A 57671-nucleotide genomic window follows, 5' to 3' on the forward strand; every position below is an offset into this window, starting at 1 on the left:
GGTCAATATTAATGTTTCAATATGACTACCATCGACATCGGCATCACACATGATGACTACCTTGTGATATCTCAATTTAGCAAGATTCAACGCCTTACTATCTTCTTCGGTACCAATGGTAACACCTAAAGCAGTATACATATTTTTAATTTCCTCGTTTTCAAAAACCTTGTGCTGCATGGCTTTCTCAACATTCAAAATCTTACCTCTTAAAGGTAGGATAGCTTGAAAATTACGGTCACGCCCCATTTTGGCGGTACCACCCGCCGAATCACCCTCGACAAGGAAAATTTCACATTTCTCAGGATCTTGTTCTGAACAATCTGATAGTTTACCTGGCAAACCACCGCCACTCATTACATTCTTACGCTGCACCATTTCACGGGCCTTTGAAGCCGCATGCCTAGCTTGTGCTGCTAGGATTACTTTTTGAACGATAATTTTGGCATCATCTGGATGTTCCTCCAAATAATTAGTCAACATTTCTGAAACTGCCTGACTTACTGCTGCTGAAACCTCACGGTTTCCTAATTTTGTTTTAGTTTGACCTTCGAATTGAGGCTCTTGAACTTTTACCGATACAATAGCAGTCAATCCCTCACGAAAATCATCGCCTTGTATTTCAAACTTCAATTTATCTAACATACCAGAAGCATCGGCATATTTCTTCAAAGTAGAAGTAAGTCCTCTTCTAAATCCAGATAAATGCGTACCACCTTCGTGGGTATTAATATTGTTTACATAAGAATGAAGATTTTCCGTATAGCTTGTATTATAGATCATGGCGACTTCCACAGGAATGTCATTCTTCTCCCCTTCCATGGAAATAACACTCTGTATTAACGACTCACGATTACCGTCTAAAAATTTAACAAACTCCTTAAGCCCTTCATCAGAATAAAAAGTTTCGTTAATATATTCTCCTTTATCGTCTTTTTGACGCATATCGGTAATAGTAATCGTCACCCCTTTATTTAAGAAAGAAAGCTCACGCATTCTGTTCGCTAAGGTCTCATAACTATATTCAATTGTCTGGGTAAAAATCGTTTCATCTGGGTGAAAGGTCACCATGGTACCTCTCTCGGTAGTCTCTCCTACTCTTTTTACTGGATAAAGAGCCTTACCCCTTGAATATTCTTGTTGCCAAACAACACCTTCTCTATAAACCGTAGCCGTTAAATGATCCGATAAAGCATTAACACAAGATACCCCTACACCATGCAGACCACCAGAAACTTTATAAGAATCTTTATCGAACTTACCACCTGCCCCAATTTTGGTCATTACTACCTGTAACGCAGAAACACCTTCCTTTTTATGTAAGTCGACAGGTATACCCCTACCATTATCTTTTGTTGTTATGGAGTTATCCTCATTAATGACAACACTAATAGTATCACAATGGCCGCCCATTGCTTCATCTATTGAGTTATCCACTACTTCATATACCAAATGGTGCAAACCACGCACACCAACATCACCTATATACATGGATGGACGCATACGTACATGCTCCATACCCTCTAGGGCTTGAATACTGTCTGCGGAATAATTCTTCTTATTTGCTTCTTCGCTCATAAAATTAAGGTTGTTTTACTTCAAATTTTGCAATCTTACAAATATACGCAATACCCCATAGAATATGATGTTTCTAGCAATTGAGCTATAGCAAGTTATCAACAATCATTGTGGAAAATTAAAGGTGTATAACCAAACCCTATAAAAGGAATCACTGTTACTGCTTCATTTCTCTTTTTAAAGATGTAAATGAATTGTCAGTATTAATCGTCTCAAAAAACATTTGTCCGTAATTGACACTTAACCCTCTTTCAAAATGCGTAAAACGTAATTGAATTTTAATTTTTTCTTAACACAATTGGTCAGAAATTAATATGTGCAGTATCGATTAAACATAGAGAATATTAAGATTTCCTTTACATATCGATTTTAACTTAGTTATATAATCTTAAAATAGGTTTACATGAATGAAGAACAATTTAAAGGAAAATGGAACATAGGAAAAGGTAAGCTTAAACAAAAATATGCCGACCTAAAATACGCTGAAGGTAAATCGGATGAACGTTTAGGAAAAATACAAGAGAAGTCCGGAGAGTCTAAAAAAAATGATATACGATTTGTAATCTATCAAAAATTAAAAAAGTAAACCCGCCTATAAAAATAGACGGGTTTTTCACAATAGATACTATGACTAATTCAAACCCTATTGTTTTACATATGCATCGGAATGCACGTTTGCTACAGCCCTACCAGACGGGTCGTTCATATTTTTAAATGCCTCATCCCATTCTAAAGCTATCTGAGTGCTACACGCTACAGAAGCTTCTTGGGGCACACATAAAGCAGCCGCATCTGATGGAAAATGCTCTTCAAATATAGAACGATAGTAAAACTCTTCTTTTGAAGTTGGAGTTTGAAGCGGGAACCTAAACTTTGCGTTTGCCAATTGCTCATCACTAACTTCTTCGTTCACAACTATTTTTAAAGTATCGATCCAGCTATATCCTACACCATCAGAGAATTGTTCTTTTTGTCTCCATGCTACACTTTCTGGCAACATATCCTCAAAAGCTTTACGAACAACCCATTTTTCCATACGCTCGCCATTAATCATCTTATCTTGTGGGTTAATACGCATGGCTACATCCATAAATTCTTTATCCAAGAACGGAACTCTGCCTTCTATACCCCAAGATGCCAATGATTTATTCGCTCTTAGACAATCATACATATGTAGTTTGCTCAATTTACGAACAGTCTCTTCATGAAATTCTTTAGCGTTAGGTGCTTTATGAAAATATAAATACCCACCGAACAACTCATCTGCACCTTCACCAGACAATACCATCTTTATTCCCATTGACTTAATAACACGAGCCATTAAATACATTGGCGTAGATGCACGAATTGTAGTTATATCATAAGTTTCTAAGTTATATACTACATCTTTAATAGCATCTAAACCTTCTTGAATAGTGAATTTTATTTCATGATGAACCGTACCTATATGTTTAGCTACTTTTTGGGCTGCCGCTAAATCTGGAGAACCCTCTAGACCCACAGAAAATGAATGCAATTGTGGATACCAAGCATCAGTTGTATCTCCGCTCTCTACACGTTTTTGCGCATATTTTTTAGCAATTGCGGATGTTACGGAAGAATCTAATCCTCCAGATAATAACACACCATATGGCACATCAGACATTAATTGACGGTGTACGGCCGCCTCCAGTGCTTCTTTAATTTCTTGTATGCTCGTAGCATTATCTTTTACGGCATCATACTCCATCCAGTCTCTAGTATACCATCTCTTCAACTCCCCATCTGAACTATGCAAGTAATGACCTGGGGGAAATAACTCAATTTTAGTACACGTACCTTCTAAGGCTTTTAATTCCGAAGCCACATAGAATGTACCGTTCTTGTCCCAACCCATGTATAAAGGAATGATTCCCATATGATCACGGGCAACAAAATATTCGTCTTTCTCAGCATCATATATAGTAAAGCCAAAAATACCGTTCATTTCATCTAAAAAATGAACTCCCTTTTCTTGATATAAAGCCAAAATAACTTCACAATCAGACGCTGTCTTAAAATCATATTTACCTTCAAATTGCTTACGTAATTCTCTATGATTATATATTTCGCCATTGGCAGCTAACACCAATTTACCATTCGGACTCAATAATGGTTGTTTACCAGAAGCAGGATCTACAATTGCCAATCTCTCATGCGCCAAGATTGCTTTTTCATCTGCATAGATACCACTCCAATCCGGTCCTCTATGTCTTATTTTTTTTGACATCTCTAAAAGCTGAGGCCTTAGCACCTCAGTACTTTCCTTAACATCAAATGCACATACTATTCCACACATAATTAAATTATTATATCATTTCGAATACAAATATCAATTTATAGTTTCAATTAAGAAACACAAACATAAATTTTAATTACACATTATAATCGTATTTGTTTATTTAATTGAATTTTATATTTTTTTTATCAAAAATATCCAAAGAACCTAGAATAATGTAATGAATTAAAATTTAACTTCATTTTATCAATAAGACTGTAATGAACTCCTTAGTTTTATGACTTAATTTACCAAAACAATTATATATGAAAAGATTATTTACAAGTGCTACTTTAATGTTAGCCTTAGTTTTAACGACTGCTGTATCGGCCCAAGAATTTTCTGGTATTGATAAAAGTCCTATGGATATGGCTGCTTACCCAACAGACTATAAAGTTTCTGAAAAAGCGGTTCGTATTATATATGGCAGACCTCAATTGAAAGGACGTTCTATGGAAGAACTGGCTCCTACAGGCAAAGTATGGAGAACTGGAGCAAATGAAGCTCCTGAGATTACATTCTACAAAGACGTAAAATTTGGTGGTAAAGATGTTAAAGCTGGTACGTATTCATTATTCACCATACCAGGTGCTGAAAATTGGACTATTATATTAAACAAAAATCTAAATCAATGGGGTTCTTACTTCTATGATAAGGCTGCCGATGTTGCTCGTGTAACAGTACCTAATGGTTCTGACGCTGCGTCTCTAGAAGAATTTTCTATTGCTTTTAAAGATGTTGACGGTGGAGCACATTTAGTAATGGGTTGGGACAAAACCAGAATTGCTGTTCCAATTACCATGTAAGTTTAATATTATTATAATTAAAAAACCTCGGTCTAAGACCGAGGTTTTGTTTTAACGAACTACACCATTTACGAAAGTTTGCTCTGCCCGTATGGTAGATATTTCTTCTAAAGGAACGGTCATCATATCTTTATCGTAGATAACAAAATCTGCAAATTTACCGGGCTCTATACTTCCTTTTTCATCTTCCTCTAAATTTGAATAGGCAGCCCAAATTGTCATTCCTTTCAGTGTTTCCTCCCTACTCAAAGCCTCCTCTACTTGAAACCCTTCTTTAGGAAAACCACTTGTGTCTTTTCTTGATACTGCAGCATAAAAAGTTAAAAATGGGCTAACATCTTCTACCGGAAAATCGGTACCTAAAGCCACCAAACCTGCTTTATTTAATAACGTCTTATACGCATATGCACCTTTAATTCTTTCACCCAATCGATTCTCCGCCCAATACATATCACTGGTCGCATGGGTTGGCTGTACAGAAGGTATTATACCACTCTCAAAATAATCAAAATCGCCCTCTGTTAATATCTGTGCATGTTCAATTTTCCATCGTCTATCCTTTTGACCATCTAAAACCTTTTTATACGTCCTTAATACAGCAATATTGGCTGAATCGCCAATGGCATGGGTATTCATTTGATATTCTGAAATTGCCAAACGATTTGCAAGATTTTCTATTTCTTCAACGGGAGTTACCATGGCCCCAAAATGGCCAGGTAAATCGCTATATGGTTCTTTTAATGCTGCCCCTCTAGACCCTAAAGCACCATCTCCATATACTTTTACCGACCTAACATTAAGACGGTCAGTTTTAATAGGTCCTTTGTAAATAAAGTGATCTACATCTTCTTTATTATTACTTACCATTGCATAAACCCTTATTGACAACTCACCGATTTGCTGCAAACTATCGATAAGTTCAATAGTATTTCTATCGATACCTGCATCGTTTACCGTGGTAAGTCCGTGATTTAAACAAATTCGTTCAGCATCTTTTAGAGCCTTAATTTTATCATCTAAAGTTGGTAAAGGCATTATACTATCTATAAGCGCCATAGGATTATCGATAAGTATACCTGTAATTCCAGAAAATCCGTCTTTCCACTTTTTTTCGATTTCACCACCTTCAACTTTGGTACTCCAATCTATACCTGCCATATCTAATGCTTTTTGGTTAACCAAATAAGCATGACCATCAACTCGCTCTAACGCAACAGGAATATCTGGAAAAAGAGAATCTAATTCTGTTTTTGTCGGAAATTCTTTAATCTCCCAGTCATTTTGGTCCCAACCTCTACCTCTTAAAAATTTTTTCGGATTCGCAACATGAAACTCCTTAACCTTATCTAGTACTTCCTCAAAACTAGTGGTGCCAACAAGGTTTACTAATTGCTGGTTTAATCCCAATCCATAAAAATGACAATGAGCATCAATTAAACCTGGCGTAATAGTTCTACCATCAGCGTCAATAAGTTGATCAGAGGTATACTTTTCACGAATTTCATCAATTGCACCAACCGCAAGAAACTTACCGTCGTGTACCGCAAAAGCTTGAGCTTTTGAAAAAGCATCATTTACAGTATATACATTGGCGTTTACAATGATCAGGTCAACTTTCTCTTTCATGAGTTCGCAACCAGATAGTAAAACGAGTAGAATGGGTAGTAGTTTTTTCAAAACACAAAAATTAGTTCACCAATAATAAGTAAAGAAAGCCAACAAGACCGACTTCAAATAATATTGAAAACTAAGTATTTTTTTAATAAGATTTAAATCTTTAACGCACAGGCAATTGACGTGTGCCTTTAATTTGACTAGAACCCGAAGTAGAATAGCTCTCCCCAATAATTAGGTCTCCTTCTACCATCAATACAAATGAAACACGCTCTAAGCCAGCTATATTAACATTAAAATTCACGCGATCATTATCTATAATAACATCTTGACAGGTATATATACCTACTGGATATTTAATAACAACATCGTAAGTATTTTCATTTTTAGAAATGAATAATACACCTTTTTCATAGGAAGACTCCACATTGATCATCGTGTAATTCCAAATACCTAAAACGGACTCACCGGAAACAAGACACTCTTGTAAAACATTAGTGTCGCTTTCTAAATTCGGCACTTTTATCGCAGAAAAGGCATATAATAGTTGAATCAAAAAAAAAACTTTTTACTATAATCTGAGTCATGTTCATTCAAGGAAACGTTAAACTATAAATCTCGAACGTGTATATTCTTTTAATATTTTATTTATTTATAAGCATTTTACTACATTATTTACTTTGGCTCACTATCCAACTATCTAATTTCTCTTCGAGTAGTACCAGTGGCAAACTACCTGAATTCAAAATTTGACTATGAAACTCTCTTATATTAAAATTAGTACCAAGAATTTTCTCTGCTTTTGTGCGCAATTCTCTAATTTTTAGTTGACCTAGTTTATAGGAAAGTGCCTGACCCGGTGTGGCCATATAACGTTCTATTTCGGCAATTATACTTTCTTTTGACTCAGCTTCATTATCTAAAGAATATTGTATTGCCTCTTCTCTAGACCATCCTTTTGCATGCAATCCGGTATCAACAACCAATCGTATAGCTCTGTGCATCTCCATACTCAACATTCCAAAATATTGATAAGGGTCTGTATATATGCCTAATTCCTTACCTAGAGATTCTGCATAAAGTGCCCATCCTTCTACAAAAACACCCATACTTTCTGGATGTAGAAACTCTGGAAGATGTTTATTTTCTTGCTGTAATGATAATTGAAAATGATGCCCTGGTATTGCTTCATGTAAAAATAGAGCTTCGTCATGTACCGTATTATATGTTTTTACATCTGGAATTGGGACATAAAAAATACCCGCCCTTAATCCATCTTTTGAACCCGGTGTATATTCTGCACTTGCCGATGCTTCTCTAAAAGCCTCTGTTCTACGAACATTAAAGCCTGCTTTCGGTGTAAGTGCAAACAAAGAACCAATCCTTAAAGCAATACGGTCATTAATTTTATTAAAATTAGCAATTACCTCCTCTGGATTAGTGAAAGGCATTAGCTCATTTTTAGTCCTTAGTGAATTGAAAAAAGATTTTAAATCACCTTTAAAACCGATTTTATTTTTTACAATTTCCATTTCACTTGAAATACGCGCCACTTCTGATAAGCCTAATTCATGAATTTCATCGGCATTCATGTTCGTGGTCGTATGCAGTTTTATTAAATATTGATACGTTTCTTTTCCGTTTGGCAAATCTAAAAGTCCGTCAGTTTCTCTACATTTCGGCAAATATTCTTCCGTCAAAAATTTATTCAACTCCACATATTTAGGATTCAGTTTCTCCTTAATAAAGGCAGCATAATCACTTTCTAATATATCCTTATCAACATCTGACATTCCATCTGGAAAATTCAATATAGGCTGATAGAAAAGATTCTCCTCTAACGGTATATCTATAAATGACCTTACTTGGGGCAACATTTTTAGGGTCAACACTTTTGGTAAAACCACTCCCTTGGCCATGCCCAGTTTCATTTTTTCAATTGAAGTATCTAAAAAAGATAGATAATCATCTAATCTACTTAGCCAATTATTATAGTCTTCTATAGTTTTAAAAGGCTGTACACTTGTACCACCTGCTAATTGAGCAACATACAAATGCAACGATTGTATCTGAAAAAGGGGCATTATTTCAAAACTTGGTAAATCATAAATTGGCGACGCAATTGTTACGATAGGATTCATTACGCCCTGGAGTTTCATGCCACAATCCCATTCCATAACGCGCATACTCATATAATCTTCTGAACTTATTTGAGTAGAATCATATGTACTCAATTCTTCTAAAAAGTAGGTGTAGCGGTCTTTTAAATGTAAAATGTAGTTATCTGAGATGTAATTAGCTATCGTATCATTGTATTGCGAATAACCAGCTTTGGTCGCTTCTATTGGATTGATACTTTTTTTAAACTCATAAAACTCAGCAAAAACTTCGGCAATAGGTTTTGTGGTAGTTGGTTTGTCTTGATTTGAAGTCTCTTTACAAGAATTGAAAATAACAATACATAACAGAAGCCAAAGCGTACGAATCATAGTTTAAGAATTTGTACTGAAAAGTACGAAAACTAATATGATTGTTTTAGCACAATTTTACTGAAAACTAAAAACGATTTACTTTTTGGATTTGGAATTCCCCTTCTCCTTAATTTTCACGTAAATTAGTTTTTTACGCCCTTTGGAGTCTTCTCTTCGCTCAATTTCAAAATTAGGAATTGAATTAATTAATGGTGTCAGTTTTTGAAACCCATAATTACGAGAATCAAAATTTGGTTGCTTCTTTTGCAGCAAACTACCTACGTCACCTAAAAATGCCCAACCATCATCATCGGCAACATCATCGATAGTTGTTGCGATAAACCGCAATGCCTTTGGTGTTATTTTATCTACCGTATTTTTGGCCGTAGGGGTTTCACTCACAGTATCTGAAGTATCTTCCTCTGTTCTACTCTTTAGAATCTCAATATAAATAAATTTGTCGCAAGCAACTATAAATGGATTAGGTGTTTTACGTTCACCAATACCAAATACTTGCATACCCGCTTCTCGTAATCTTGTAGCTAAACGTGTAAAATCGCTATCGCTGCTAACAATACAGAATCCGTTTACCTTACCGGTATAAAGAATATCCATGGCATCGATGATCATTGCTGAATCGGTAGCATTTTTACCTTGTGTGTAGCCGTATTGTTGAATAGGAGTAATAGCGTTTTCAAGTAATACATTTTTCCATTTTCCTAAACGAGGATTGGTCCAATCACCATAAATACGTTTAATTGTAGGGTTACCATATTTAGCAATTTCCTCCATCATTTCCTTTACATAGGCAGATGGTATGTTATCGCCATCTATAAGAACTGCAAGATTTAAATCCATAGTAAGTGTTTTATGTAAAGATAATTTGATTTCTACTTGAACAGCAAGATGTTAAGCATTAACTTCTTTAAATATCAAATTACTGCGGATTATCTGCCTTTAATGAGCCGATTGCAAGAAAGAGAAGAAATGCCAAACCTAAGTAACCTACCATTTCATAGGAACCAAAGGTTGATAAACACAAACTAAAAATACTAGGTGCCAATGCACTTGCCAGAATTAAAAAACTCATGATTTTTCCGGTAATGCTTCCTAAATGGGATCTTCCAAAAAAACGAGGCCAAGCCACTGCATTTAGTACTGCGAAAAATCCTCCCAAAATTCCAAAACCAGCAATTAACATTGGAACTCCAGCGGAAGTAGACAAAAACAAGAAACCTAACGAAGCTAAAAATCCACCTAAAAGCATTAAATACAAATACAGTTTTAACGGTAAATAATCACTTAAAAAATTAAACAGCATAGAAACTGATACCGCAACCACAGACCCAGGAAGAAATATCGCTATTGCATCTTCTTTCATAAAACCTTCGTGCGTAAAAATAGAAACCACATGAAAAGTTAGACCGGTGATAAAAAAACTATTAAAGGCTAGGGTAAGTCCGTACATCCAAAATGCTCTTTCCTTTTTAGCCTCGTCAAGTGTAAATTGTTTTGATAATTTTTTTATCTCTCCTTTAACTGCAGATAATGATTTTGTCCCATCAGGTAGAAGACCATGTTTCTCAGGCGATATTTTATAAAAAATAAATATAAAAACACTGAATATCAATAAGCCAATTGCTAAAAACTGCCATGTTCGTTGCCAACTATACCCTTCAATTAGAAAATTGACCCATAAGGGTGAAGATGAAAAACCGAAAGAAAGCGCCACGCTGCTAAACGAATTTACTTTTCCTCGATTTTTATCGAACCAAATCATTATTACGTTTCTAGAGGCCATGGTCAACACCCCTTGACCTGCAAAACGTAACAAAAAAAATAAAACTGTCATAACCATAAAAGGCACTATCCACGTATCTATCGATAAGATCTCTTTGATATAAGAGCTCATAAGTGCCGACCAAGAACATAAAAACAAGGTTATCCCTAAAGTTAAAGCTGCAAAGAATGCGACATATCTGGCTCCGTAAGTATCGAACCAAACCCCTGCCCTACCAATAAAGAGTGAACTCACAATAGTACCGATCATGTAGGCATTACTAAATTGATTTCTAGATAATCCTAACGCATCTTTTACAGGGTCAGTAAATACCGAAACACCAATGGTTTGGCCTGGTATGCTACAATAAATTCCAATTGTACCTATAACAAGTATTACATAGCCATAAAATATGGGGCTTTTGGCAGGATCAATAAGTGGTTTTTGAAGAAAGTTTGACATAGGAGCGTAACTATCAACAAAAATACATCATCGCCATCAGTAATTTTATCCTTAACTTTCTAATCCTAATTTAAACACAATGAAATTCATGAAAAACAAACATCTTATACCGTTGGTGTTAATTTTGCTTACGGTTTTCTCTTCATTTTCTAGTTATGGTCAAAATAAAGAATACTACGAGCTAAAAACATACACTATAAAAAACGATGATCAAGAAAAAAGGGTAGACGCCTATTTGAAAGATGCCTATATACCTGCATTAAAAAGAATGGGCATAGAAAATATTGGGGTATTTAAGGTACGACCGGATAAATTTAAGTTGAGTGATAAAATCTATGTTTTAATACCTTTCAAAACATTGGCAGAGTTTGATAAACTAGATGCTATGCTTGCCGTAGACAAAGCACATCTAGATTCAGGTGCAGATTATATAAACGCCACTCATGACAAAAAACCGTACGAAAGAATCAGTTCAGTTTTAATGCGTGCCTTTCCTGATATGCCTGTTATGAGACCTAGCAGTGTAGATGGCGAACGTAAAGACAGGGTTTACGAATTACGCAGTTATGAAGGGCCAACAGAGGCAATGTATCATAGAAAAGTTGATATGTTCAATGAAGGTGGTGAAGTTGAACTATTTGAAAATTTAGGATTCAATGCCGTATTCTATGCCGATGTTATTTCAGGAGATAAGATGCCGAATTTAATGTACATGACCACATTTTCTGACATGGATAAACGCAATGCTTTGTGGAAAAATTTTGTCGATTCTGATAAATGGAAAGAAATTTCAGTAATGGATAAATATCTGAACACCGTAAGTAATGCTGACATTTTTCTATTGTATCCAACAGAATATTCCGATTATTAAATTAGTCCATTAAAATAAATTCTACGCGCCGGTTGAGTAATCTACCGGCGTCTGTAGTATTATCAGCTATTGGTTTTATGCTACCTACGCCCGCGTATTCTATTCGATTTTCATCAATACCATTATTGATTAAAAAATGGGCCACCTCTTCAGCTCTTTTAAAGGATAGAGTTTTATTAAATGTATTCGACCCAATATTATCGGTATGCCCTGTTATGGTTATTTTTAGCTTAGTATGTTCTTTCATGTAAGCCACTAATGAGTTCAATTCCAATTGATGTGAATTTCTAGGAATACTTCGGTTAAAATCGAAATGAACATCTCTAAAGACATGAACGCTATCTATTTTAAAGTTCTCTTGTCCTTCAGCGGTCAATATTGCTTCTTGCAAATCTATTTTATAAACTGACACCATGTCTAAGTAATAGTAAGACCCTTTACTGATTTTTCTTTTGGTCTGAAATTTTTGAGTGCGTTTGTTATTCTTAAAATTCCCGATTATCAAATATTTCTCTGTACCGTTTGCCACAAACTCTTGGGTAAGCTTTATCCATTCTATTTCGTCAGAATAAAACTTTGAATATTTAATTTCTAGCTGATTTGAAGTATCACCTTTTAATTTAGAAAAATGCATGCTCGATAACACTTTCCTAGTTTCTACCTGTACTGGAAACTCCGTAAATCTAATTCCGAATTCCTTTACCGCAAAATCTGAACGTTCTGCCAAACTCACATAAAAAGAAATCGAGTAGTGTTCACCTTTTTTCAATGTTGAAATTAAGGCTGCTTGTAAATACTCTCGGTAGTCGTTTGGGGCATACATATACAAACCCACATACCCTTCTCCGAAATCTGCTGGTTGCTGCCCATTAAAATTTTTGGGGGTTCCCATGGCCTCACTACATCCATTAAAATAATCTGTAGAACCCAAGGTGGGCATTTTCCAATCTTCAACATCTTGTTCTAGATTACCTAATTTAACGGGACAATTGATGAAGTTTTCAAAACTTGGGTTTAATACCAAATTTTGAGAATAGCCAAAATTAGGCATACAAAAGAGTGACAAAAAAATCATTCTTAAAAGTAAGTCTCGTAACCGCATATACTATGAAACGTTCTCTAAAGTACTGAAAACCTTTAAAATCATAACTATATGCAAAAAAAGCCCTTCTAGATTACAAGAGGGGCTATTAAATAGTCGAACATTTTAGATGAACGTACTCCTAAAAATCGAACTTATATGTTGCTCCTCCTAAAACCTGAATTCCTTGTACCTGAAAATTGACCCAACGCTGATATTGGTTATTGGAAAGGTTTGCACCTTTTATAAAAAAGGAAAGTTGATCATTAAATCTGTAACCCGAATGTGCATTGGCATCAAAATAACCTGCTAAGGTTATTGGTGTATCGATACCAGGTTGCGGATTAGCAGCTCCTGAAGTAAACTCGCTTGAAAAATCGTCTCTTTCTCCGACATAAAATAGGTTCGCACCCATAAACCATTTTTCACCGATTTGATAATCCATAAATAATGAAGCTTTTAAGTTAGGTAAGTTCCAAGCTGGGTTACCAGTTTCTGTATTATAATCATAAATCTCAGCATTTACACCCAACGTAAAATTACGATTCACATCAACATTTAATTCTCCAAAGATGCCTAAGGTCTTTATGTCGTCGTAAAATACTTGAAACGAATTGCCTAAGAAATATCCGTTATCATCACTTCTAGAGTCTTCTTGCGGATTTAATATAAAAAGTGGTCTTCTATTTTCTGCAGCATATGAACCTTTAATATTATAACTCAAATTTGGCATCAACTGGCCTTTTAATCCGACATAGGCATTATACTGACTATCGGTTGGCGTAATGGTCAATGTTGGCGATACAAAAGGATTCATTTCAACAAAATCATAATATGAATTTTGTTTTAATTCACCGGTTACACCACCATAAGCTATTACAGATTCATCCAATAATCTGTACGATGCGGTCACTGCTGGATAGACATAAAAATTGCTTTCGCTGTTTTCCATATCCATTCCGTATACTAAATTCACACCAAGATTCAATGATAGGTCATCACGAAGCATCTTTAAAGAAGGATTGATACCTGCCTGTAAATTGCTATAATTAATCGGTGCTGAATTTATTATTGGGTTATACCCATCATTAGCAAAAGAACCACCTACATAATCGACTTTGGTCTTTACAGCAAAAACTTCTTCGTTCATTGGAAATTCAAAATCGGTATTAAAGATGACTCTATTTTCACCAGAACTCAGTGCATCAAAAAATCTGCGATATTTAAAATCCGCTCTTTTAAAGAAGGTATCTTCTACATTAATATGCGCACCAGCTTCACCCATAAAATAATTTTGACTCTCATCAATACTATTAATATCAGTTTCACTAAATACACCTTCAGGCAGACCGTACCAATTGTATAATTGATGTTGAAGTCCAATTGCCGCTCCCCAATCCAAGTCACGATCGCGTTTTGCATACGAAGCGTCTAATTTTGTATCGTAAAATGTATTGTTTAATTCTACTCCTTTAATACCACCTCGTGAGGATAGATGATTAAAACCTACATCAAAATTCTCGTCTCTATTAATTGTTCTACTCGTGTAAAATTCACCTAAAACATTACCATAATTACCTGCTCCAAAAGAAGCATAGGAATTAAAGAGTTGCGGTGGCGGTAATTTTTCCACTTTAGAAGCCGTTCCTTTTGATGGTGTAAATGTCGACGCCACAGGCACTGAAAAAATACTATAGGTAATCGACTTTTTTTGAAGAACGATAGAATCATTTAAATTAGGAACGGACTTTATTTTAAAGGCATCTGAAACCGTAGGCGTATATGCTTTAGTAACCGTCACTGTTTCTGTGCCCAAATCTTTCTTATCGTCTTGGGCAAAACTAATGTGCAGGCAAAGAGCCAAAAAAATAAGCGTAACTATATGTTTATTGTACATAGGTGTTCTTTTACTGGTGTACATGTTGTTTAATTAGGATTAACCGATGAATTACTTTGAGCTTCTTTTGATTTGATGATGGCTAGCTCTGCCCTTGCATCAGCAACAATTTCTGGATACTGACTGAAATTGGTAATCACGCTTTCTAAAATATAAGTCGCCTGATAGGCATCTTTAAGTGCGTAATAATTTTTCGCCATTAAGACCAAACCTTTACCACCCCATTCCTTATAAACCGCATAATCTTTTGCGAGTTTCTGAACCGCAACATTAGAGTTTTCATAAGCACCTTCCTTATTTTCAAAATAGGCATCGTAGTATAGCGCTTCCGCAGCGGTCTCACCCGAAGCAATTTTCAATACTTCGGCATAGGCAGATTTTGCCTTTACTTCATTATTAGTAGCGATTGCTGATCTTGCAATCATAATATGTGCATCACTCCTAATACGGTTATCTATATTTGAAGTTACCAATACCTTATCGGCGTACTCCAAAGTTTTGGCATAATTACGTTGCCCATAATACCCTTTCATTAAATTAGAACGAGCAAAAGTTCTATTCTGTTGAATATTCGCCTGACTCTCCAATTTCAATAAATAAGGTAATGCTATTTCATATTCGTCTTTACCGATATACACTTCACAAACCCGTGTCAGTGCTTGTTCTGCATATTCACTAGTACTTCTATCGGCAACATACTTGTAATAGGGTAAAGCCGATTCTTTTTCTCCTTTTCCGAAGTACAATTGTGCCAAACTAAAATTTGCATCAACGGCATGCAGGCCATTAGGAAATTGCTGAATGTAATTTTTATATGCGCGTATGGCAGGCTCAACATTACCTTCTAGGTTTTGTTTTTGAGCGGCATCAAAACTAGCATTATCTAATTCTGTATCGGTCACCTCAACAAAATCAAGACCACGAACCCAATCTGCATACTCGTTTACGTGTCCTAAATCAACATAAACCAATTTTGCAGTAGCAACGGCCTGTATTGCTTCTTGTGTTTTTGGATAATCACGCACAACAATCTTGAACTTCGCCAAAGCAGCTTCGTTTCTGTTGGCGTTATAATTGACCAAACCTTGTCTCATTAAGGCTTGTGGCACTAAAGAACTGCCTTTGAATTCATTTATTAAACGGTCGTAAGCTTCCAATCCTTCTTTCTCTTGACCTTGTGAAATGTAGGTATTTCCTAATTCGAACAGCGCATCATCTTTAAAGCTTGATCTTGGATACTCACTTATAAAAGATTCTAAGTTTTCAATTTTACTGGTACTCCTATCAACATAACCATAGCTCATTGCTTTTTGATACGATGCATAGTCTTTCTCAGGACCAGTTAAGTCTAACGCTTTGTTATATGTTTCTATCGCTGACCAATACTTACTGGTAGCATAATAGCTATCTCCTAATCGTAAAAAGCCATCGTGTAATTTCTCTACTTCAGCATTACTGTTACCAATGAATGAATTAAAATAAGTTATAGCATCTGAATATTTTTTCTGCTTAAAGTATGCATACGCTAAACTATAATCTACATCGGCATACATTTCTGTATTCTTTGCTGACGGATTATTTTTAAAAGCAGCATACCCTTTTACCGCATCATCAAATCGATTGGATAAATAATCTGTTTCTGCTTTCCAGTAGCTCGCTCTTGCTTTGAACAATATATCTTCGGCACTCGACAATGACTTAGCTAAATTCTCTGAAGCAGCTGTGTAATCACGTTCCATAAAAAGTTCGATACCTCTGTAGTATGCTACTTTTTGGTATACCGATTTACTGGCATAGTTTTTATTTTCTTCGAGCAATTTCATCGCTCCGGCAAAGTTCTTTGAAGTAATGTATGAATCGACCAACAATGTTTGCATTTCTTCTTGGTGTTCGTCGTTCGGATAGGTTTTCAGGTAATTGGCAATCACCTGTGGAACGGGTTCATAAGCGTTACCCACTTCATAACTCAACCGTGCATAATTTAAAAAGGCATCTTTTTGAATCTCCGCACTATAGTCCATCTGAGAAGCATTTCTAAAAGCGTTTAGCGCTTCCTGTTTTTTATCCAACTTTAAATAACATTCCGCCAAATGGTAATACGCATTTTGCGCAACGCTATTTGTACCGCCAATAATTTTATTGAATTGAGCAATGGCATTTGCATAATCGCCGCCTTTATAATAGGCATATCCCAAGTAATAGTAATCTGTATTACTCCACTTACCTCCTTTACCGTTATATTCCTTTAAATAAGGAACCGCATTCTCATATTGCTTAAGATTAAAATAACTCTCGCCAATCACCTTATTCAATTCAGAAACTTCTTTTCTATCAGATTTTGGTAGTTGTTTTTTCGCCAAAGCAATTGCCTCTTCGAATTTACCAAGCTTAAAATTCATGTCTGCCTGGTAATAACTCAATTTCTCCTCTAAAATATCTTGATCGGTAATCTGGTCAAAACGTTGGTTGGCAGTTTCGTAATCATCTTCTTGGTACGAAATATAACCTAGGTAATACTTGGCCTGTGAACCGTAAACCGTTGAATTAGTAACCTTTTCTAGGTACTTTTCAGCTTCTTTGGTTTTACGGGATGAAAATAAAGAATAACCATAGTTAAAATTAAACTTGTCCATCTCACCACGAGACAATGACTTCTGGTCTACTTTGTCATACCACTTTAGAGCATATGGATATTTGCCAGTTTGAAAATAATACTCTGCCACATCTGCAAAAGCAGAATTACGTTTTGTAGAGGTAGGATATTTTTCAACAAAATCCTCCATTAAACGATCCGTACCAATTTGGTTGAGTCGAACTGCCGCGTTAGCCGCGTAATATGCACTATTAGCAGCGGTCTCCTCATCTTTTGTAGTCATTTTGACCTTATCAAAAATAGTCTGTGACGCTTGATATTGTTCGTTGTTGTAAAGCGTTAGGGCGTCTTGAAAAGCTTTTTGTTCGTGGGTATAAATCTTAGACTCTTGGGCATTGGTCAAAGCGACCAATCCGAATACCATTGGAATAAAAGCGGTGATTTTTTTAAGCATAGTGTTCTGTTACTATTTAGAAATACCGTTATAACATGTCATAACGACAAAAATTGTACCTAAGTATGTGCAATACCACTGCAAAAGAAAAGATTTTGAAAAAGGGTTCTCAATTATCAGTAGGAACTTATTACTTTTATATCAACATTAGCACTATGAAAGAGATTGTTTTAGAACTTAAGGATGCCTCTATATTTCAGAAAGAGAGTTTGGTTTTGAGCGAAGTGAGTTTAAAGATTGAAAAAGGGGAATTCGTATACCTCATTGGTAAAACTGGAAGCGGCAAAAGTAGCTTCATGAAAACCCTTTATGGCGATTTACCATTACAAAAAGGTGAAGGTCATATTGTTGAGTTCAACTTAAAGACTTTGAAAGAAAAAGACATACCTTTTCTAAGACGGAAATTAGGTATTGTTTTTCAAGATTTTAAACTACTCCCAGACCGAAACATCAACCAGAATATGCTATTTGTTTTGAAGGCAACCGGCTGGACGGACAAATCTAAAATGGATACACAAGTATTGAATGTTCTTGAAAAAGTAGGCATGAAAACCAAGGGATTTAAATTTCCTCATGAGCTTTCTGGTGGTGAACAACAACGTATTGCCATTGCCCGTGCACTTTTAAACGATCCTGAATTGATTATTGCCGATGAGCCTACAGGAAACTTAGACCCACAAACCAGTGTAGAAGTAATGAAAGTATTACAAGAAATCAATAAAGCTGGACGTACAATATTAATGGCTACGCATGATTATGCCTTGATTCTTAAATACCCAGCAAAAACCATTAAGTGTGATGCCAATAAGGTATTTGAGGTAGTGCAAAGGGCGGTTTAGTTTATTTGATTTTTAGACACAAAACCTATAGTGTAGCCAATGAAACCTACAACTGTTGAAGAATATTTCAAGGAAGTAAAAGAAGAAAAGTTGGAAAAATTAAATGAATTACGATTCATATTAAAAAATATAGCTCCAAATGCTATTGAAGTTTTAAAATGGGGAAAACCTGTTTTTAAATCAGAAACTATTTTATTTGCATATTCCGCCCATAAATCACACTTATCCTTTATCCCAACTGGTCCCGCCTTAAAACCCTTTCAAAAAGAACTTGAACCTTACAAAGTCAATAAAGATTCAGTTCAATTTCTTTACAGCAAACCTTTACCTGTAGAGCTTATCCAAAAAATTGCTAAGTATAGAAAAAACGATGTTGAAATAAATCTAGCAAAGTGGAAGTATTAATAAATCGACTTTAATTTTCCTAATTTTTGTAAAATTTTAAATACATTCTCTAATAAATAATCTTTTTAATAGAGATAAAGCATGCTTAATTACCAACAAAAACATGATTATAGACGTACATACCCACATCAACAATTACCATGAAGACAGCGTAATTTCTTTAAACGAAAGTTTAGACAAGTTATCTGAAAACATGGCAGCCAATAATATCGATTATTCATTGGTGTTAACATCCTACAAGGTCAATGAACATAGACCGAGCACGAGACAAGTAGTAGAAGCTATAAAAGGATATAATAACTTGGGAGTCGTATCAGGTGTTAGTTATTTACATTATAACCATAGAGATGTTCGAGAAATAAGTGAATACCTTGAAAATGGGTTTATTAAGGGACTGAAATTCTATCCTGGCTACGAGCCTTTTTATCCGAATGATATTCGGTTTAAGCTGATGTATGAAATGGCTATAGAATATGACGTGCCTGTTATGTTTCATTCGGGTGACACCTATGCCCCAACTGGGAAAATAAAATATTCACACCCTATTCATATCGATGATTTAGCGGTTGATTATCCGGAGTTAAAAATTGTAATCTGTCATGTGGGCAATCCGTGGATCAAAGACTGTATGGAAGTCGTGTACAAAAATAAAAACGTTTATGCAGATATATCAGGTTTAGTGCTAGGTGATTTCTCCGATAAATTTGAACGCTTCATGAAAAAGGAAATCGAAGAAATGATTACCTATGCCGGCGACCCAAGATATCTTTTATATGGTACCGATTGGCCAATTTCCAACATGAAATCTTACTTAAAATTCATGAACCAATTAGATTTAACCGATGAAAAAAAAGAGTTAATTCTTTGGAAAAACGCCGCTGAGCTTTTTAAAATTGATGTTCGTAAGTTGTAATCATTGTAGGTTTTTCGTTAAATAAAAATATAAAACTCTTCTATGAAGAACCCTGAAAAAACACGTTTAGCCCAACATAAAAGTGAAGAAAAGATTAGTTAAAATGGGCCACCCTACAAACTTTCAATACCGATAAAGAAAAGAGCGGAAAAGGAAATATCAAGTTCTTAAAACGAATGTTCAACAAAATGTCTTTAAACTTTACCTGATGGGTAATGTTCGAAAAGGATACCAAAGTAAACAGACCGATAAATGAAAATTTCCAACAGCAGTATCAAGATTCAAACTTTAAAGATCTTATCTTGTTCTATAGACATTTTAACGTAGAAAATGGCAGCGGCTTGTGGGCATCACATCAAACCGGGTGGACAGCTTTAGCCGCTAATCTTATTGAATAATTAAAACACAAATAGCACTTCAATTTATCAGCATAAACGTCAATATACCAGCAACATATCCTAATATCGCTAATAACGATATATTCTTTAGATACCAAATGAAGTCAATTTTAAGGATTCCCATAATAGCGACACCTGCAGCAGAACCAATAATAAGAATACTGCCACCCGTTCCTGCACAGAAAGCTAATAATACCCAAAAATCAGAATTTATCGGATAGGTTTCTAAACTATACATCCCCATAGTACCCGCAACCAACGGCACGTTATCGACGATAGATGATAAAACTCCTATAATAGCATTAACAGCATAAATACTATCGAAATTAGCATCTAACAAACGAGACATATCAGCTAAATGTCCTGCAGATTGTAATGCTCCAACCGCTACCAGTATACCTAGAAAAAACAGGATACTCGGGGTATCAATTCTACGTAACACATTAGAAATCGCCAAGGTTTTCATTTCTTCTAAGGTTTTATTTCTGTGTATTATTTCGGTTATAATCCAAACAACACTAAGCCCTAGAAGTATACCCATAAAAGGCGGTAAATGTGTAATAGTTTTGAAAATGGGCACAAAAAGTAATGCGCCAATACCGATTGTAAATACAAGATTTTTTTCAAATTTACTTATTTCAAAACCATGTGATTCTAAATTATGTTTCTCTTTTGTTTTGGTAATATGTCCTTTAAAGCGAAATGATGCTATCGCTAAAGGCACCATTAAACATACCAAACTCGGTAAGAAAATTTCTTTGATGATATGCATTGCTGTTATTTGACCTCCAATCCACAACATTATGGTTGTGACATCACCAATTGGAGACCAAGCGCCACCAGCATTTGCTGCAATAATCAAGAGTCCGGCGAACATCCATAAATCCTTCTTCTCATGAATCAATTTTCGAAGCAATGCCGACATCACAATTGCCGTGGTTAAATTGTCTAAAGCAGCAGAAAGAAAGAACGTCAATAAACAAAGTATCCATAATAGTTTCACTCTATTCGTGGTGGTAATTTTATCGGTAATAACCGAAAACCCTCCATGAGCATCTATGATTTCGACAATCGTCATTGCTCCTAAAAGGAAAAATAAGATTTCTGATATTTCACCTAAATTCTCACGCAAACTTTCGGTTACAAAATGAATTGATTCATCCCCAGGGATATTCGTTAAAAAGGAGTCTCTACCAAAAATAAAAACCACCCAACAAAGAGTACCTGTAAGCAAGGCTGTCGCAGACTTATCAACTTTAATATTGTGCTCTAAAGCAATAAATAGATAACCAACAATAAAAACGGCAAGTAGTGTTAGATACATTGAGATATAAATTAAAAGTTAGCATCATAAAAACCCAAACCATATTTATTTGTTGGGTATAAAATTCCTTTTTCCAATCTAAAAATATTATGAAATGGGTCATCGATGATATCTAAATGACCATCTAAATCTGCATACACGATATTTGGTCGTGATAATGCAAAATGTAAGCCTGCAGCAATACCTAGACCGCATTCATCAATACAACCCACCATGGCATCTAATTTAGCTGCCTTTGCTACCGAATTAATGTGCATACCTACCCAAATACCACCGACCTTCTGCAATTTAATATTGACCATATCAACACGTTCATTCTGCGCCAAGCGAAAAGCATCGGTCAATGTTTTTAAACTTTCATCTGCCATTACAGGTATACTTACTTGACCCGTAACTTCCCCTAATCGCTCTTCAGCTCCAATCTTTGTAGGTTGTTCGAAAATTTCGATTCCAATCGAAGCGGTAGCTTTTACAAAATCTACCGATTCTCTAACCGAATAACCTTGGTTACCATCGAATCGCAACTCTATGTTCGGGTACTTTTCGTGAATCGACCTCATTTTAGCGATATCTTCTTCAAGATTAGAACCGCCCTTAATTTTCAAAATAGTAAACCCTTGTTTTATAAATTCACTTGCATACGATAAGGTCTCATCTAAACCCATTATTCCAATAGTAATACTAGTAGCCATATGGGTGCGAAAACCACCTAAAAATTTATACAATGGAACCTCAGCTTTTTTCGACATAATATCGAACAAAGCCATATCTACCATCGCCAAAGCAGAAGACCTTTTACCTAACAACTCTTTGAGCTCCAATAACAGCAAAGCATACGTAAATGGGTCTTTTCCACGTAAATAAGGAATTATAATATTTTTAATAGCATCAGTAACACCACCAGGCGACTCATTGGTTACCACTGGATCGGGCGCTGCGCAACCATATCCAACGATTTTGCTATCAGTTTCGACTTTTAAAATAAAATTGCTAGTACGGTCGATCGTTTCATAGGCAATCGTATAAGGATCAGATAACTTAAGGTCTAAACGCTCGAAAGAAATATTCGTTATTCTCATCTAATTTTAGGCATCAATAAGGCGATTAAGTCTTCTGCCCCATATTCCAATACATCGAATGCCGGCAACTTGGTTTCTAGGGTGATTGCTTTACAGACATCTAATATTTCATCTTTTTCCATGCCTTCATGATTGACGGTTATAGCAATGACTTCTTTACCAGAAATAACTTGTATTGCATTGATTTGTTCAGCCAACGAATGCATTTTATAACCAGGAAAACCATCATACTCCAATCGTTTTGGAGCATGTTGCAAAATCACATAATCAGGTCTACCAGCCGCCAATATCTCGAATCCACCAGGGTAAGCTGGGTTCATTAAACTTCCTTGACCCTCGATAACAATAACATCTGGATTTTCATTTTTCCATGCGCTTACCACAGCATGTTCAATTTCACCTGAAACAAAATCATTAATACAACTATCCATCACCATACTGTATTTAGCACCTTGCATCCAACCTGTTTGCCCTGTTCCAATCATTTCAGATTTTTTACCTGCTTTTCTAAATGCATGCACTAAAATCCAAGCAGTGGTACGTTTTCCTAAAGCAGAATCCGTTCCAAGTACAGCCAATTTCAAACAATCAACCTTTTCAATATCACCTGTAAAAAAGTGTAATTGATCGCGGTCTGGTGTTTTTCTAATATCTCTAATCTTAACATTATTTTCTTTTGCCAATGCAACCAATTCAGGGTCATTGGTTAGAAAATCATGTAAACCACTATCAACATTCCATCCTTGTTGTAAGGCTGCCTTTATCGTCCCTTTTGCTTCCTTTGGCAATCTACCCCCATCAGGAGCTAAGCCTATTACCAAATAACTAGGCATATTATCTGTTGCTTTAAGAGCTGTCACCGCAGTATCCATATCCTTAAAAACAGGAATACCATTTGGCCTTCCATCTAAAACATCACCAGCATCTGTGCCAGCATATTTTTTATCAAGTACACCTACCACCTCGTATCGTTCGGTGAAACGAACCAAGCCATGAGCTGTTTTACCATTTGGTGTATTAAAAGCACCTTCACAATACACAAGTGCCTTACCGTCAATAACTTTTTTCATCTATTTATATTAATTTTTTGCAGTAAGCACAGCCACAAAACGATCCGGCTCAAAATTTAATTTTTTATCTAATTCCAGAAGTCCAATGAGTCCCGCTGTTGAAGCAGGTAGAATTCGAAATCCTTCCTTTTTATATAACAAGGAGGCCATCTCCTTTAATTTTTTATCACTTATATTAAATGCCTCACCTTCAGATTCGCGTAAAGCATATAAGGCCTCTTCCCCATCAAAACTATGCCAGTTAATTAACGGCTCATTATATTTTGTTTCTTTAATTGCCTTAGGATTCAAATCTTTACAATGGTCTAATCCCAATAAAAAAGATTCCACTATCGGATTCTTATGAGAAGATGAAGCAGCGATCATTTTAGGAATCCGAGAAGTTTTGCCTCTTTTATATAGATTTACAAAACCTCTATAAATTCCTGCAAATAAGGTTCCGTTGGAAACCGGAACAGCACAGTATTTTGGGGCATCCCCTAAATCTTCAAAAATTTCTTGAGCAATTTGCGCGTAAGCAGATATTTGAAGTGGTGTATTTGCACCGCCTGGGTTGGCATCATACCAGCCATACTCAGCCGCTAATTTTGAGCTTTCCGTGACCACATCTTCATAACTACCAGGAATACGAATAATTTCAGCATTCAAGGTTTCCATTTCTACTATACGATCTGTATGATACGTTTCTGGTATATAAATTTTACAAGCAATGCCTGCTAAGTCAGAAGCCAAGGCCATGGACACACCATAATTACCACAGGTAGCTAAACTTACCACTTTAAATTCTCTTCTTAATGCATCATACGATTGGGCAAATGCAATTCGGTCTTTTTGGGTACCAGTGGGGTTATCGCCTTCATATTTAATGTACAATTGACGAAGATCAAACTCACGTTCTAAAGTCTTTGCACGACTCAATCCTGTATCACCAATTTCTAAACTTATGATGTCTTCGAAACACTCTAGCCGATCTACTATTGATTTGCTCGTATCCTTAACTATTCCACTCAATCTTCGAGCTTCATTAGACACTTTATTTTCAGCCGTTTTAACGCCGTCTTTAAGATCCATAAGTTTCTTTAAAATCCATTTTTTAATATACAGTAATTATTTTAATTTTCCTTTTATATTTTAGCGAAATTTTACTTTTAAAAAAGGGATACATAGGTACTATTTTCTCTGAAAATATTTAAAATTTTAACATAGGATTTTTAAGTAATCAAAGACATATGGCGTGTTTATTGAATTTTTTAATTATCCGAGGGCAGCAAAAATTAACATTGGGCTAATCAGTCCGTTACCTAATTTTGACTACATTTTTAACTAAGCATAAATCAATGAAATCAACCCGATTCTTTTTACTTTTTTCACTCCTATTATGTTTTGCCATTTACGCGCAAGATGAGTTACCCCTACGAATAGACAATTCGAAGATCAAACCTCTACAAAAACTATTAGATAGTTCATTACAAACCAATTTAAGAGATGAGCTAGCGTCGCACCCAGAATGGAATGACCTTATAATACAAAAGAAAATGGCCGTTGGCCTTGTTGACTTAAGTGATCCAGAACACGTACGTTTTGCCAGAGTTAATGGCAACCATATGATGTACGCCGCAAGTCTACCTAAAATTGCCATTCTATTATCTGCCATGGATGCTATTGAAAAAGGTGAATTGAAAGAAACTGCTGAAGTAAAAAAAGATATGCGCTTAATGATCAGCAAGTCCGATAATGCTGCGTCTACGCGAATGATTGATCGCGTAGGATATGAACAATTAGAAGCCGTAATGACTGACCCCAAATATGCTTTCTACGACGAACAAAAAGGTGGCGGACTCTGGGTTGGCAAACGCTATGGAAGTGGTGGCGACACCAATCGTGAGCCATTAAAGAACTTAAGCCATGCGGCTTCTGTTACTCAAGTTTGTAGGTATTATTATTTATTGGCTAACGGAAAATTGGTGAATCAGAAGCGTTCAAAACAAATGCTAGACATAATGGAGGATCCAGAATTGCACCATAAATTTGTAAACACGTTAGACCAAATTGCTCCCAATGCAAGATTGTTCAGAAAATCAGGTTCATGGCGAACTTATCATTCCGATTCTATCTTAGTTTGGGGTAAGGACAGCAATAGAAGATACATTCTAGTAGCACTAATAGATGACGCCAACGGTGAACAAATTATAAGAGATTTAGTAAAACCAATAGAAAAGGTGCTAAAAAAGCCAGTACTTTAGGTCTTGGAATTTAGATTTCCAGTTCTTGATGTTAGAAAGGTTAATTAAAAAAGTATTTGATGTAAGGGAAGGTGAGTTCAAAGTATCTCTTTGGATGCTCACCTATATCTTTTTGGTCATTGCTGTATTGCTGATTATCAAACCAACGGTAAATGCACTCTTTCTTTCAGAATTAGGTATTGAGCAATTACCATTTGCTTTCTTATTAGTTGCGGTTACGGCAGTAACAAGCTCATATTTCTATTCAAAAGCAGTTTCTCGGTTATCGCTTAAAAAAGTTATTGAGGTAACTATTATAAGCTCTATCATAATTCTTATCGGGTTAGGTATTTTATTGTCGCTACATGTAGTTAGTGGTGTATTACTTTACTTCTTTTACATATGGGTAGCGATATATGCAGTATTGTCCGCTTCTCAATTTTGGATATTAGCCAATTTAGTCTTTAGTATTAGAGAAGCAAAAAGATTATTTGGCTTTATAGGTTCTGGGGCCATTATTGGTGGAATTTTCGGTGGTTATCTCACCTCTATTCTTGCGCCACTTATTGGTAATGAAAACTTGATGTTCGTGGCTGCGCTGCTCCTATTCTTTTGCATACCATTGCTTCGTAAGATTTGGAATATTAGGGTCAAGAAAAATGGTTCTTTTAGAAAGCATAAGAATCCGGTAAATAATACAGAACCACCTCTAAAGCTTATTTTAAAATCTAAACATCTCACTTATATAGCAAGTATTGTTGCCGTAAGTGTTGTTGTCGCAAAGCTTGTCGATTATCTATTTAGTGAATTTGCATCATCTTCGATAACCAATGCCGATGATCTAACCTCTTTTTTTGCTTTTTGGTTTTCAACATTCAATCTATTATCGCTGGTCATTCAATTATTTTTCACCCATAGAATTGTAGGTATTTGGGGCGTTGGTTTTTCATTACTTTTATTGCCTATTGGTATTTTTAGCGGAAGTATATTATTTCTTCTCTTGCCAGAACTTTCGGCTGTGGTAGTGATAAAGGCTATGGATGGAATACTTAAACAGTCTATTCACAAGAGTGCCTCTGAACTATTGACATTACCCCTACCATTCGATTTAAAGAATAGGACCAAATCGTTTATCGATGTTGTTATAGATAGTTTGGCTACAGGTATTGCCGGTTGTCTTTTAATTTTCGTTGTACGAGGACTTGACCTTCCTTCTTTTTACATAGGTATTTTAATTATTGTACTTGTCTGCCTTTGGTTGTATTTCATTTATAAAGTACGAATAGAATACTACAAAACCTTTAGAACAAACCTAGAGGTCTTAACCGATACTTTCAAAAAGACAAAAAAAATCACTGCTTCTAAAACTTCGGTAGTTGCCGGTATGCGTACCGTTTTTAAAAATGGTAGTGAAGAGCAAATTCTCTTCATGCTCGATAAATTAATGGAAATCAATGATAAGCGTTTTACCGATGATGTTGCGTTATTATTAGAGCACCCAAGTAACAAAGTGAAAATATCAGCTATTCAAAACCTATACTTTTTAAATTCAAAAAGTATGACCTCTGAAGTTTCTGAGCTTTTAAAAATTGAAGATAGAGAATTGACCATTGCCACCTTAGCATACATTTTAAGTTTTGCCCATAAAGACAAATCGTTCGTATTCGACGCTTATTTAGAAAATTCAAATCAACGCATTTCTTCGGCAGCCTTATTTTGTTTGGCAAGAGAAGCTAAACATAATTATTCTTTAAAACAGCGCTATTCGTTATCTGACCGAATTTCAAAGTCGCTCGTTTCTATTGATAAGAATCCAGATAACCTTAGCAATTTAGAAACCGTGATAGACATATTGGGAGTTGCGAACTTACCAATTTATCACAGTAAGCTCATTGAGTTTTTAAAGCATGAAAATGAAGAAATTGTAATGACCACCATCAAGTCTATCGGAAGTACAATGGATCCTATTTTAGCCCAACATATTATTCCGTTTTTAGAACAAAAAAAATATAGACCTACAGTTATTGAAGCGTTTAAGCAGTATGGCCCTCAAATACTACCTTTACTTCGTAAGAATGTTCAAGAAAGGCTGCAACCTTTATCCGTGATTCGGTTTATACCTATGGCCATGCAATCTTTTTATTCAAAGGAAGCCGTTCATCAATTGCTTGGAATCTTAACAGATAATGATTTAACGGTTCGGTTAGAAGTCGTACGAGCTTTAAGCGCTATTCGAACAACACATCCGCAGTTAAAATTTAATCGTTATAAAGTAGTGTCGGTAATATTTGATGAGTGTAAGTTGCATCATCAAACATTGTCTTCCATGCATACCCAAATAATTATATCTTATCGAAACCGAACCAAGTCTAAAAAAGAAATTGGCGATGCTGAACGAGATGCGCGAACCAGTCTTTTAGAACTTTTAGAACGCAGATTAGATTCTGGTTTAGAGCGCATATTTAAATTATTAGGTTTACGCTACCAACAAAAAGATGTTGCCATTGCCTATGAAGGTCTTTTAAGCCATAAACAAGAGGCCCAGCACAATGCCATTGAATTTTTAGACAACCTGCTAACAGGTGAGCTTAAGCGCAAGCTGCTACCTATCATTGAAGAATCAGCCCTTGATATATCATCAGAAGAAGAGCTTCAAAAAATTAAACATAAAATTCCCTCCGAATTGGAGTGTTTTAAATTGTTGTTACAGGGTAACGACCTAAAAATTAAGTTGGCAGTATTATACCTCATAGCACAACAAAAAGAACCGCGATATTTAAGTTTTGTAGAAGAACATCTTAACCATGCCGACCCAAAAATTAGAAGTTTTGCATTAGAGGCATTTACCGCCATAAGTGACTCTTAGTCATCAATTGTTTTCACAACTATTAAATTTTCTTGTACCTTATTAACTATTTGGTATGGCTGATTACAAAAAAACATAGCATGGCAAGATTTATTAAAAAGAGTAAAGATGAAATCGGTAGGGCACCTGACGAACTCTTCTACGGTGGGAGAAAAGAAGATAGACGAAGTCTTAATTCGAGTAATCGATTTTGATGCGAATAATCTAAATGAGCTGCCTTTAAAGGATATTACCGAAGCCATATCATACCAAGGCAAAAAAAAAAAAAACGGTTACTTGGTTAAATATAGATGGTTTACATTACAAAGAGCTAATGCTAGACATTGCAAAAGGGTTTCAACTAGATGAACTCGTATTGGCAAATGTTATGAATACCTCATCGAGACCTACGGTTCAAGAATTCGATAATTGTATTTTTATTTCCATAAAAATGCTTCAACTTAATGAAGAAGATAGTAGGCTTCCTGTTGAAAATTTAAGCTTGATACTTACGAAAACCGTATTGATTTCTTTTCAAGAAAAAAAGGTTGATGTATTTGAACCTATTAGAGATCGAATTCAAAAAAAACAGAATGCGTATTCGAAATGGCTGGACAGACTATTTAACCTTTGCCCTAATAGATATTGTTATTGACAACTATACCTATATTTTAGGTGTGTTAGTTGAAAAAAAAAGAAACTGGTTTTAATTTTTAATTACTCTCTTTATGAAAAAATCTTTTAATGTTACTCGAGTGTCGTTTAAAACGATATCTGAATTACCGGGATATTGGACAGAAACAAAATATCTTCATTTATTAGACCTAATGGATTTTGATAATCTTACCGGTTTAGAAAAGTCTGAAATAAAGGATATGTGCTTAATGTCCCTCACGGATAATGAACCAGAAGATGCCGCAAAAATTGTACTCAACTATGTTTTTGGCAACAGACTTAATAAGGGTCAAATCGATAATCTTTCAAATGAAATGCTAGAAGAAAAGTTATGGGAAGAATATGCTGATTTAAGTCTACATGAAGAATTTTTCGCCGTGCATCAATTATTATACGATGCCTTTGAAGGCACTTTCCCTCATCCAGAAGCTGTTTCATTTCAAATAAAAATTCAGGAAATGGCGAAAAATAGTCTTACTTTATTTGAAAATTATCCTGAAGCCCCCTTAGTTCGTTTATTGGCAAATGGCTTACCGGAAAATAGTGTTATTAATCGCCTTTTCGATGATAAACTTGAAGGTGAACAATTTCAAGAAGCAAAGGACATTCTCTGGCAATTGAAAATAAATAAAAATGACAATAATGAATTAATTGCTGATGTGATTTCTTCCCATTATTGGTTTAAAGATTTAAAATATGTAGATGGGTTTGAAGCAGAAACCCATGCTGATGATTTATAATTCATAAGCAAAAAACTAAAACACCTTTCACCCAATTTATTAATTACACAAAAGTAATTCCTTGCTTACCACAAATTTCCGCTACTTTTTCAAAATTCGGTGGTCCTGCAGGTAATTGTGCCAGTTCTTGAAACACAAACTCAATACCTGCAGGAAAAGCGGAGGTAATCATTTTTGCCTTTTCTGTTCCTACAACCTTCCAAGCGTGTGCTATACCTTTTGGGGCAAAAGCAATATCACCCGCTTTTAAGATGGTGGATTTATTTTTTACGGTTATTTCCACTTCTCCCTTAACCACCCTAAAAATTTCATCTTCCTTGGTATGAATATGCGGAGGTATTCCTACACCTGGAGCAACATTGTCCACCCATTCCACAATTTGATTGTTTGTGTCTGCGCCCACCAATTTATGGGTCTGTACATCCCCGATAACATTGAGTACATCTCCATCATCATCTTTAACCACTTTTGGGTCATTAAGAGAAACATGAGGAGTTGAAAATAAATTTGGTTGACTAAGTAGTACACCAGGCATCAATGCTATTCCCAAACCTATTCCTGAATTTTTAATGAAACGTTTTCTATCCATGATTTTAATTTTGCACCAAATTAGGAATAAAGAAAATCGGTTAAAATGTGAAAACCACGGTATAAACTTTGAATTTAAGAACTTCTGCTTCTTCTTAGTGCAGAAGGGTTGGTTCCCGTTTGGGTCTTAAAGAAATAGCTAAAATAATCTGGAGTAGAAAAACCTAAATCATAGCTTATCTCCTTTATCGTTCTATTGGTGAATTTTAAAGCATGACGTGAACGAATCAGTAACTGTTCAATAATTATACTCTTAGAGCTTATATTAAGCACTTCTTGAACGCATTCATTCAAATATTTTGCAGATATATTAAGTTGTGACGCATAGTACCCTACCTCATGAGATTTCACGATATTCTTATCTACTAACTGCTTAAACGCATATACAATGTTTGCCTTTGTTTGGTTTTTTTCAATGATTGATTTTATATTACATTGACCATCGCAGTATACAAAGAAGGTGTTTAGTAGTGAAATTAATGCATCCTCCTTATTATTTAGATGAGAACCCAAAAGCTCATCTATCATTTCTAAGATAGCTTGGGTTCGTTTCTCAATACCCGGACTTAATTTAAATAGCGGAATGGTTCCGGAGTTAAACAATCTTACTTGGTTGATATGAAGTTTGCTCAACAATGGATTGCTAAGTATCTCCTGTGACAATTGAAGTATATACCCTGCATTTACACTATTTTCTCTAGTATAAAGCTTCCATTGTAGTTTATTATCCAAGAAAAAAATAGAATTTGATATGTTTGGATATAAAACACCATCTATCTCAACGCCTTTAATTTCGTCCTTGACCCAACAAACAGCATAGTCAGAATCATCAGTAGAGTGGGAAACATTTTTGACTATTTTCGATATATTAATTGTATCGTTTTTCATCAGTAAAATGTTGATTTAGATAATAGGCCATGTTAATGGACATAGCCTATTAGTATTCTAATATACAAAATTTAAAATTTCTCTGCTTATGAATTCTGCTCCAACTCCATAATCAAGTTGGCTACCAAAGCGGTCCAGCCTGTTTGATGTGATGCTCCTAGACCTTTACCAGAATCCCCATCAAAAAACTCATAAAAGAAATGCTCATTTTTAAAATGTTCATTTTTAGTAAACACCTTATTTACATCTTCAGAATGGTACTGAAATTTACCGTCAGCATTGGGTTGAAATAGTTTTATAAGCTTTTTCGAAAGCTCATTGGCAATCTCGTTCAAGTTCAATTTATTACCTGATCTTGTTGGAAATTCATATACATATTGCTCACCATAGAACAAGTAATACTTTCGTAACGATTGAATAATCATATAATTCAAGGGCATCCAAATAGGACCTCGCCAGTTAGAATTGCCACCGAACATGTTTGAACGACTTTCTCCAGACTCATATTGAATTTGGTGATATCCATTATGTTGAAATACAAAAGGATGCTTTTCATGGTACTTTGAAAGAGAACGAATTCCAAATTCAGACAAAAACTCATCTTCATCTAACATACGATAAAGTAATTTTTCTAATCTAAAGCCTCTCATAATAGAGAACAGATAATTGCCATCTTCATTAAACTCTTCAATATTTGAAACCAATGATGCTAAATCAGGACGAGTACGTATAATTTCAGCAGCTCTAACTTTGAAATGTTTAAGTTCTTCAAATAAATCTTTATGAATAATTTCAACGGCGAATAATGGTATAATACCTACCAATGACCGAACTTTTAAACGATCAGTAGTTCCATTGGACATTTCAACAACATCATAATAAAAGTTATCTACATCGTCCCACAATGAAATTTCTTTTTGTCCAATATGGTGCATTGCCCAAGCAATGTTCAAGAAATGCTTGAAAAACTTCGCGACACTATCCTCATAAATAGGGTTGACTATTGCCAACTCTATTGTCATACGCAACATATTCAAGGTAAACATGGCCATCCAACTAGTAGCGTCTGCTTGCTGCATGCGCGTAATACCTTCTGGCATATGATTACGATCGAAAACACCAATATTATCAAGCCCTAAAAAACCGCCTTCAAAAAGGTTTGTTCCGCTTTTATCTTTTTGATTTACCCACCAAGTAAAATTGACAAGTAACTTTTGATAAGCCTTTTCTAGAAATTTGGTGTCACCTTTTCCTTTACGATTCTTATCCTTTTCATACACATTCCAAACAGCCCAAGAATGCACAGGAGGGTTTACATCACTAAAATTCCATTCATATGCAGGTATTTGTCCGTTTGGGTGCATATAGCCTTCCCGCAACACCAAAAGCAGTTGCTCTTTTGCAAAATAAGGATCTATTTCTACAAAAGAAGCCATGTGAAATGCAAGATCCCACGCAGCATACCAAGGGTACTCCCATTTATCGGGCATTGAAATAACATGGCGATTCGTTAAGTGTTGCCAATGTATATTTCGTGAATCTTTACGATAAGGTTTTAATTCCCCGGGGCCTCCGAATAACCATTTGTAAACGTCATAGTAATAAAACTGCTTGGTCCAAAGAAGGCCAGAAAAAGCTTTTCTCGCAATTTCTTGTTGATCGCTCGGTAATTCTTTCTTTAAAATAGAACCATAGAACTCTTCACATTCTTTAACTCTTTTATCAAAAATAGCATCGTATGTACTCCATGGGTCGGCAAGTTTTTTCTTGCTCAATCGAACTTTAATTATCTTTTCCTCACCTGGCTTAAGACGTAATTTATGCCAAATCGCAAGCTTAGAACCTTTTTTCGCAGGGTTTACGGTATCTAGTCCATTAACCACATGGTCATTAATACCGTCTTTCACATACTCGACTTCATTAGGTACATTATAGATTCTTTTGTTATTTGTTTCATTTTCACAGAACAGTTGTTCGCCACCTTCATGATAAAAGTAATATCTACCATTTCTTGTACTTCTACTTTGTACTGTAGAGGTTGAAATAGACTTCATTTCTGGGCGTTCAAAACGGTCGTTATGTTTCCAGAAATTTCTAAACCAAAGATGTGGCAATACGTGAATATTTTCTGTCTTTCGCCCTCGGTTTATTACAGTGACTTTCATAAGAATATCACCTACATCTTCTTTGGCATATTCTATAAAGCAATCGAAATATGTATTATTATCAAAAGCTTTTGTATCAAGCAATTCGAATTCAGAATGCTCTCTTCCAAGGTCTTTATTCTTCTTTAGTATTTCAGCATATGGAAATTTCTTTTGTGGATATTTATACAAATACTTTGCATACGAATGTGTTGGCGTAGAAACCTGATGAAAGTAAAGTTCCTTTACATCTTCACCATGATTGCCTTCATTGTTGGTCAACCCAAATAACCGCTCTTTCAAAATTGGATCTTTACCGTTCCAAAAAGCAGGTGCTAAACAAAGTATTTCTCTAGAATCGCAAAAACCACCAATACCTTCTTCTCCCCACCTATATGCATTACTACGAGCTTTGTCATGGTCGACAAAATCCCAAGCATAACCATTTTCACTATAATCTTCTCTTACGGTTCCCCATTGCCTTTCTGCCAAATATGGGCCCCATCTCTTCCAATATTTATAATTATCCTCAACGGCTAGTCTTTCTTCCTCAGCATTTTTATGGATCATACAGTCTTTAATAAATTATACCTTTTACTCTAATTCAACATAGGCACCTGTAAACGATCATGTTGTAGGGAGCCTAAAAAATTGGCCAAATTATTATATCCCAAAGGAAATAACAATAAAAATACTACTTGTTGCAGCATTTGATTGACAAACGCTCTAAGCAAATGTATAATATTAGTTAATCACTAGAATTACTATTGATACATTATCAACTTTTTAATATTTAACAGTTATTCTATTAAACAGGCAACAGTATACGATTATATAAATACTTAATAAATAACAATTTGTTATAATTATTCATTGTTTATATTTTTATTGAGAATAGAATCAGCTTTTAAACTCGAAGGTAACTCAATAAAGGCATCAGCTATTTGTTTGGATATGTTATAACAACCGATTTTTACCTATGAATTTATTCTTGATAATATCTTATATTTAAGATATGAATTTATCAAAACGTGTTATTACCCTTCTGTGCATTATTTTAATGAATCATTTATATTCACAAGAAGAAATATATCAAGACTACACACAATCTATTGGAGGTTCAAATTTAGGTATTGAAATGGTTGCCATACCTGCTGGAAGCTTTTCGATGGGAAGTATAACAACCGAAGAAAAAAGAGGTGAAGATGAAGGCCCTGTACATACAGTGAAATTAAATTCTTTTTGGATGTCTAGGTATGAAATAACATGGGAGCTCTACAATCTATTCGTAAACAGAGCAATAGATAGTATTGAACCTATCAGTAAAGCAAAAGAATTAGAAATTGAAATTGATGCTATTTCTGGCGCAACCATACCCTATGTTGACATGAGTCTTGGCATGGGAACAAGTAAAGGTTTACCTGTTGGCAATGTAACACATTACGCTGCATCTCAATTTTGCAAATGGTTATCAGCAAAAACAGGGCATTTTTATCGATTACCAACAGAGGCGGAATGGGAATATAGCGCTCGTGCAGGAAGTTCTACCGCTTACCACTTTGGTGATGACCCAAAAATGCTTGAACAGTATGCATGGTCTTATGAGAATAGTGAAGACACCTACCACCCAGTAGGTCAAAAAAAACCTAACGCATGGGGGTTATATGATATGCATGGTAATGTGGCTGAATGGACGTTAGACCAATATATCCCAAAAATTTATACTACTAGAGATGGCGTAACCCAATCACCTATTGAAATTGCTAAGGAAGAATACCCACGTTCTGTGCGCGGTGGTTCTTATTATGACGATGCTGAATATTTAAGAAGTGCAGCTCGTTTAGGCTCTAATGAGAATTGGAAAATGAGAGATCCGCAATTCCCAAAAAGTAAATGGTGGAATACTGACGCCCCTTTTGTTGGCTTTAGAATTATACGAGATCCAAATGTGCCAAAAGAAACTGAAATCAACTCCTATTGGGGCGAATAGTCCCTAAAACCTTAAAACCAAACAACATGAATGACTCTAACAAAAAAAACAGTTTAAAACCAGAAAACTCAAGAAGAGATTTTTGCAAAAGCACAGCCCTTGTGGGTGCAGGAATTTTACTACCAGGATTAGAGATGAGTGCGATGGCAAACGTCTTTAACAACAAAAAACTAAAACTAGCTGTCGTAGGTTGTGGTGGTCGTGGTAGTGGCGCAGCCAACCAAGCTTTAAAAGCAGATGAAAACATAGAATTGGTAGCCATGGCAGATGCTTTTCAAGACCAATTAGACAATAGTCTACTGAATTTACAAAAAGAATTCGAAGGCACTAAAAAAGTAAATGTAAAAGATGCCCATAAATATGTTGGATTCGATGCTTATAAAAAAGCAATAGACCAGGCTGATGTTGTTATTTTAGCAACACCACCAGGTTTTAGACCTTATCACTTTGAGTACGCTATTAATAACGGCAAACATGTTTTCATGGAGAAGCCAGTTGCCACAGATGCACCTGGTATTCGCAAGGTTTTAGAAATGGCGAAAATTGCCAAGGAGAAAAAGCTGAATGTGGTTGTAGGTCTGCAACGTCATTATCAAAATAATTATTTAGCCATTGCAGAGAAAATAAAGCAAGGTGATGTTGGCAAAATAGTATCAGGACAAGTATACTGGAATAGTGGGGGCGTTTGGGTTAGACCAAGACAAGAAGGCCAAACCGAACTAGAATATCAAATGCGTAATTGGTATTACTTCAATTGGTTATGTGGTGATCATATTCTAGAGCAACATATTCATAATATAGATGTCGCTAACTGGTTTATAGGTGAATACCCTATTTCTGCACAAGGAATGGGTGGTAGATTGGTTCGAACAGGAAAAGACCATGGTGAGATTTTTGACCATCATTTTGTAGAATTTACATACCCTAGTGGGGCCGTAATCGCTAGCCAATGTCGTCACCAACCTGGTACTTGGTCTAAAGTAGGCGAAAACTTTCAAGGAACAAAAGGCAGTATTGATATGAATGACGCTGGTGCTGCAAGTATTATAGGCCTAGACGGTGAAAAAATGTTCGACTACCGTAATCGAAACGACCCTAATCCTTATCAAGTGGAACATGATAGATTATTTGCATCGATTCGTAACAATGAAGTAATTAGCGATACTGAAAACGGTGCTAAAAGTACTATGACTGCTATTATGGGCCGCATGGCAACCTATTCTGGTAAGGTGATTACTTGGGAGGATGCTATGGCATCTGAAAAATTATTGATGCCTAGTGAACTTACTTGGAATTCCACGCCACCAAGTGTCCCAGGACAAGATGGAAAGTACACAATTCCCACCCCTGGCGTTACCAATGTACTAAGCTAGAAAACCGAAAATTAAGTTTCATGAAAAACAAATTGCGGAAATGTCTATATGACTTTTCCGCAATTTGTTTCAATTAGAATTTGAATAGATTCGGTAATAACATATATTATTACAAATACTTACCCCTTCCGTATTATCTTATCTATATTCCCAGCCAAATACATGTGATCGCTGGCAGAATTTTTCCGTAGTACATTGGTCATCAATACCACCATATATCGACAATTATTGGGATGTTCAACAATTATAACAGAATTCATGAAATTCGTAACATTACCCATATATTTTCCACAAGCTTCACCTTTACTTCTATCACATTTGTATAAAGAGCCCGATTTAAAATATACAGCGGCTTCTTTTAAAACAGGTGATTGTGCGTACCGTATTCGTCGATCTGTCATATACATTAACCGCTTCATCTCTAAACTTGAGGCCTCATCAACAACATTGCCTTGTTCTAACTGAACCAAGAACTTCATTAATCCTTGTGGAGAACCTATACTTCCGCCTTTATCCCCTACATAGGTATTTGCCCCTCTGGTAAAAAAACTACCTAAACGCCATTCGTCTGCAGTGATTCCTAAATCACGTAGTGGTAAATTAACTACATCGTTACCGAGGTCGGTCAATTCCTTTTTCGGAGTTTCTTTGAAATATGTATCGGCTTCTTCAGGCGTCAAATCAGGATATTTATCTCCGAAAGCAGCCATTAGAAGTACTTCCCGCCAAACGATACTTGCTGCACCGTTATTACTTACAGATAACATATGATCCGTCCATTCATAAAGGGTAAATACGTCACTCGCGATTACTTGGCGTTTTACTAGTGTATTCTTTTCGATATTAAAGATAGGGATGGTGTGTTCATCGGTAAGTCCCCAAACACCCGCTTTTACGGATTTATTCTTTAATAGTTCAGTTCTTTGTTCGAACGAATCTGGATATATTTTTGCCAACTGAGTGAACAATCCGTTTAAAACTGCCAATTTACCTACACTACCTGGTTGATAGCCTGCCGTTTCATTACGCTCTGCATACCGTACATTTTTAGGATCTGATATATCCAATACCGTTAACGAATAGCTTTTATCCAAACCACGAAACAGTGCATTGATTTCCTTTTGAAAATCCTCATTCACCTGCATTAATCCCATAGCGCTATCGTTCTTTCTTGATAGCAAGTTCAATTGAATTTCGCTATAAGATTTGAGTGCCCCAGCCGGTAGTGCTGTGGCGTCCTTAATTTCACCACTTTTTATTAACTCTAAACGTTTTAACCGTTTAATGCCCGTACGCTCGTATCCGTCAATAGGGTAGTACTTATATGTTGTAAATGCGGAAGCCGTAAATACTACAATCAGTAATACTAAAATTTTCTTCATTATAATTTTGAACTTAAAGAGATTTCTTTATCTGTATCAATTATAGGAGTTATAGACTCTAAATATCCTGAACTCACCGCTTTTTTATTCTCTACAAAAGGTCGAATTTGAAACAACCACAATTTATCATCTTTAAAACCAAGCTCTACATCATAAGCACCTTCATAATCTGAATTTGTAGCTTTAGGTAAGGTCTTACGAATAGTGTTTGCCAAAATCTTAATTTCATTTAAATTCTTCTCATGTACAACCCTATTTTGAAATGTAGCAACTTTCTTGCCGGTACCACCAGTTTCGGGTAATATATTATATAAAGGCTCTCGCGCAGGAGCTAACAATCTATAGCCACCTGCATCATAAATAGTATAGGTTTCTGCCGATTGCCCATCAACGGCGCCCCCTGCACCCCTACTGAAAGCAACAGTCAAATCTTTGTCATTACCAGAATTGATCCCTTTAGTTATCAATACTCCGGAATAATCTACATCAACACTTGGTATCACCAAAATAGAAGGAAACACATTCTCAGGATTCAATAAATATTTTTGGCGCCATTTAAAGCTACGCTCTGTATATGGTGATGCCCAAACCTCTTTTACTCCATTTAATATTTTCTCCTTATCCAAAACATTGAATAATGTAAGGTTTAGTCCAGCACCGGTAAAATCCTTCAAATCTTCCATGTTGGTATCACTTCTCAAGAACACCGGAATTTTTCCAAAATCGGAGCCTAAAACCGTTTTAAACTTCGTCTCCAATTGATTCATAAAATCAGCTTTTAAAGGCATTTTCTTAATAGCATCTCTTAAAGTTTCTAATTGTCGCAATTGATAATTCTCAACTTCAGGTTCAGCAATACCAGTATTTTTCATACGCTCTGCTTCAATGAACATGGCATTCAAATACTCCCAATACGATTTATCGACACCAGGCATTTGTTGGTCCATATGATCTCTAAAAATTCCGAAAGGAATTACTAACCCTTCAACTACTTGCTCTGGGAACATTTTTTTTAATTGCCCTAAGTTTGCCGCTTTTGGACCACATAACGCACCAGAATCACTAGCATCTACATCACGCATATTCAAAACATCGGTATTCTTTAATTGAATTTTTTCAATAGGCACTTCAATCTTATCTGTATTACGCTCTTTCTTTACAAAAAGTCCACGTTCTTGATCTGTCATTTGAGATTCAGGCTTCAAAATCACATTTCCCTTCTTCGAAACCGCATAGAAAACTCTGTCACCGTCATACTTCTTTAAGCTTTGGAGATTCGCATCAGATAATGCAGCATTCGGTATACCTAAATTACGTGCCAATAGTTGCACATGAGAAACCATATTACCTTCTGCAACTGTTGCGATACCAGCAACAGGCTTTAAATCTGACGGTGAACGTTGAAAAATATAAATTTTATCAGAAGACACTTCAATATCTTCAGAAGCACCATCGACTACCACCAATTCACCAAATGCATACCCAGGATTCAATCCTCTAAACGTACTTTGATTCGAAATATCCATTACCATATTGGTAAGCGCCGATTCATTAGCAATAAAATCGCCTAATTCTCCAACACTTTTTCCTAAATGTAAAGCAACAGAACCTCTAATTCGGTCATCAATAAAAGCATATGATTTTGGTTCAAAAGTTGCATAGATATCTACAACCTCTTGGTAATTAGCTTTTACCATTGCTGCACTCCATTCAACTGCGGCTCTTGCCGTCTCCAAAATTTGGGTTAATTCTGCCAAGCTTAATTGATCTTGACCGAACTTGCTTAAGGTACCAGAGATTTGTTCCCATTCCCACAACTCTAAATATCCAGCACCAACTGATGCAGTAGTTAGTGCACATATTTTTTCCAATTGCCCGCTTAAAGTAGTTGGCTCCCAATTTGGTGCATTTTGAAATAATAGTTCTTCTAGTTTTAAAGAAATATCCAATAATTGCAAACGCGCCATTGGTCGTTTTTCTTCCAATAATCCTTCTCGAATATCTAAAAGCAACTGCGCCGCTTCATTAACCAAATATGAAGGTGTCTCATTAGTAGCCTTCCCTTCGATAAAAGCTTGTACCTTACTTCCTAAATTGGTGCCTTTTACCATTTTCGATTCATTCCACAAAGACTGAACATCAACTGGCTTGAAAAAGGTTTGCATGGTTACCACAAGACCATCTATTTTTTTATTTAAATCAGCAGTTAAAGACTTCTGATTATTGGCTTTAAAATCTAATACTTTTTGAATATCCGATATTTCAGGCTGGCTATGAATTTTGGTCCTCAAATCCATAAAAGGTACATAGATATCCGAAATAACTTTAGATTCACTGCGCATTAATTGTGCTACATTATCATCACCATTATGAGGTATGTCTTTTAAAGATTGTCTTAGAAAGTAAAAATTGTCAGCGACCACAACATCTTTTGCTAAAACCCATTCATAAAAACCGATACCCCAAGCTTCTTCGTCTTCTACCTGAACTGAGCCTCTATAAAATTGACCTTTTTGATTCACCCAGCCGTCATCAATAAGACGAAGATATTTATCTAATTGGTATTGCTTTAAACGAGAATGATTATGGTCCATATCCCATAAATCATCATTTGTTGAATAGGCTAAAATTTGACCTAAAAAGATATGATTGCTTCTACCCAAGGCAATAACTTCATCTTTATATCTTGCATGCTGAACCCCAGGCCCAATATTATCAGGACAAGGGTCTTTTGGCTGCCTTACACTGCCATCTGTACAAAACCAACGAATATCTTTATAAGGTCCGCGTATATCATTCTTACATTTTTCAACCAATGTCTTAATATTATCGGCAAACAATGGTGATTGGGAATAAGAAATATGGACTGCAGCAAAAAATGCCACAAAAAGAATTCTATAAAAGGAATATATTTTTCTATTTTTCAATTGAATGGTGTTGAATTATTCATCAAAGGTAGTATCAAATTGAACTACAAACCTATGTGTTTATAAATTATTTTATTTCAATATACTAAAATTAGTACGCTGGAATACAGGTATTTAAGAATATAAAAATCTTTCATAATAAAATGATAAAATAAATTGTGATTCAACTATTTATAGTTCATTTGTATCAACTTTTAGTAACTAAAAAAACAATCAAAAAAATTACAACTAAACTAAATAATTAAAAAAATGAAATCAATTTTAGTAGTATTATTCGTAGCCCTTACTTCATTCACAAGCGTTTATTGCCAAGATACCGAAAAAATGAACGGAACCTTTGTAAGTTATGAAGATGGGGTATATGTTTTTACAGATAAAGACGGCTACAATGTAGAGTTTACCAATGTGGCGGAGGAGGTTAGCAATAAATACAATTTAACTGACAAAACATATATTGGCAAACAATTTATTATCACTTTCATCGTAGAAACAGAAATGGATGAACTTGATGAAGAAATACAAGTAAGTACGATTATAGCGCTTTTAATACCAGAATAAAAAATTAAAAGGACGTAAAAGTCCTTTTAATTTGTGCTCGGATTTTTTTAAATCATATAAAATATATCTCCATAAAAACCCACTTCGAAGAGCCGATTCTTTTTCGTTTCTTTGTATTTGATAATAAAAAATAAAATGATTTTACTTGGTATTGATGTTGGTGGCTCTGGAATTAAAGGAGCATTAGTTGATTCGGAAACAGGAGAAATGATTTCTGAACGCTTTCGAATTCCGACTCCTACTCCTCGAACTCCAGATGCAATGGCCGATGTTATTGCAGAAATTGTTGCCCACTTCGATTACAAAGGCAAAGTGGGTTGTGGTTTTCCAACCATCATCAAAAACGGTGTTTGTAAAGCTACTGGTAATTTGGACCCTAGCTGGTTAGGAGTTAATGTTGAAGAATTATTGGAAAAAAAAACCGGACTGGATTTTACGGTTATTAATGATGCTGATGCAGCTGGTTACGCCACTATGAATTATGGTATTGGTAAAGGCGAAAAAGGTTTGGTCGTTATGATCACAATTGGCACTGGACTTGGAAGTGGTGCATTTTTAGATGGCAGATTGATTCCTAATTTTGAACTTGGCCAAATTCCTTATAAAAAATATTCAAAAATTGAATTATGGGCTGCGGGTTCAGCAAAGGAAAAAGAAAAGCTTTCCTATAAAAAATGGGGTAAGAGATTCAATAAATTTTTAGAATATGTTGAATTAATCATATCTCCAGATTTAATTATTCTTGGTGGAGGTGCATCAAAAGACTTCGAACAGTTTAAATCTCAAATAAAAATCGAAACCAAGGTCATTGCTGCAGAATTACAAAATCATGCAGGCATTATAGGTGCTGCTGTAGCTTCACAATACAAAGCAAAGAAGGCATAACGATTAAAATATGACATAATTAATTACCGTTTTATTGATTATGTAATATAAATCACACGGCTTTATGATCTAAACTAGCTATTTTTCGTTGTTCATAATTTTGTGCCACAAGAATATCAAGTTCTTCTGGAGCCTCAAAATTCAAACGATTTTCTTTAAGTCTTTCCTCACCACCAAAAATAACTTGAATCTCTTTATTAAATAATCCTTCTAATGAACGTTCGGCCACAAACTCTGGCGAATCCATTTTTCTACCTTTAAATTTTTGCATCATATCGGTATCGGTAGCTGTTGGAAAAGCACAGGTAACCGACACTTTAAAAGGTGCCAATTCTCTTCTCATTGAATCTGAAAACTGACGAATAGCTGCTTTAGTACTGCCATAAACTGCGTAAAAAGGCATACCAATCAATCCTAATCCCGATGAAATATTTAAGATATAGGCGTCTTCGGAAAACTTTAAAAGTGGAATACAGTATTTGGTCAATAACATTACCGCAGTAAGATTTACCGCTACTTGATCATACAGATCCTCATCCTGTATATCCTCTAATGGACCAGCAGCTACAATACCGGCATTATTTATCAGTATATCTAAATGACCCCATTTATCTTCTATACGTGCCGCAGCATCTCGTAAAACTTCAATATTGGCCACATCGCCGGCAATTCTTATAAAATTTACCTCTGGATATTCTAATGATAATTCCTTAAGGTGGTGTTTGTCTCGGGCAATTACGGCAATATTGGCCACCCCTTCTTTAATTAGGTATTGAACCATGCATTTTCCAATACCACGAGTACCGCCTGAAATAAGTACATTTTTATCTTTTAGTTGCATAATAGTGATAGTTTGAGGTGAGTTTAAATTCTACTTCAAATTAGATAAAATTCTATATAGAAACGAAGAAAAATGTGAGATGGACACATTATTAAGGAAGTAAGAAAATCTATCTTAAAATTTTGCGTTTTTCTTAATCAAGCCGTATTAATCACCATGAAATCGGTCTAGTAATTTCAAAAAATGATATGTGAATTAGGATACGCAGAAACGGTAAAGTAAAAAAGCCACCCTTAAAAGGTGGCTTTTACATTAAAAAGTAAAAAAAGTGCCTTAAGAAAAGGGACTCTAATACTTATGCTATTTTGTTACGCTTACGGTCATTCTCCGTTAGGTAAATCTTACGAAGACGTAAATGTTTAGGAGTAACCTCCACATACTCATCCTTTTGAATATATTCCAAAGCTTCCTCTAATGAAAACTTAATTGCCGGTACAATTTTAGCTTTATCATCTGCACCAGAAGAACGTACATTAGATAGCTTTTTGGTTTTGGTAATATTCACGGTCATATCATCTCCACGAGAGTTTTCACCAATTACTTGACCTTCGTAAATATCTTCCCCTGGATCAACGAAAAACTTACCACGATCCTGTAATTTATCAATAGAATAAGGAATAGCTTTACCTTTCTCCATAGATACCAACGAACCATTTTGTCGTTGTGGAATTTCACCTTTCATTGGTTGATATTCTAAAAAGCGGTGTGCCATAATAGCCTCACCAGCCGTTGCCGTCAATAATTGATTACGAAGACCGATAATACCACGTGATGGAATTTGGAATTCACATAACATACGATCACCTTTTGCTTCCATTTTGGTCATCTCCCCTTTACGAATAGATACCATTTCAACTGCTCTACCAGATACTTCTTCCGGTAAATCGATTGTTAAATGTTCGATAGGCTCACATTTAACGCCATCAATTTCTTTTATAATTACTTGTGGTTGCCCGATCTGTAATTCATAACCTTCGCGTCTCATAGTTTCTATAAGTACAGAAAGGTGTAATACCCCACGGCCAAAAACTAAAAACTTATCTGCACTATCAGTTTCATTTACACGTAAAGCAAGGTTTTTTTCCAATTCTTTAGCCAAACGATCTTTAATATGTCTTGAGGTAACGAATTTACCATCTTGACCAAAAAACGGACTATCGTTAATGGTAAACAACATACTCATTGTAGGTTCGTCTATAGCAATAGTTTTTAATGCTTCTGGATTTTCCAAATCAGCAACAGTATCACCAATTTCAAAACCTTCAACACCAACTAATGCACATATATCACCTGTTTCAACCTCTTGTACTTTTTTACGACCTAGACCTTCGAAAACGTACAATTCTTTGATTTTTGATTTCACGATAGAACCATTTCGTTTTACCAATGAAATTTGTTGTCCTTCTTTTAAAGTACCCCTTTGTAATCTACCGATAGCAATTCTACCAGTAAATGAAGAGAAATCTAAAGATGTAATCAACATTTGAGTATTACCCTCTTTCGGAATGAATGTTGGTATGTGCTCAATAACCATATCTAACAAAGGCTCGATATTATCAGTTTCGTTTTTCCAATCCTCACTCATCCAATTGTTCTTTGCAGAACCGTAAACCGTAGGGAAATCTAACTGCCATTCTTCAGCACCTAGTTCGAACATTAAATCAAAAACTTTTTCATGTACTTCTTCTGGTGTACAGTTTTCTTTATCGACCTTATTGATAACCAAGCAAGGTTTTAAACCTAAATCAATTGCTTTTTGTAATACAAAACGCGTTTGTGGCATTGGTCCTTCAAAAGCATCTACCAACAACAAAACACCATCTGCCATGTTCAATACACGCTCAACTTCACCACCGAAATCGGCGTGACCAGGAGTATCAATAATATTTATTTTAGTATCCTTATATATAACGGAAACGTTTTTGGAAGTAATGGTAATACCACGTTCTCTTTCCAAATCGTTATTATCCAAAATTAAATCACCTGTATTCTCGTTTTCACGGAACAAGCTACAGTGGTACATTATTTTATCTACCAAGGTGGTCTTACCGTGGTCAACGTGCGCAATGATCGCAATATTTTTTGTAGTGGCCATAAGGTCTATTTTAAGCGTGCAAAGATACTTCAATTTTTAATAGCTACACTTAAACTTATGTTATTTTTATCTTATTGATTTTGAGAGGGTTCTGCTAAAGTAAGACCTACTTTTTTCCTCCATCTTATCACCCAACCTAATCTTGTATCTATTAAAATTCCGGGCGTTGCATCAATTTCATCAACAAAAACTCCAGGTCCAAAAGAAATACCTCAATAGAAACCCATAGACCTAGTATGCTGAATACCATAAACAATAGCAAGATTATAATAGTACTCTGATGCCTATTCTAAATCTCCTAAAATAGGTTGACCGAATTGAAACTGATTTAAAAACCCAAGGTAGTTTCCTGAATTTCCAGAAATATTTTTATCTTGTAATAATAGCCTTTCCAAATTATTAAAGTACCAAAATTCTGCGCCTATACCAGGGTAAAGACCGAAATTGGTTTCTCTGTCAGACACTCCGTTAAGTGCAAAACCTAAAAAACTTCAAAATTCAACGTAGTTTTAGAACCGACACCCAATTCGTAAGACACACTTGGCGCCAGTACATTAAATTTAAAAAGTCCGTCTTTTACTTCTTTGTTTATTTGTGCATTAAGGATTAACGCCAAGCATAAAAAAAATAACTCAAATTATGGTTTTTCTTATGGTATAGATTAATTTAACAGCTTTAAAGTAGGTGTCAAAAATCAGACCTTATTTAATCAAAAACTGGTTTTCTAGATTTTCGTTTTGTAGCAACCCAGCCAAAGCTGAAATTTATAAGTGGTCCATAGCCACTAGGCACACCATCGCCTAAATAATAACCAGCACCCAACTCCGCATTAAAATTAAAGCCATTGTTATTAGTACGCTGAATACCATAAAGCATCCCATAAAACCCAATATTAAAATCCTTAGGTCCCTCAATATCCGTTGCTACTCGCAGTTGAGAAAAGAAAATTGTATTCGACAAGGCTATATAATTTCCAGAATTTCCGGATACGTTTTTACCCATATCCAATCGCCTATTAAAATTATGGTAATACCTGACCCTATTATGTAAAGCATAACCAAAAGCATAACCCTCTTCATAGCTGACCAAACCAAAACCTGAGGCACCCGAGGCACTTACATTTCTAAATAATCCTATTTCATAACTAATACCAGGATTTACCAAGTTAAATGTTACTTGATGCGGTTCAAGATTAATAATTCCCGAACCTTTTTCAGCAATTTCTCTAACTTGAGAAAATCCATTAAAAGAGGCAGAAAGCACTAATAATACAATAACTTTTTTCATATAAATAGGCGGTTGTTGTACTTAAAACTAAAAACAAAACGGTGGAATAGTACTATCTTTATATAAAATTTATGATATGGACTTGATTAAAATTCCCCAAATAAAGCATACTGAATCAAATAACTTTTTTCTGCTTTCTGGCCCATGCGCCATTGAGGGTGAAGATATGGCACTGCGTATTGCGGAGCATATTGTAACTCTAACAGATGACCTTAAAATTCCCTATGTTTTTAAAGGAAGTTTTAAAAAAGCAAACCGTAGTCGGTTAGATTCATTTACGGGTATTGGAGATGAAAAGGCATTGAAAATTTTAAGGAAAGTTTCCGAAACATTTAAAATTCCCACCGTAACGGATATTCATACAGAACAAGATGCTGTAATGGCCGCTGAATATGTAGATGTGCTACAAATTCCTGCTTTTTTAGCACGCCAAACCGACTTAGTGATTGCAGCTGCTGAAACAGGCAAAACTGTAAACATTAAAAAAGGACAATTTATGAGTCCCGAGAGTATGAAACATGCTGTAAATAAAGTTATCGAAACAGGTAACCAACAAGCAATTATCACTGATCGTGGCACTATGTTCGGCTATCAAGATATGATTGTTGATTTTAGAGGTGTACCCACTATGAAAGAGTATGCACCTGTTGTTTTAGATGTCACCCACTCGCTACAACAACCAAATCAATCATCGGGAGTAACAGGTGGTAGACCAGCATTAATTGGCACTATGGCAAGAGCAGGAATAGCAGCAGGTGTTGACGGACTTTTCATAGAAACCCATTTCGATTGTGCCAATGCAAAAAGTGATGGCGCCAATATGCTCGATTTAGGGTTAATGAAAAAATTATTGACCGATTTGGTGGCACTTAGAACAGTAGTAAATCAGTTTTAATTTAAATCTTTTCGCTTATAAAATCCATTTTGACGAACTGAATATGCATCTTTCAGTACATCGGTTAGAATGTGGTCATCCATCTCTTCTAAAGTGAAGTAATGCAACTAACATATTACTTTTCGATTTTCGAAAAGTAATATGTTCAAATGTTTGGTAAGATGTACAGAATTCCAAAAGGCAATATCTACAAACTGTTTTTTATGTGATGCATTCAATTAACAGATAGGTGATTTACCAATGTAGAAGCATGGAATATTCCATTTGTATTTTAATTCCACCTCAGGTATTGTTAGCTCAATTTGCATTTGCAAATCCATTAAAATAGCCTTGTAGGGTTCTGGCTGGTTTCATGATTGAATTACCCTTACTATGTAAAAACTACTTCTAACGATTTCAAATATATAATTTTGCGTTTTTAAAATGTTTTAATGTTCAAAAAATAACTTTCTCATTTAGCTTTATTGTTTTCTTTTCTAACCCCTTCAATATATTTGCACAAGATAACCTAGATAAAAAATGGATTTTTAAGAACAGTAAAAATTTGCCTGAGCTTTGGGAGTTAGATGCTGAACATCACCGAGGAACATTCTTAATTACATCTTATAAACCGATTTATCTAACCGCTGCCAAATTTTCAACAGATACCAATAAGTTTCCTGTTGCAGAAAATTCTTCAAAAACACCAGATTCTCCTGTAAATTTAGACCCAATTGAATCAAAATTTCAAGTTAGTCTTAAAACAAAGATTTTTCATAAAATGTTCGATGGTCGTATAGATCTATGGATGGGATATTCACAAACCGCCTACTGGCAAATTTATAATATAGAACGCTCTAGACCCTTTAGAGAATTAAATTATCAACCAGAAATAATTGCCAATTTCCCTGTCTAATATAAATTTCTTGGCTTTAATGCAAAAATGATAGGTGCTTCAATAATTCATGAATCGAACGGACAGTCAGACCCAATTTCTAGAAGCTGGAACCGTCTTGCTTTTCATGCTGGTTTTGAACGTAACAATTGGCAGGTTATGCTTAAACCTTGGATTCGTATTGGAAGTAAAATAGATGACAATAAGAACATCTCAGATTATATTGGAAGAGGTGAAGCCAATATCACATATGATTTGGGAAGACAGCGGTTTAGAGCCATTGCACGGCATTCTTTAAATTACGGAGCCAAAAGTAAGGGTAGCATCCAATTAAATTGGTCATTCCCTATTTTTGAGAATTTCAATGGTCATCTACAATTCTTCGATGGCTATGGTGAAACCCTAATAGATTATAATCATAGGCAAACAACTTTTAGTATTGGTGTGTCTTTAATTAAATCTTTATAAACAGTTGGTATTTTCTGACTCACATTAAATGGTTAAACTGGTTTAATAACCGCAACTTAATCCTTTTTGCCACATATTTACTTCATCTTAGAACTCAAAATTGTAATAATGATTAGAGTATTCCTATAGTAGTTTAAAATACGTATCTTTTAAATGATAATTCTCTTTCGAACCTAAAATGAATATACCATGGTTAGTAATGAAAACATTATTAGAATAATTTTATTACTATTAATTTCACACTCCTGTAAAAGCGATGATATTGCCCCCTATTCTGAACCAACTAATGATATAGAAATTGGTGCTGAGACCGATGAATCTAGCAGTCAAATAAATTCTAATACAGGTGAAAATTCAAGTGTTTCTAACACAGGCTTAGAAGATATTACTTCTGGTTTCAGACAACTAATGACTATTTATGGATTTTCAGGTGCTCAAGTAGCTATCACTAGAAATAACAAAATAGTATATTTAGAATCTTTTGGTAAAGCAGATATTGATGCTAAAATTACCGTTAATGATAATTCATTATTTAGAATTGGGAGCATATCGAAGCCTATTACCTTAACTGCAATTTCAAAACTTGTAGCAGATGGCCAATTATCATTAGATGACCGTGTATTTGGCCCATCATCAATTTTAGGAACAGAATTTGGAGTTATGCCCTACGATTCTGAAGAAGAATCAATCACTATTGAACACCTTATTGAACACACGGCGGGCTTTACAAATTTCCCCATCGATATTATGTTCGATGATAATGATTTAACACAAGCAGAACTTATTACCAAAGTATTAGATGAAAGATCATTAGCCTCTGTACCAGGTAGTAGATATGAATTTTCAAATTTCGGATACAGCCTATTAGGTCGTGTTATCGAGAAAGTTACAAGAAAAACCTATGAGTCATATGTTAAGGAATTTATATTAGCCCCAATGGAAATTTCGAAGATGGCGATAGGCTTAAACACTAAATCTGAGCGTATTGAAGAAGAGGTTACTTATTATACGAATTTTGCAAATCCATATATTGATCCATATGGCATTAATGTCAAGCGAATGGATTCTCATGGTGGGTGGATAGCTTCTGCTAAAGATTTAGCCCTATTTGCAATGAAGTCGGACAATGAGGCTTCGGTTCCTGACTTTTTAGAACCTAAAGATAAACTTAGCTATTTAAAACGAAAGAGCTGGAATCACAATGGATATTTACCTGGTAGTATAAGTGTTTTAGAGGTTGGTTACCCAACATCGTTTGTTGTTTTGGTTAATAAAAGTGCTCCAGACTTTCTAGAAATTATTCAGGCAATTCGAAATTTTATGAGAGAAAAAGTAGAAAGCCGAACAGACTGGCCAAAAACAGACGTGGTAAATGACCTATAATTTAAAGCTATTTTAGTACATTTCTAAATACCAATAAACAACCTAAGACCATGAAAAAATCAATATTAATAATTGCTTTATTATCCATAAGTTTTCTTTATTCACAAGCACATAGCCATTCATCCGCTAAACCTTTGTCTTTTCCAGATATTCCTGGCTATAAAAGCCTAAAGACCGATCTACATATTCACACAGTTTTCTCCGATGGATATGTTTGGCCTAATATTCGAGTAATGGAAGCCTTACGCGACAACTTAGATGCTATCTCACTTACAGAACATTTAGAGTATCAACCTCACCTAGATGATATTCCACACGCAGATAGAAATAGGTCTTATACCATTGCATTGGAAGAAGCAAAAGAACATGACTTACTCATTGTTCATGGTTCTGAAATTACCCGTAGCGCACCTATGGGACATAACAATGCCGTATTTATAAAAGATGCAAACCCTATTCTTCAAGATAAAGCAGAAGATGCTTTCGCAGAAGCCAAAAAACAAGGAGCATTCGTATTTTGGAACCACCCAGCATGGTATAACCAAGCACCACAGGGAAACCCCATTCTAAGCGATTTTCAAAAAGAACGAATTAAAAAAGGAGAACTGCACGGGATAGAGGTTATTAATTCGGTGGATTATGCACAAGAATCGCTGGCATTAGCCTTAGAACATAATTTAACTATCATGGGTACTAGCGACATTCACGGACTAATTGATTGGGATTATACCGAAAAAGGAAATCAACGACCAATAACTTTAGTCTTTGCAAAAGAACGAAGTATAGCAAGCATGCAGGAAGCACTTTTTGATGGTAGAACGGTTGCTGTTTACAACGATTTAATGGTAGGTAAAGCTGAATTTTTAGTGCCGCTTTTACAAGCTAGTATTGTTGTAGAGAACGCTAGTTATGCCAAAAATACTCAAGTTCTTGAATTGGAATTAAAGAATACCACTAGTAGTGATTTACTTTTTCAAAACGAATCCAATTATTCGTTTTATGATAGTTCTCCGGTTTTTGAAATTGGTGCAGGTGAAACAAAAAAAATATCATTAAAAACTTTGGTTAAAAAAGATGAAATCACTTTAAAATTGAAAGCCTTAGGGTGTTTTACAGGTCCTAAAACACAACCCATTATTCAATGGGATATTAAGGCAAAATAGCGCATAACAAACTTCAAGATAAAATTTAAGGCAAAGTTTTCCTAGTGTATTATTGACAAACCTATCGATATTAAAATGAATAGGCCTTACTTTCAATTTTTGGATGAACAACTTAGTTATTCCTTACCATCTACATAATCCTGTAAATAAGTAAAACGCTCTGTCAATTTTCCATTCTGAGTCATGCGGGCTCTTTGTAGGACTCCATCTTTATCATTATTGAAAAAGGCAGGTATTACATTTTTAATGAACGCCTCACCGAAGCCTTCACTGGCATCGCGCGGTAGTTCACAGGGTAGGTTATCTACCGCCATAACAGCAATTGCTGTGGTTTTTTGATAATCTGTTTCAGTTTCAGATATGGGGTCATAACCATAAATCGGTTCTGCAATCGTTGATGGGCGTATGGTTGTCGCAACAGGACCATCAATATCACAACTAACATCCGCTACCACCCTTATTTTAAATTCAGGATGTTTGGCATCTTCCCTCGTAAAAAGATAAGGTGAACCCTGTCCATAAAAATGACCTGCAATATAGAAATCGGTCACCTTTGCAAATCGAAAAAAGTTAGACTTGTATTCTGAAGGATTGGCGAAAAAATCAGCTTTATTACCGCGAGCACCATCTTTTCTTTTGTTGTATTCCCCAGCATCTATTTGACAATAGACAGGTTCATTAAATGTTCCCTCAAGATATTCAGCAACATTTAAGCGTCGCATGCCCATACCGTCCAACATTTCCCTAGCGCCATTACCAACTCGACCCTTACCCGTTAAAAGTATTTTTATACTTGGCAACCTCAATTTTTTAAGTTCAGCGATTAAAGCCTCTTGGTCATCCAAATCATTAGCTTTTGGCAATTTGAACAATCCATATTTGAGTCCGTATGCTCTAAATCCATTATAAGCGCCAACAATACCTGCATACCTACCAAATGCGACTACACGTTGTTCTTGCTTATTGGTAATGACTTCATGATCATAAAGTTCAATGTTCTTTTCTAAAACAGCTTGTAGCAAATCTCTGTTATAAGGTTGCTTTTTAATGGTATGGGAAAAGAAAAAGTATTTTTTATTTGGAATCAGCGCATCGATAGGAACTTCCTTTACACCTATAAGTACATCACAATCAGTCATTTCATCGGCAACGGTAATACCTAGCTGCGTATACATATCATCAGAATACGCACGAATTGGTGACGGCTCTACTATCAATTCTGCCCGTTTATGTGATTTCAAGACTTTTTGACAGGCCTTTGGCGATAGTACTACACGTTTATCTGGTGGATTTTTACGTTCTCTAATGATTCCGAACTTCATATGGTATTTTGGTATAAATATTGTACTAAATTATACAATTAGAAACACTTCGGCTTAGGTCGTAATAAAAATTATTTGGGCTCGTAAACTTTTGTTAGCTTTGCTGCCCGCGTTAGGGATTGATGTGAGTACCATGTACTGCCGAAAACCCGACCATTTTGCAAAAAAGGGAACGTATAAATAGATAGTGTAAAGTTCATTAACATATTGGGGCCGACCGGTTTTGACAGCGAGACTAGTTGGAATGTAAGCATGCCGAGCGCTGATAAACAGCTCGTTAATCTCATTTTTCACACTTTTAATTGGCGAAAATAATTACGCTCTTGCCGCTTAATCCGAATTACAGTAGGATTTAGCCTCGTCCCTACTAGGTAGGGAAGCGAGATGTTCCTGAACAGCCCTTGTTGATGGCGGTTCTTATAGGAGCACCAGAAAAGTCAACATAAGGATACCTGCTCGCTTTGGCGGTATCACTAAAACCTTAAGAAGATAAGTTTGTATTGGGCGGTTTCTGGTCAGGTACTTATCGAAAATTAATCAGATACTACGCATGTAGAAAGCATTTTAATTACTTGTTTGGACGAGGGTTCGAATCCCTCCGGTTCCACTACTAAAACCACCTTAAGGGTGGTTTTTTTCGTTATACTGGCGAGATTCTAGCGTTTGCCTTCCGTTTTTCTGCATTTTAGTTACTGCTTTTTCTTTATTTTATAATTTAATTAGCAACAGCATTTGTCGTTACCTTTTGAAGTAAATCAGCAAGACCAGGACCTAACAATGGTTTTGAAATCACAGAAATGCATTAAAAATTTTAGTTTTTTCATACAGTTTGGTTTAATAAAAATTGGTTTAAGTGTTCGTTAAAAAACTTGGTTTGAAATGTTTCCTAAAACCGAAGTTTCATTTTAAGTTGCAAAAGTAGATTTCGAAATGCTGTTTACTATTAACTTAAAAACACCCTTACATTAGGAAATTATATTCCAATACAGGTAATATTATCAAGATGTTAAATCAACACTTGCTGCTTGTTTCATTAGAAACAAATTACTAATAAATAGGTGTTATTTTTCCTCTAAAAGACTGGAAATTTTAGAGGTGCCTGTTGTAAATCAACAAAAACTATAGACCTATGACCTTCATGATTTTATGAAAGATCTCGTTGTTTTCATAAACCCCTTGAAACTCTTGAGACATTGGCCCATAAGCAAAGATTGGAACCATCATAGCGGTATGATCTTGTGTTGTAAAATCGGCTTCAATCTCATGCTTGCTTAAATTACCTTGCGGAATTGTCAACCCACCCGTTTCATGATCTGCTGTAATAATGACCAAGGTATTTTTATCTGCATCGGCAAATTTTAATGCCTCGGTTATTGCTTTATCAAATGATATACTTTCAGAAATGACACCTCTTATATTATTCAAATGACCATAACTATCAATTTTAGCTCCCTCGGCCATTAAGAAAAAAGGCTTTTTCTTATTATTGAGAAAGGCTATACCGTTTTTTGTAGCTGATGCCAATTTTTCAACATGAGTTTCTATTGATTCCTCTTCACCATAATACAACCATGCACCTACCTTATTATTAGTACTTTTACCGATTGCATCGATATTGGTCATCATTTTAAAACCAGCATCTTCTATCCCCTTAACCTCGTCGTTTTTTTGAGCGATCAATAGCTTTAACTGATTTTCATGTAAATCTGCAGCAATACCTTCGACCATGCCCCGATCCGTGCGATGCGCATAAAATGAAGAAGGTGTGGCACCTGTTATATCGTCTGTAGAAATCACTCCCGTGTTAAACCCTTTGTTAGATAGAATTTCGGTGATATTGGGTATAGCTTCGCCATTTTTATCTGTACCGATAGCCCTATTATTTGTTTTCTGTCCGGTAGATATCGCCGTATCAGCACCGGCTGAATCTGTTGTGAAATCATCTGCAGACTGTGTTTTTAAGAACCCAATACTCTTTAATTGGGTCAAAGAAAGCTCGCCATTATTTGCCAATGTAGCAGACGATATTTGGGTAAGTCCGTTACCATCTCCAATTAATAGAATAACATTTTTTGGCTTCTGTTTTTTCTTATCCGATTCGAAAGTTGGTTGATACACTTTAGAAAAAACGGTATTCTGAACCACTCTTTCTTTTAATGTATTCAAATAAGAAACGCACTCATAGATCATATCAGTATTAATAAAATCGACATCCATAGCCGCAAATGCCTTCCAGGCAGATTTGGAATCTGGTGTTGCCCAAAATCGAAATGGTTTTTTTAATTCATGCGCTTTAGCTATAACATCGGTTACCGTTTTGTAATCTTCGGCCGTTAACCGCCCCTTGCCGTTCCACTCTGAAAAGTTCGCAAAACTTAAACTCACCATTCCCATTTTATCTAAAATGGCAACATCCGTTACCGGTTCTAAACTTTGATAATCAAAAGAAATGAACTGCGGGTAATTTACGTATTCGAATGGGTTTGGCCTATTACCTGAAATTAAGATAGAGATACTTTCATTTTCAATAATCATTGGGTATTCTTCCAAAACACCAACGATTACATCAAGGGTTTTATAAGCATCGGACTTTATATCTATTAATAATTGTAATGATTTATTATCGAACTGCGCTAGTGCCAAAGCCTCATTTAATGGCTCTAAATATAATCGTTGTAATGTTCTATTCTTATCAACTTCATTCAATTCATGTGCCACCAACAAATTACCATCGTGCAGAAACACATCAACCTCGATAGATTGTACCTCAGCAGCAAAAGCTTTCCAAAAAGGAATATTCTGCCTATAGTCGTTATGGGAATGTACCTTATAATCTTGAGCGGCACCAATACTCATTACTAAAACAAACAAGTAAACCGAAAGACGAAGTTTAGATTTCATAATAACAAGATGTAAAAAAGGTAATTTATAAAGGTTCAAAATTTTTCAAACCTAAGTGTAAACTTATAATATGCAAATTTTAAATCTAAAAATAACAATAGGTTTAAGCTAAAGCCAAAGAAAGATTAAATATTTCGAAATTTTCTTAGAACACAACTTTTTAGAACTAATAAAATTGATATGCAATTATAGGTTTCAATTCTGATAGTATCTGTTTTGGCCTATAGCCTACATTAGCGCGTAAATTAATTTAAAAAAAACCAATACATCAAGAGAAATGCACCGGTTATTCAACTATCTCAAACTAATTCAAACTTGCTGCAAAGATGTGCTCATTAATTTGTTTTAAGTTTAACTAAACATCCTGGTTACTTAAAATCGATTGGATATGCCAACATCTTATTACTATCTATTTTCATATTCAAGATCCTTAATAACGTTGGGGCAATTTGATTCGTGTATAATTGCTCATTACTTGCTTCACCTGTAACCTCTACATTAGGACCTAAAATAGCCAACCACGTATGTTCTGCACCATTAACATCGATTCCATGGCTGGTCCATTTGGAATCTTCTTGAGCACCCTTTCCCCTACCGTGATCCGTAGTAATTATAAAATAGGTATTGTCTTTATAAAAAGGATCATTTTGAACATAATTCCATAAATCGGCAATCAATGCATCGGTATTTTGTAATGATTTCATGTAAAAATCGAACAAGCCACCATGTGCGAAATCATCGGTTTCACCGTATGAGATGTATACCAATTTTGGCTTGTTTTTTTGTACATATTCTTTTGCAAAATGATGTGTAAAAACATCTAAACGAACGCTCTCCCAAATAACTGGTGCCTGCCGCTGCATTTCATTTAAGAATTTTTCTTTTTCGTTCAAATCGCCCGTTGCATCCATATAACCGGCATTTACAGGCACACCACTTCTTTTGTCGTTAATGATGAACGGAAATACATCCCAGCTACCAAAAGCAGCCACCTTACCCTTATAGATATCCGAGCTATTAGCTGTTTCTAAAATGGTCACATTCTTATTATAATTTTTATCGTTACTGTCAATATTCCCATCATCTGCCCTACCCGTTAAAATTTCATTATAACCAGGGTACGAAAACAGCATTTTATTGGTAAGATCGACTTTACTTCCTTTATTCCTATTTCCATGCAGTTGACCTTCTTTGGCAATAGTATTCCAGAAGAAAGGCATTAACATTTCTCTGCTTTCTGCTTCTGAACTACCAACAAACTTTTTGGTCAATAAATCTTTGTCTTGGGTATAAT

General features: G+C 35.4%; 45 protein-coding genes, 1 other RNA gene and 1 pseudogene (2 of these 47 only partly in view). 21 read left to right on the plus strand and 26 right to left on the minus strand.

The annotated features are described in order from the left end of the window. On the minus strand, positions 1-1578 hold the 5' portion of the coding sequence (gene gyrB, locus AACZ49_RS04360) for a DNA topoisomerase (ATP-hydrolyzing) subunit B (protein ID WP_339652050.1). 363 nt of this gene lie to the left of the window's left edge; only the first 1578 of its 1941 coding nucleotides appear in the window; its start codon is at positions 1576-1578; its stop codon lies beyond the left edge, outside the window. Between the two features lie 403 nt (positions 1579-1981). On the opposite strand from gyrB, the gene AACZ49_RS04365 reads away from it, so the two are divergent. Continuing rightward, positions 1982-2164, plus strand: coding sequence for a general stress protein CsbD (locus tag AACZ49_RS04365; protein ID WP_339652053.1), 183 nt, complete (start codon positions 1982-1984; stop codon positions 2162-2164). Positions 2165-2221: 57 nt separating this feature from the next. Here the strand turns inward: AACZ49_RS04365 and asnB are convergent, their stop codons facing one another. Then, entirely contained in the window at positions 2222-3895 is a 1674-nt protein-coding gene (gene asnB, locus AACZ49_RS04370; protein ID WP_339652055.1) for an asparagine synthase B, read from the minus strand. Positions 3896-4140: 245 nt separating this feature from the next. Between asnB and AACZ49_RS04375 the strand changes: the two genes are divergently transcribed. Next, entirely contained in the window at positions 4141-4680 is a 540-nt protein-coding gene (locus tag AACZ49_RS04375; protein ID WP_339652058.1) for a DUF2911 domain-containing protein, read from the plus strand. Between the two features lie 51 nt (positions 4681-4731). Here the strand turns inward: AACZ49_RS04375 and AACZ49_RS04380 are convergent, their stop codons facing one another. From AACZ49_RS04380 to AACZ49_RS04400, 5 genes are all read right to left on the minus strand, one after another. After that, complete coding sequence (locus AACZ49_RS04380) at positions 4732-6306, minus strand: amidohydrolase (RefSeq protein WP_339652201.1); 1575 nt, start codon at positions 6304-6306, stop codon at positions 4732-4734. Between the two features lie 151 nt (positions 6307-6457). Next, positions 6458-6850 carry a hypothetical protein gene (locus AACZ49_RS04385; RefSeq protein ID WP_339652061.1) on the minus strand — a complete coding sequence of 131 codons (393 nt, stop codon included), beginning with the start codon at positions 6848-6850 and terminating at the stop codon, positions 6458-6460. A 115-nt stretch (positions 6851-6965) separates the two neighbouring features. Next, complete coding sequence (locus AACZ49_RS04390; protein WP_339652064.1) at positions 6966-8783, minus strand: DUF885 domain-containing protein; 1818 nt, start codon at positions 8781-8783, stop codon at positions 6966-6968. A 78-nt stretch (positions 8784-8861) separates the two neighbouring features. Further along, entirely contained in the window at positions 8862-9623 is a 762-nt protein-coding gene (locus AACZ49_RS04395) for an NYN domain-containing protein (protein WP_339652067.1), read from the minus strand. Between the two features lie 79 nt (positions 9624-9702). After that, complete coding sequence (locus AACZ49_RS04400; RefSeq protein ID WP_339652070.1) at positions 9703-11007, minus strand: MFS transporter; 1305 nt, start codon at positions 11005-11007, stop codon at positions 9703-9705. A gap of 88 nt (positions 11008-11095) precedes the next feature. Here AACZ49_RS04400 and AACZ49_RS04405 point away from each other — a divergent pair, with 88 nt between their 5' ends. Then, a complete protein-coding gene (locus AACZ49_RS04405; protein ID WP_339652073.1) occupies positions 11096-11878 on the plus strand; it encodes an NIPSNAP family protein in 783 nt (260 codons plus the stop codon). Between the two features lies 1 nt (position 11879). Here AACZ49_RS04405 and AACZ49_RS04410 read toward each other — a convergent pair whose 3' ends face one another. The 3 genes from AACZ49_RS04410 to AACZ49_RS04420 form a co-directional block, all read right to left on the minus strand. Then, positions 11880-12944, minus strand: a complete 1065-nt coding sequence (locus AACZ49_RS04410; RefSeq protein WP_339652076.1) for an OmpA family protein — start codon at positions 12942-12944, stop codon at positions 11880-11882. Positions 12945-13101: 157 nt separating this feature from the next. Then, positions 13102-14856, minus strand: a complete 1755-nt coding sequence (locus AACZ49_RS04415) for a TonB-dependent receptor (RefSeq protein WP_339652079.1) — start codon at positions 14854-14856, stop codon at positions 13102-13104. Between the two features lie 29 nt (positions 14857-14885). Then, on the minus strand, positions 14886-17903 hold the full coding sequence (locus tag AACZ49_RS04420; protein ID WP_339652081.1) for a tetratricopeptide repeat protein: 3018 nt from the start codon (positions 17901-17903) through the stop codon (positions 14886-14888). 155 nt (positions 17904-18058) lie between these two features. Between AACZ49_RS04420 and AACZ49_RS04425 the strand changes: the two genes are divergently transcribed. From AACZ49_RS04425 to AACZ49_RS04440, 4 genes are all read left to right on the plus strand, one after another. Continuing rightward, positions 18059-18742, plus strand: coding sequence for an ATP-binding cassette domain-containing protein (locus AACZ49_RS04425; RefSeq protein WP_339652204.1), 684 nt, complete (start codon positions 18059-18061; stop codon positions 18740-18742). Between the two features lie 39 nt (positions 18743-18781). Beyond that, positions 18782-19147 carry a DUF1801 domain-containing protein gene (locus AACZ49_RS04430; RefSeq protein WP_339652083.1) on the plus strand — a complete coding sequence of 122 codons (366 nt, stop codon included), beginning with the start codon at positions 18782-18784 and terminating at the stop codon, positions 19145-19147. Positions 19148-19250: 103 nt separating this feature from the next. After that, complete coding sequence (locus AACZ49_RS04435) at positions 19251-20060, plus strand: amidohydrolase family protein (protein ID WP_339652086.1); 810 nt, start codon at positions 19251-19253, stop codon at positions 20058-20060. A gap of 215 nt (positions 20061-20275) precedes the next feature. After that, the gene (locus AACZ49_RS04440) at positions 20276-20458 is read left to right on the plus strand and encodes a hypothetical protein (RefSeq protein WP_339652089.1); all 183 of its coding nucleotides are present in this window, start codon (positions 20276-20278) and stop codon (positions 20456-20458) included. A 19-nt stretch (positions 20459-20477) separates the two neighbouring features. Here the strand turns inward: AACZ49_RS04440 and nhaD are convergent, their stop codons facing one another. The 4 genes from nhaD to AACZ49_RS04460 are packed head-to-tail and all read right to left on the minus strand — an operon-like array spanning position 20478 to position 25002. After that, positions 20478-21782: a sodium:proton antiporter NhaD gene (gene nhaD, locus AACZ49_RS04445; protein ID WP_339652091.1), complete on the minus strand. Its 1305-nt coding sequence runs from the start codon at positions 21780-21782 to the stop codon at positions 20478-20480. Between the two features lie 11 nt (positions 21783-21793). Further along, positions 21794-22861: a dipeptide epimerase gene (locus AACZ49_RS04450; protein WP_339652093.1), complete on the minus strand. Its 1068-nt coding sequence runs from the start codon at positions 22859-22861 to the stop codon at positions 21794-21796. Beyond that, complete coding sequence (locus AACZ49_RS04455; RefSeq protein ID WP_339652095.1) at positions 22858-23931, minus strand: DUF1611 domain-containing protein; 1074 nt, start codon at positions 23929-23931, stop codon at positions 22858-22860. The genes AACZ49_RS04450 and AACZ49_RS04455 overlap by 4 nt, the downstream gene beginning before the upstream one ends. A 9-nt stretch (positions 23932-23940) precedes the next feature. Then, positions 23941-25002, minus strand: coding sequence for a pyridoxal-phosphate dependent enzyme (locus tag AACZ49_RS04460; protein WP_339652097.1), 1062 nt, complete (start codon positions 25000-25002; stop codon positions 23941-23943). Positions 25003-25268: 266 nt separating this feature from the next. Between AACZ49_RS04460 and AACZ49_RS04465 the strand changes: the two genes are divergently transcribed. The 5 genes from AACZ49_RS04465 to AACZ49_RS04485 all read left to right on the plus strand — a co-directional run bounded on the left by AACZ49_RS04465 (position 25269) and on the right by AACZ49_RS04485 (position 30413). Then, positions 25269-26174, plus strand: coding sequence for a serine hydrolase (locus tag AACZ49_RS04465; RefSeq protein WP_339652098.1), 906 nt, complete (start codon positions 25269-25271; stop codon positions 26172-26174). A 28-nt stretch (positions 26175-26202) separates the two neighbouring features. Continuing rightward, positions 26203-29019: a hypothetical protein gene (locus AACZ49_RS04470; protein WP_339652101.1), complete on the plus strand. Its 2817-nt coding sequence runs from the start codon at positions 26203-26205 to the stop codon at positions 29017-29019. A 108-nt stretch (positions 29020-29127) separates the two neighbouring features. Next, on the plus strand, positions 29128-29367 hold the full coding sequence (locus AACZ49_RS04475; protein ID WP_339652102.1) for a hypothetical protein: 240 nt from the start codon (positions 29128-29130) through the stop codon (positions 29365-29367). After that, positions 29333-29653, plus strand: coding sequence for a CorA family divalent cation transporter (locus AACZ49_RS04480; protein WP_339652103.1), 321 nt, complete (start codon positions 29333-29335; stop codon positions 29651-29653). Before AACZ49_RS04475 ends, AACZ49_RS04480 begins: the two co-directional genes overlap by 35 nt. A 73-nt stretch (positions 29654-29726) precedes the next feature. Further along, a complete protein-coding gene (locus AACZ49_RS04485; RefSeq protein WP_339652104.1) occupies positions 29727-30413 on the plus strand; it encodes a hypothetical protein in 687 nt (228 codons plus the stop codon). A 43-nt stretch (positions 30414-30456) separates the two neighbouring features. Here the strand turns inward: AACZ49_RS04485 and AACZ49_RS04490 are convergent, their stop codons facing one another. The 3 genes from AACZ49_RS04490 to AACZ49_RS04500 all read right to left on the minus strand — a co-directional run bounded on the left by AACZ49_RS04490 (position 30457) and on the right by AACZ49_RS04500 (position 34603). After that, complete coding sequence (locus AACZ49_RS04490) at positions 30457-31002, minus strand: cupin domain-containing protein (RefSeq protein ID WP_339652105.1); 546 nt, start codon at positions 31000-31002, stop codon at positions 30457-30459. A 74-nt stretch (positions 31003-31076) separates the two neighbouring features. After that, positions 31077-31889, minus strand: coding sequence for a helix-turn-helix domain-containing protein (locus AACZ49_RS04495; RefSeq protein WP_339628820.1), 813 nt, complete (start codon positions 31887-31889; stop codon positions 31077-31079). Between the two features lie 86 nt (positions 31890-31975). Then, positions 31976-34603, minus strand: a complete 2628-nt coding sequence (locus tag AACZ49_RS04500) for a glucosidase (RefSeq protein WP_339652107.1) — start codon at positions 34601-34603, stop codon at positions 31976-31978. 445 nt (positions 34604-35048) lie between these two features. Between AACZ49_RS04500 and AACZ49_RS04505 the strand changes: the two genes are divergently transcribed. Both AACZ49_RS04505 and AACZ49_RS04510 read left to right on the plus strand, forming a co-directional pair. Beyond that, complete coding sequence (locus tag AACZ49_RS04505) at positions 35049-36023, plus strand: formylglycine-generating enzyme family protein (protein WP_339652108.1); 975 nt, start codon at positions 35049-35051, stop codon at positions 36021-36023. Positions 36024-36049: 26 nt separating this feature from the next. Then, positions 36050-37396 (plus strand): Gfo/Idh/MocA family oxidoreductase, encoded by a 1347-nt coding sequence (locus AACZ49_RS04510; protein WP_339652111.1) that lies wholly within the window; start codon positions 36050-36052, stop codon positions 37394-37396. A 119-nt stretch (positions 37397-37515) separates the two neighbouring features. Here the strand turns inward: AACZ49_RS04510 and AACZ49_RS04515 are convergent, their stop codons facing one another. Then, on the minus strand, positions 37516-38778 hold the full coding sequence (locus AACZ49_RS04515) for a serine hydrolase (protein WP_339652113.1): 1263 nt from the start codon (positions 38776-38778) through the stop codon (positions 37516-37518). Then, complete coding sequence (locus AACZ49_RS04520; RefSeq protein WP_339652115.1) at positions 38778-41705, minus strand: PEP/pyruvate-binding domain-containing protein; 2928 nt, start codon at positions 41703-41705, stop codon at positions 38778-38780. The genes AACZ49_RS04515 and AACZ49_RS04520 overlap by 1 nt, the downstream gene beginning before the upstream one ends. 249 nt (positions 41706-41954) lie before the next feature. Here AACZ49_RS04520 and AACZ49_RS04525 point away from each other — a divergent pair, with 249 nt between their 5' ends. Next, on the plus strand, positions 41955-42263 hold the full coding sequence (locus tag AACZ49_RS04525; protein WP_339652117.1) for a hypothetical protein: 309 nt from the start codon (positions 41955-41957) through the stop codon (positions 42261-42263). A gap of 135 nt (positions 42264-42398) precedes the next feature. Further along, positions 42399-43148, plus strand: coding sequence for an ROK family protein (locus tag AACZ49_RS04530; RefSeq protein ID WP_339652119.1), 750 nt, complete (start codon positions 42399-42401; stop codon positions 43146-43148). A 52-nt stretch (positions 43149-43200) separates the two neighbouring features. Here the strand turns inward: AACZ49_RS04530 and AACZ49_RS04535 are convergent, their stop codons facing one another. The 4 genes from AACZ49_RS04535 to AACZ49_RS04550 form a co-directional block, all read right to left on the minus strand. Further along, positions 43201-43989, minus strand: coding sequence for an SDR family oxidoreductase (locus AACZ49_RS04535; protein WP_339652121.1), 789 nt, complete (start codon positions 43987-43989; stop codon positions 43201-43203). Between the two features lie 295 nt (positions 43990-44284). Beyond that, entirely contained in the window at positions 44285-46084 is a 1800-nt protein-coding gene (gene typA / locus AACZ49_RS04540; protein ID WP_339652123.1) for a translational GTPase TypA, read from the minus strand. Between the two features lie 284 nt (positions 46085-46368). Continuing rightward, a complete protein-coding gene (locus AACZ49_RS04545; protein ID WP_339652125.1) occupies positions 46369-46548 on the minus strand; it encodes a hypothetical protein in 180 nt (59 codons plus the stop codon). Between the two features lie 241 nt (positions 46549-46789). Next, positions 46790-47371 (minus strand): hypothetical protein, encoded by a 582-nt coding sequence (locus AACZ49_RS04550; RefSeq protein WP_339652127.1) that lies wholly within the window; start codon positions 47369-47371, stop codon positions 46790-46792. A 76-nt stretch (positions 47372-47447) separates the two neighbouring features. Here AACZ49_RS04550 and kdsA point away from each other — a divergent pair, with 76 nt between their 5' ends. The 4 genes and pseudogenes from kdsA (at position 47448) to AACZ49_RS04570 (ending at position 52154) form a co-directional block, all read left to right on the plus strand. Then, on the plus strand, positions 47448-48266 hold the full coding sequence (gene kdsA, locus AACZ49_RS04555) for a 3-deoxy-8-phosphooctulonate synthase (RefSeq protein ID WP_339652129.1): 819 nt from the start codon (positions 47448-47450) through the stop codon (positions 48264-48266). 544 nt (positions 48267-48810) lie between these two features. Next, positions 48811-49608, plus strand: a pseudogene (locus AACZ49_RS04560) (phospholipase A). Between the two features lie 189 nt (positions 49609-49797). After that, complete coding sequence (locus tag AACZ49_RS04565; RefSeq protein ID WP_339652131.1) at positions 49798-50991, plus strand: serine hydrolase domain-containing protein; 1194 nt, start codon at positions 49798-49800, stop codon at positions 50989-50991. A 50-nt stretch (positions 50992-51041) separates the two neighbouring features. Next, positions 51042-52154 carry an Sb-PDE family phosphodiesterase gene (locus tag AACZ49_RS04570; RefSeq protein ID WP_339652133.1) on the plus strand — a complete coding sequence of 371 codons (1113 nt, stop codon included), beginning with the start codon at positions 51042-51044 and terminating at the stop codon, positions 52152-52154. A gap of 116 nt (positions 52155-52270) precedes the next feature. On the opposite strand, the gene AACZ49_RS04575 is transcribed toward AACZ49_RS04570, so the two are convergent. Further along, positions 52271-53476: an NAD(P)-dependent oxidoreductase gene (locus AACZ49_RS04575; RefSeq protein ID WP_339652136.1), complete on the minus strand. Its 1206-nt coding sequence runs from the start codon at positions 53474-53476 to the stop codon at positions 52271-52273. A gap of 209 nt (positions 53477-53685) precedes the next feature. Here AACZ49_RS04575 and ssrA point away from each other — a divergent pair. Next, positions 53686-54086: a transfer-messenger RNA gene (gene ssrA, locus AACZ49_RS04580) on the plus strand. 509 nt (positions 54087-54595) lie between these two features. Here ssrA and AACZ49_RS04585 read toward each other — a convergent pair. Both AACZ49_RS04585 and AACZ49_RS04590 read right to left on the minus strand, forming a co-directional pair. Next, complete coding sequence (locus tag AACZ49_RS04585; RefSeq protein WP_339652138.1) at positions 54596-56377, minus strand: alkaline phosphatase; 1782 nt, start codon at positions 56375-56377, stop codon at positions 54596-54598. A gap of 368 nt (positions 56378-56745) precedes the next feature. After that, on the minus strand, positions 56746-57671 hold the 3' portion of the coding sequence (locus AACZ49_RS04590; RefSeq protein ID WP_339652140.1) for a phosphoglyceromutase. 160 nt of this gene lie beyond the right edge of the window; 926 of the gene's 1086 nt are visible here — the last part of the coding sequence; its start codon lies off the right edge, out of view; the stop codon is at positions 56746-56748.

Origin of the sequence: uncultured Maribacter sp., from assembly GCF_963975365.1 — a bacterium.
In the GTDB taxonomy this organism is placed as follows: domain Bacteria; phylum Bacteroidota; class Bacteroidia; order Flavobacteriales; family Flavobacteriaceae; genus Maribacter.

What these genes read in the sequence shown, in the direction of transcription:
- AACZ49_RS04365 (WP_339652053.1), top strand. Translation starts at nt 1,982, where the DNA reads ATGAATGAAGAACAATTTAAAGGAAAATGGAACATAGGAAAAGGTAAG.
- asnB (WP_339652055.1), bottom strand. Translation starts at nt 3,895, where the DNA reads ATGTGTGGAATAGTATGTGCATTTGATGTTAAGGAAAGTACTGAGGTG.
- AACZ49_RS04375 (WP_339652058.1), top strand. Translation starts at nt 4,141, where the DNA reads ATGAAAAGATTATTTACAAGTGCTACTTTAATGTTAGCCTTAGTTTTA.
- AACZ49_RS04380 (WP_339652201.1), bottom strand. Translation starts at nt 6,306, where the DNA reads ATGAAAGAGAAAGTTGACCTGATCATTGTAAACGCCAATGTATATACT.
- AACZ49_RS04390 (WP_339652064.1), bottom strand. Translation starts at nt 8,783, where the DNA reads ATGATTCGTACGCTTTGGCTTCTGTTATGTATTGTTATTTTCAATTCT.
- AACZ49_RS04395 (WP_339652067.1), bottom strand. Translation starts at nt 9,623, where the DNA reads ATGGATTTAAATCTTGCAGTTCTTATAGATGGCGATAACATACCATCT.
- AACZ49_RS04400 (WP_339652070.1), bottom strand. Translation starts at nt 11,007, where the DNA reads ATGTCAAACTTTCTTCAAAAACCACTTATTGATCCTGCCAAAAGCCCC.
- AACZ49_RS04405 (WP_339652073.1), top strand. Translation starts at nt 11,096, where the DNA reads ATGAAAAACAAACATCTTATACCGTTGGTGTTAATTTTGCTTACGGTT.
- AACZ49_RS04415 (WP_339652079.1), bottom strand. Translation starts at nt 14,856, where the DNA reads ATGTACAATAAACATATAGTTACGCTTATTTTTTTGGCTCTTTGCCTG.
- AACZ49_RS04420 (WP_339652081.1), bottom strand. Translation starts at nt 17,903, where the DNA reads ATGCTTAAAAAAATCACCGCTTTTATTCCAATGGTATTCGGATTGGTC.
- AACZ49_RS04425 (WP_339652204.1), top strand. Translation starts at nt 18,059, where the DNA reads ATGAAAGAGATTGTTTTAGAACTTAAGGATGCCTCTATATTTCAGAAA.
- AACZ49_RS04430 (WP_339652083.1), top strand. Translation starts at nt 18,782, where the DNA reads ATGAAACCTACAACTGTTGAAGAATATTTCAAGGAAGTAAAAGAAGAA.
- AACZ49_RS04435 (WP_339652086.1), top strand. Translation starts at nt 19,251, where the DNA reads ATGATTATAGACGTACATACCCACATCAACAATTACCATGAAGACAGC.
- AACZ49_RS04440 (WP_339652089.1), top strand. Translation starts at nt 20,276, where the DNA reads ATGTTCGAAAAGGATACCAAAGTAAACAGACCGATAAATGAAAATTTC.
- nhaD (WP_339652091.1), bottom strand. Translation starts at nt 21,782, where the DNA reads ATGTATCTAACACTACTTGCCGTTTTTATTGTTGGTTATCTATTTATT.
- AACZ49_RS04450 (WP_339652093.1), bottom strand. Translation starts at nt 22,861, where the DNA reads ATGAGAATAACGAATATTTCTTTCGAGCGTTTAGACCTTAAGTTATCT.
- AACZ49_RS04455 (WP_339652095.1), bottom strand. Translation starts at nt 23,931, where the DNA reads ATGAAAAAAGTTATTGACGGTAAGGCACTTGTGTATTGTGAAGGTGCT.
- AACZ49_RS04460 (WP_339652097.1), bottom strand. Translation starts at nt 25,002, where the DNA reads ATGGATCTTAAAGACGGCGTTAAAACGGCTGAAAATAAAGTGTCTAAT.
- AACZ49_RS04465 (WP_339652098.1), top strand. Translation starts at nt 25,269, where the DNA reads ATGAAATCAACCCGATTCTTTTTACTTTTTTCACTCCTATTATGTTTT.
- AACZ49_RS04470 (WP_339652101.1), top strand. Translation starts at nt 26,203, where the DNA reads ATGTTAGAAAGGTTAATTAAAAAAGTATTTGATGTAAGGGAAGGTGAG.
- AACZ49_RS04475 (WP_339652102.1), top strand. Translation starts at nt 29,128, where the DNA reads ATGAAATCGGTAGGGCACCTGACGAACTCTTCTACGGTGGGAGAAAAG.
- AACZ49_RS04480 (WP_339652103.1), top strand. Translation starts at nt 29,333, where the DNA reads ATGCTAGACATTGCAAAAGGGTTTCAACTAGATGAACTCGTATTGGCA.
- AACZ49_RS04485 (WP_339652104.1), top strand. Translation starts at nt 29,727, where the DNA reads ATGAAAAAATCTTTTAATGTTACTCGAGTGTCGTTTAAAACGATATCT.
- AACZ49_RS04490 (WP_339652105.1), bottom strand. Translation starts at nt 31,002, where the DNA reads ATGGATAGAAAACGTTTCATTAAAAATTCAGGAATAGGTTTGGGAATA.
- AACZ49_RS04495 (WP_339628820.1), bottom strand. Translation starts at nt 31,889, where the DNA reads ATGAAAAACGATACAATTAATATATCGAAAATAGTCAAAAATGTTTCC.
- AACZ49_RS04500 (WP_339652107.1), bottom strand. Translation starts at nt 34,603, where the DNA reads ATGATCCATAAAAATGCTGAGGAAGAAAGACTAGCCGTTGAGGATAAT.
- AACZ49_RS04505 (WP_339652108.1), top strand. Translation starts at nt 35,049, where the DNA reads ATGAATTTATCAAAACGTGTTATTACCCTTCTGTGCATTATTTTAATG.
- AACZ49_RS04510 (WP_339652111.1), top strand. Translation starts at nt 36,050, where the DNA reads ATGAATGACTCTAACAAAAAAAACAGTTTAAAACCAGAAAACTCAAGA.
- AACZ49_RS04515 (WP_339652113.1), bottom strand. Translation starts at nt 38,778, where the DNA reads ATGAAGAAAATTTTAGTATTACTGATTGTAGTATTTACGGCTTCCGCA.
- AACZ49_RS04525 (WP_339652117.1), top strand. Translation starts at nt 41,955, where the DNA reads ATGAAATCAATTTTAGTAGTATTATTCGTAGCCCTTACTTCATTCACA.
- AACZ49_RS04530 (WP_339652119.1), top strand. Translation starts at nt 42,399, where the DNA reads ATGATTTTACTTGGTATTGATGTTGGTGGCTCTGGAATTAAAGGAGCA.
- AACZ49_RS04535 (WP_339652121.1), bottom strand. Translation starts at nt 43,989, where the DNA reads ATGCAACTAAAAGATAAAAATGTACTTATTTCAGGCGGTACTCGTGGT.
- typA (WP_339652123.1), bottom strand. Translation starts at nt 46,084, where the DNA reads ATGGCCACTACAAAAAATATTGCGATCATTGCGCACGTTGACCACGGT.
- AACZ49_RS04550 (WP_339652127.1), bottom strand. Translation starts at nt 47,371, where the DNA reads ATGAAAAAAGTTATTGTATTATTAGTGCTTTCTGCCTCTTTTAATGGA.
- kdsA (WP_339652129.1), top strand. Translation starts at nt 47,448, where the DNA reads ATGGACTTGATTAAAATTCCCCAAATAAAGCATACTGAATCAAATAAC.
- AACZ49_RS04565 (WP_339652131.1), top strand. Translation starts at nt 49,798, where the DNA reads ATGGTTAGTAATGAAAACATTATTAGAATAATTTTATTACTATTAATT.
- AACZ49_RS04570 (WP_339652133.1), top strand. Translation starts at nt 51,042, where the DNA reads ATGAAAAAATCAATATTAATAATTGCTTTATTATCCATAAGTTTTCTT.
- AACZ49_RS04575 (WP_339652136.1), bottom strand. Translation starts at nt 53,476, where the DNA reads ATGAAGTTCGGAATCATTAGAGAACGTAAAAATCCACCAGATAAACGT.
- AACZ49_RS04585 (WP_339652138.1), bottom strand. Translation starts at nt 56,377, where the DNA reads ATGAAATCTAAACTTCGTCTTTCGGTTTACTTGTTTGTTTTAGTAATG.